At 74.8% G+C, this 56,832-nt stretch carries 50 protein-coding genes (1 of these 50 only partly in view); 27 read left to right on the top strand and 23 right to left on the bottom strand.

The window, feature by feature from the left end; all coding sequences use genetic code 11:
• Window positions 1-317 carry the 3' end of a ribonuclease Z gene (locus CCE01nite_RS19900; protein ID WP_034626806.1) on the top strand. Its footprint begins 589 nt before the window's first position, so 317 of the gene's 906 nt are visible here — the last part of the coding sequence; its start codon lies off the left edge, out of view; it ends in the stop codon at window positions 315-317.
• A gap of 54 nt (window positions 318-371) precedes the next feature.
• On the opposite strand, the gene CCE01nite_RS19895 is transcribed toward CCE01nite_RS19900, so the two are convergent.
• Window positions 372-773 carry a TraR/DksA family transcriptional regulator gene (locus CCE01nite_RS19895; protein WP_084142529.1) on the bottom strand — a complete coding sequence of 134 codons (402 nt, stop codon included), beginning with the start codon at window positions 771-773 and terminating at the stop codon, window positions 372-374.
• A gap of 152 nt (window positions 774-925) precedes the next feature.
• Between CCE01nite_RS19895 and CCE01nite_RS19890 the strand changes: the two genes are divergently transcribed.
• The 5 genes from CCE01nite_RS19890 to nirD all read left to right on the top strand — a co-directional run bounded on the left by CCE01nite_RS19890 (window position 926) and on the right by nirD (window position 6,531).
• Window positions 926-1,354 carry a ChaB family protein gene (locus CCE01nite_RS19890; protein ID WP_034626809.1) on the top strand — a complete coding sequence of 143 codons (429 nt, stop codon included), beginning with the start codon at window positions 926-928 and terminating at the stop codon, window positions 1,352-1,354.
• Window positions 1,351-2,733 carry an NAD(P)/FAD-dependent oxidoreductase gene (locus CCE01nite_RS19885; RefSeq protein ID WP_084142530.1) on the top strand — a complete coding sequence of 461 codons (1,383 nt, stop codon included), beginning with the start codon at window positions 1,351-1,353 and terminating at the stop codon, window positions 2,731-2,733. The genes CCE01nite_RS19890 and CCE01nite_RS19885 overlap by 4 nt, the downstream gene beginning before the upstream one ends.
• Before the next feature lie 10 nt (window positions 2,734-2,743).
• Complete coding sequence (locus CCE01nite_RS19880) at window positions 2,744-3,472, top strand: DUF72 domain-containing protein (RefSeq protein ID WP_034626764.1); 729 nt, start codon at window positions 2,744-2,746, stop codon at window positions 3,470-3,472.
• A gap of 150 nt (window positions 3,473-3,622) precedes the next feature.
• Complete coding sequence (nirB, locus tag CCE01nite_RS19875) at window positions 3,623-6,199, top strand: nitrite reductase large subunit NirB (protein WP_034626766.1); 2,577 nt, start codon at window positions 3,623-3,625, stop codon at window positions 6,197-6,199.
• A complete protein-coding gene (nirD, locus tag CCE01nite_RS19870; protein WP_034626768.1) occupies window positions 6,196-6,531 on the top strand; it encodes a nitrite reductase small subunit NirD in 336 nt (111 codons plus the stop codon). The genes nirB and nirD overlap by 4 nt, the downstream gene beginning before the upstream one ends.
• Before the next feature lie 152 nt (window positions 6,532-6,683).
• Here nirD and CCE01nite_RS19865 read toward each other — a convergent pair whose 3' ends face one another.
• From CCE01nite_RS19865 to CCE01nite_RS19855, 3 genes are all read right to left on the bottom strand, one after another.
• The gene (locus CCE01nite_RS19865; protein ID WP_034626771.1) at window positions 6,684-7,037 is read right to left on the bottom strand and encodes a DUF8129 domain-containing protein; all 354 of its coding nucleotides are present in this window, start codon (window positions 7,035-7,037) and stop codon (window positions 6,684-6,686) included.
• 121 nt (window positions 7,038-7,158) lie between these two features.
• The gene (locus CCE01nite_RS19860) at window positions 7,159-9,648 is read right to left on the bottom strand and encodes a glycoside hydrolase family 3 protein (RefSeq protein WP_246056775.1); all 2,490 of its coding nucleotides are present in this window, start codon (window positions 9,646-9,648) and stop codon (window positions 7,159-7,161) included.
• Window positions 9,648-10,997, bottom strand: coding sequence for an MFS transporter (locus CCE01nite_RS19855; RefSeq protein ID WP_034626773.1), 1,350 nt, complete (start codon window positions 10,995-10,997; stop codon window positions 9,648-9,650). The genes CCE01nite_RS19860 and CCE01nite_RS19855 overlap by 1 nt, the downstream gene beginning before the upstream one ends.
• 180 nt (window positions 10,998-11,177) lie before the next feature.
• Between CCE01nite_RS19855 and CCE01nite_RS19850 the strand changes: the two genes are divergently transcribed.
• A complete protein-coding gene (locus CCE01nite_RS19850) occupies window positions 11,178-12,191 on the top strand; it encodes a LacI family DNA-binding transcriptional regulator (protein ID WP_034626775.1) in 1,014 nt (337 codons plus the stop codon).
• A gap of 69 nt (window positions 12,192-12,260) precedes the next feature.
• Here the strand turns inward: CCE01nite_RS19850 and CCE01nite_RS19845 are convergent, their stop codons facing one another.
• Complete coding sequence (locus CCE01nite_RS19845; RefSeq protein WP_371861063.1) at window positions 12,261-12,563, bottom strand: DUF3072 domain-containing protein; 303 nt, start codon at window positions 12,561-12,563, stop codon at window positions 12,261-12,263.
• Window positions 12,560-13,360, bottom strand: coding sequence for an SDR family NAD(P)-dependent oxidoreductase (locus CCE01nite_RS19840; RefSeq protein ID WP_034626779.1), 801 nt, complete (start codon window positions 13,358-13,360; stop codon window positions 12,560-12,562). Before CCE01nite_RS19840 ends, CCE01nite_RS19845 begins: the two co-directional genes overlap by 4 nt.
• Window positions 13,361-13,563: 203 nt before the next feature.
• Here CCE01nite_RS19840 and CCE01nite_RS19835 point away from each other — a divergent pair, with 203 nt between their 5' ends.
• A complete protein-coding gene (locus CCE01nite_RS19835; RefSeq protein WP_052103745.1) occupies window positions 13,564-18,738 on the top strand; it encodes a glycoside hydrolase family 3 N-terminal domain-containing protein in 5,175 nt (1,724 codons plus the stop codon).
• A 111-nt stretch (window positions 18,739-18,849) separates the two neighbouring features.
• On the opposite strand, the gene CCE01nite_RS19830 is transcribed toward CCE01nite_RS19835, so the two are convergent.
• From CCE01nite_RS19830 to sepH, 4 genes are all read right to left on the bottom strand, one after another.
• Entirely contained in the window at window positions 18,850-19,572 is a 723-nt protein-coding gene (locus CCE01nite_RS19830) for a hypothetical protein (protein ID WP_141372903.1), read from the bottom strand.
• A 151-nt stretch (window positions 19,573-19,723) separates the two neighbouring features.
• Complete coding sequence (locus tag CCE01nite_RS19825; protein WP_141372902.1) at window positions 19,724-20,611, bottom strand: NAD(P)H-hydrate dehydratase; 888 nt, start codon at window positions 20,609-20,611, stop codon at window positions 19,724-19,726.
• Window positions 20,598-21,332, bottom strand: a complete 735-nt coding sequence (locus tag CCE01nite_RS19820; protein ID WP_141372901.1) for a histidine phosphatase family protein — start codon at window positions 21,330-21,332, stop codon at window positions 20,598-20,600. Before CCE01nite_RS19820 ends, CCE01nite_RS19825 begins: the two co-directional genes overlap by 14 nt.
• A 539-nt stretch (window positions 21,333-21,871) precedes the next feature.
• Window positions 21,872-22,969: a septation protein SepH gene (gene sepH, locus CCE01nite_RS19815; protein WP_141372900.1), complete on the bottom strand. Its 1,098-nt coding sequence runs from the start codon at window positions 22,967-22,969 to the stop codon at window positions 21,872-21,874.
• A gap of 118 nt (window positions 22,970-23,087) precedes the next feature.
• On the opposite strand from sepH, the gene CCE01nite_RS19810 reads away from it, so the two are divergent.
• The 3 genes from CCE01nite_RS19810 to CCE01nite_RS19800 all read left to right on the top strand — a co-directional run bounded on the left by CCE01nite_RS19810 (window position 23,088) and on the right by CCE01nite_RS19800 (window position 25,186).
• The gene (locus CCE01nite_RS19810; protein ID WP_141372899.1) at window positions 23,088-23,717 is read left to right on the top strand and encodes a trimeric intracellular cation channel family protein; all 630 of its coding nucleotides are present in this window, start codon (window positions 23,088-23,090) and stop codon (window positions 23,715-23,717) included.
• Between the two features lie 184 nt (window positions 23,718-23,901).
• A complete protein-coding gene (locus CCE01nite_RS19805; protein ID WP_034627903.1) occupies window positions 23,902-24,726 on the top strand; it encodes an inositol monophosphatase family protein in 825 nt (274 codons plus the stop codon).
• Window positions 24,727-24,886: 160 nt separating this feature from the next.
• Window positions 24,887-25,186, top strand: coding sequence for a DUF4193 domain-containing protein (locus CCE01nite_RS19800; RefSeq protein ID WP_034627831.1), 300 nt, complete (start codon window positions 24,887-24,889; stop codon window positions 25,184-25,186).
• A gap of 148 nt (window positions 25,187-25,334) precedes the next feature.
• Here the strand turns inward: CCE01nite_RS19800 and CCE01nite_RS19795 are convergent, their stop codons facing one another.
• Window positions 25,335-25,856, bottom strand: coding sequence for a DUF3093 domain-containing protein (locus CCE01nite_RS19795; RefSeq protein WP_034627833.1), 522 nt, complete (start codon window positions 25,854-25,856; stop codon window positions 25,335-25,337).
• A gap of 53 nt (window positions 25,857-25,909) precedes the next feature.
• On the opposite strand from CCE01nite_RS19795, the gene dut reads away from it, so the two are divergent.
• The 4 genes from dut (at window position 25,910) to CCE01nite_RS19775 (ending at window position 28,374) form a co-directional block, all read left to right on the top strand.
• Window positions 25,910-26,386, top strand: a complete 477-nt coding sequence (dut, locus tag CCE01nite_RS19790; protein WP_034627836.1) for a dUTP diphosphatase — start codon at window positions 25,910-25,912, stop codon at window positions 26,384-26,386.
• Between the two features lie 98 nt (window positions 26,387-26,484).
• The gene (locus CCE01nite_RS19785) at window positions 26,485-27,216 is read left to right on the top strand and encodes a DUF3710 domain-containing protein (RefSeq protein ID WP_034627839.1); all 732 of its coding nucleotides are present in this window, start codon (window positions 26,485-26,487) and stop codon (window positions 27,214-27,216) included.
• Window positions 27,213-27,581 (top strand): OB-fold nucleic acid binding domain-containing protein, encoded by a 369-nt coding sequence (locus tag CCE01nite_RS19780; protein ID WP_034627842.1) that lies wholly within the window; start codon window positions 27,213-27,215, stop codon window positions 27,579-27,581. The genes CCE01nite_RS19785 and CCE01nite_RS19780 overlap by 4 nt, the downstream gene beginning before the upstream one ends.
• Window positions 27,574-28,374, top strand: coding sequence for a DUF3159 domain-containing protein (locus tag CCE01nite_RS19775; RefSeq protein WP_052103870.1), 801 nt, complete (start codon window positions 27,574-27,576; stop codon window positions 28,372-28,374). The genes CCE01nite_RS19780 and CCE01nite_RS19775 overlap by 8 nt, the downstream gene beginning before the upstream one ends.
• Here CCE01nite_RS19775 and CCE01nite_RS19770 read toward each other — a convergent pair.
• A complete protein-coding gene (locus CCE01nite_RS19770; protein ID WP_034627845.1) occupies window positions 28,307-28,981 on the bottom strand; it encodes a potassium channel family protein in 675 nt (224 codons plus the stop codon). The genes CCE01nite_RS19775 and CCE01nite_RS19770 overlap by 68 nt on opposite strands.
• Entirely contained in the window at window positions 28,978-29,628 is a 651-nt protein-coding gene (locus CCE01nite_RS19765; RefSeq protein ID WP_034627910.1) for a potassium channel family protein, read from the bottom strand. Before CCE01nite_RS19765 ends, CCE01nite_RS19770 begins: the two co-directional genes overlap by 4 nt.
• 125 nt (window positions 29,629-29,753) lie before the next feature.
• Here CCE01nite_RS19765 and CCE01nite_RS19760 point away from each other — a divergent pair, with 125 nt between their 5' ends.
• The 5 genes from CCE01nite_RS19760 (at window position 29,754) to CCE01nite_RS19740 (ending at window position 37,046) form a co-directional block, all read left to right on the top strand.
• Window positions 29,754-31,757, top strand: coding sequence for an APC family permease (locus CCE01nite_RS19760; protein WP_034627848.1), 2,004 nt, complete (start codon window positions 29,754-29,756; stop codon window positions 31,755-31,757).
• A complete protein-coding gene (locus tag CCE01nite_RS19755) occupies window positions 31,747-33,015 on the top strand; it encodes a class I SAM-dependent RNA methyltransferase (RefSeq protein ID WP_034627851.1) in 1,269 nt (422 codons plus the stop codon). Before CCE01nite_RS19760 ends, CCE01nite_RS19755 begins: the two co-directional genes overlap by 11 nt.
• A 146-nt stretch (window positions 33,016-33,161) precedes the next feature.
• Window positions 33,162-33,341, top strand: coding sequence for a hypothetical protein (locus tag CCE01nite_RS19750; protein ID WP_034627853.1), 180 nt, complete (start codon window positions 33,162-33,164; stop codon window positions 33,339-33,341).
• Window positions 33,342-33,529: 188 nt separating this feature from the next.
• The gene (locus tag CCE01nite_RS19745) at window positions 33,530-36,352 is read left to right on the top strand and encodes an aconitate hydratase (protein ID WP_034627855.1); all 2,823 of its coding nucleotides are present in this window, start codon (window positions 33,530-33,532) and stop codon (window positions 36,350-36,352) included.
• A 247-nt stretch (window positions 36,353-36,599) separates the two neighbouring features.
• A complete protein-coding gene (locus CCE01nite_RS19740; RefSeq protein WP_034627858.1) occupies window positions 36,600-37,046 on the top strand; it encodes a DUF1801 domain-containing protein in 447 nt (148 codons plus the stop codon).
• Here the strand turns inward: CCE01nite_RS19740 and CCE01nite_RS19735 are convergent.
• Genes CCE01nite_RS19735 through CCE01nite_RS19725 form a run of 3 tightly spaced genes read right to left on the bottom strand, consistent with a single transcriptional unit; the run spans window position 37,021 to window position 39,614 of the window.
• Window positions 37,021-37,968 (bottom strand): arginase family protein, encoded by a 948-nt coding sequence (locus tag CCE01nite_RS19735; RefSeq protein ID WP_246056773.1) that lies wholly within the window; start codon window positions 37,966-37,968, stop codon window positions 37,021-37,023. The genes CCE01nite_RS19740 and CCE01nite_RS19735 overlap by 26 nt on opposite strands.
• 40 nt (window positions 37,969-38,008) lie before the next feature.
• Entirely contained in the window at window positions 38,009-38,902 is an 894-nt protein-coding gene (locus tag CCE01nite_RS19730; RefSeq protein ID WP_034627861.1) for an aminoglycoside phosphotransferase family protein, read from the bottom strand.
• A gap of 7 nt (window positions 38,903-38,909) precedes the next feature.
• Window positions 38,910-39,614 carry an NUDIX hydrolase gene (locus CCE01nite_RS19725; RefSeq protein ID WP_034627864.1) on the bottom strand — a complete coding sequence of 235 codons (705 nt, stop codon included), beginning with the start codon at window positions 39,612-39,614 and terminating at the stop codon, window positions 38,910-38,912.
• A gap of 35 nt (window positions 39,615-39,649) precedes the next feature.
• Here CCE01nite_RS19725 and CCE01nite_RS19720 point away from each other — a divergent pair, with 35 nt between their 5' ends.
• Window positions 39,650-40,090, top strand: coding sequence for a DUF6314 family protein (locus tag CCE01nite_RS19720; protein WP_034627866.1), 441 nt, complete (start codon window positions 39,650-39,652; stop codon window positions 40,088-40,090).
• An 80-nt stretch (window positions 40,091-40,170) separates the two neighbouring features.
• Here the strand turns inward: CCE01nite_RS19720 and CCE01nite_RS19715 are convergent, their stop codons facing one another.
• The gene (locus CCE01nite_RS19715) at window positions 40,171-41,625 is read right to left on the bottom strand and encodes a GuaB1 family IMP dehydrogenase-related protein (protein WP_034627867.1); all 1,455 of its coding nucleotides are present in this window, start codon (window positions 41,623-41,625) and stop codon (window positions 40,171-40,173) included.
• A 165-nt stretch (window positions 41,626-41,790) separates the two neighbouring features.
• Between CCE01nite_RS19715 and dxs the strand changes: the two genes are divergently transcribed.
• The 3 genes from dxs to pflA all read left to right on the top strand — a co-directional run bounded on the left by dxs (window position 41,791) and on the right by pflA (window position 47,559).
• Entirely contained in the window at window positions 41,791-43,671 is a 1,881-nt protein-coding gene (gene dxs / locus CCE01nite_RS19710; RefSeq protein ID WP_034627869.1) for a 1-deoxy-D-xylulose-5-phosphate synthase, read from the top strand.
• A gap of 581 nt (window positions 43,672-44,252) precedes the next feature.
• Complete coding sequence (pflB, locus tag CCE01nite_RS19705) at window positions 44,253-46,532, top strand: formate C-acetyltransferase (RefSeq protein WP_034627877.1); 2,280 nt, start codon at window positions 44,253-44,255, stop codon at window positions 46,530-46,532.
• A 133-nt stretch (window positions 46,533-46,665) separates the two neighbouring features.
• Window positions 46,666-47,559, top strand: a complete 894-nt coding sequence (gene pflA / locus CCE01nite_RS19700; RefSeq protein WP_034627882.1) for a pyruvate formate-lyase-activating protein — start codon at window positions 46,666-46,668, stop codon at window positions 47,557-47,559.
• Here pflA and CCE01nite_RS19695 read toward each other — a convergent pair.
• A complete protein-coding gene (locus CCE01nite_RS19695; RefSeq protein ID WP_052103876.1) occupies window positions 47,546-48,136 on the bottom strand; it encodes a TIGR03086 family metal-binding protein in 591 nt (196 codons plus the stop codon). The two genes, pflA and CCE01nite_RS19695, sit on opposite strands and share 14 nt — an antisense overlap.
• 63 nt (window positions 48,137-48,199) lie before the next feature.
• Between CCE01nite_RS19695 and CCE01nite_RS19690 the strand changes: the two genes are divergently transcribed.
• From CCE01nite_RS19690 to CCE01nite_RS19680, 3 genes are all read left to right on the top strand, one after another.
• Complete coding sequence (locus tag CCE01nite_RS19690) at window positions 48,200-48,943, top strand: AraC family transcriptional regulator (protein WP_211254537.1); 744 nt, start codon at window positions 48,200-48,202, stop codon at window positions 48,941-48,943.
• 101 nt (window positions 48,944-49,044) lie between these two features.
• Entirely contained in the window at window positions 49,045-49,434 is a 390-nt protein-coding gene (locus tag CCE01nite_RS19685; RefSeq protein ID WP_034627888.1) for a MerR family transcriptional regulator, read from the top strand.
• Window positions 49,431-50,441, top strand: coding sequence for an aldo/keto reductase (locus CCE01nite_RS19680; RefSeq protein WP_034627891.1), 1,011 nt, complete (start codon window positions 49,431-49,433; stop codon window positions 50,439-50,441). The genes CCE01nite_RS19685 and CCE01nite_RS19680 overlap by 4 nt, the downstream gene beginning before the upstream one ends.
• Before the next feature lie 56 nt (window positions 50,442-50,497).
• Here CCE01nite_RS19680 and CCE01nite_RS19675 read toward each other — a convergent pair whose 3' ends face one another.
• The 5 genes from CCE01nite_RS19675 to CCE01nite_RS19655 form a co-directional block, all read right to left on the bottom strand.
• Complete coding sequence (locus CCE01nite_RS19675) at window positions 50,498-52,639, bottom strand: 3-hydroxyacyl-CoA dehydrogenase NAD-binding domain-containing protein (protein WP_034627895.1); 2,142 nt, start codon at window positions 52,637-52,639, stop codon at window positions 50,498-50,500.
• A complete protein-coding gene (locus tag CCE01nite_RS19670; protein WP_034627897.1) occupies window positions 52,636-53,892 on the bottom strand; it encodes a thiolase family protein in 1,257 nt (418 codons plus the stop codon). Before CCE01nite_RS19670 ends, CCE01nite_RS19675 begins: the two co-directional genes overlap by 4 nt.
• Window positions 53,893-54,020: 128 nt before the next feature.
• Window positions 54,021-55,307, bottom strand: a complete 1,287-nt coding sequence (locus CCE01nite_RS19665; RefSeq protein ID WP_084142577.1) for an HRDC domain-containing protein — start codon at window positions 55,305-55,307, stop codon at window positions 54,021-54,023.
• 121 nt (window positions 55,308-55,428) lie between these two features.
• Window positions 55,429-55,974: a helix-turn-helix transcriptional regulator gene (locus CCE01nite_RS19660; RefSeq protein WP_246056772.1), complete on the bottom strand. Its 546-nt coding sequence runs from the start codon at window positions 55,972-55,974 to the stop codon at window positions 55,429-55,431.
• Window positions 55,975-56,073: 99 nt separating this feature from the next.
• The gene (locus tag CCE01nite_RS19655) at window positions 56,074-56,658 is read right to left on the bottom strand and encodes a DUF3000 domain-containing protein (protein WP_034627900.1); all 585 of its coding nucleotides are present in this window, start codon (window positions 56,656-56,658) and stop codon (window positions 56,074-56,076) included.
• Window positions 56,659-56,832: the final 174 nt, after the last annotated feature.

Genomic DNA, 56,832 nt, shown 5'->3' with positions numbered 1-56,832 from the left:
TGGTGATGGACACCGCGGAGTGCGCGGGCGCGGAGCAGCTCGCGGACGGCGTCGACCTGCTGCTCGTCGAGAGCACGTTCGGGGCGGACACCGCGGAGCTCGCCGAGACGTACCTGCATCTGACCGCGGCGCAGGCGGGCGCGCTCGCGGCGCGGTCCGGCGCGCGGACGACGGTGCTCACGCACTTCTCGTCGCGCTACGTGGACGTCGCGCCGCTGCTGGAGGAGGCCCGGGCGGCGGCGCCCGGGGCGCAGATCACCGCCGCCGACGACCTCGACCGAGTCCCGCTCCCGCCCCGGCGCGCGCACGACACCTGACGGTTCGCCCCCGACGCACCGGCTGCAGCCGGACGTCGACGCTCGGCCACCCGCTCAGGCCGCGCACCCCACGCACGTCCGCGCGACCGGGCGCGCCTCGAGCCGGGCCACCGGGACCGGCCGCCCGCACACCTCGCACACGCCGTAGGTCCCCGCCTCGACGCGTCCGAGCGCGGCGTCGGTCTCCGCGAGCTGGTGCCGCACGTGCCGGACGATCGTGTCGAGCTGCGAGCGCTCGAACGCGATGGTCGCGCCCTCGGGGTCGTGCTCGTCGTCCGCGTTGGAGTCCGCCGACGCGGCGACGAGCTCGTCGAACGAGCCCGTCAGCTCGCGCAGCCGCCCGTCGAGCTCGGCGCGCAGGTCCGTGAGCACCGCGCGGGCGTCGAACGGCTCCGCCGGTGCCGGGGCGTCGGCCGCCGCGCCGCGTTCACCGGTCCGTGCCGCGTCGTCGGTCATCGACCCATCGTCACACCCGCCACCCACGCGGCCTGCGGCAGCGTTCCGCGGGGTCCCGCCGCGCGGATCGACGGCGCGCGCGGCACGCTGGGACGAGACGGACGCACGCGACGCGGTCCCGACGACGGGGACCCCGACGAGAGGAGACCGGGATACCGAAGACGACCCGCGCCGGCAAGCCCAAGCAGAGCGAGCTCCCCGAGACGCTCAAGCGCTCCGACGCGAAGGCGCAGCGCACGTTCACCAAGACCTACGACTCGGCGGCCGAGGAGTACGACGGCGACGAGGAGCGAGCGCACCGCGTCGCGTACGCCGCGCTCAAGCACACGTACGAGAAGGTCGGCGACCACTGGGAGCCCAAGGACGAGTACGGGCCGTCCGACCCGCAGGCCGAGGGCGGCGCCGGCACGGACCGGCCCACCGCGGGCGGCGTCGACGCGAACGCGAGCAAGCAGCACCTCTACGACGTCGCGAAGCGCCTCGACGTGCCCGGGCGCTCGTCGATGACGAAGGCCGAGCTCGTCGAGGCGATCCAGAGGGCGAACGACCGCGCGTCCCGCCGGGCCCGCGAGGGCTCGTGACGGACGCGCCCGCCCCGCACCACGTCGTGGTGATCGGCTCGGGCTTCGGCGGGCTGTTCGCGACGAAGGCCCTCGCGCGCGACCCGGTGCGGGTCACCGTGCTCGCCAGCACGGGCCACCACCTCTTCCAGCCGCTGCTCTACCAGGTCGCGACCGGGGTGCTCTCGGAGGGCGAGATCGCCCCGGCGACGCGGGACGTCCTGCGCCGGCAGCGCAACGCACGGGTGCTCCTCGGCACCGTCACCGACATCGACCTGCAGGCCCGGGTCGTGACCTCGCGCTCACCGGGCGGCACCGCGACGACGTCCTACGACAGCCTCGTCGTGGCCGCCGGCGCCGGGCAGTCCTACTTCGGGAACGACGGGTTCGCGGAGCACGCGCCCGGGCTCAAGAGCGTCGACGACGCCCTCGAGCTGCGCGGGCGGATCTTCGGCGCGTTCGAGCTCGCGGAGCTGAGCCGCGACCCCGCGGAGGTCCGCCGCCTGCTGACGTTCGTCGTCGTGGGCGCGGGACCGACCGGCGTCGAGATGGCCGGCCAGATCGCCGAGCTGGCGCACCGGGCGCTCGCTGGCAACTTCCGGCACATCGACCCCGCGCACGCGCGCATCGTGCTCGCCGACGCGGCGCCCGCCGTCCTGCCGACGTTCGCCGAGAGGCTCGGGCGCGCCGCGGCACGGCGGCTCGAGGAGCTGGGCGTCGAGGTGATGCTCGACGCGAAGGTCGTGGGGCTCGACGAGACGGGTGTCGACTTCGAGGCCCCCGACGGGTCCCGCAGCCGGGTCGAGGCGCGCTGCAAGGTCTGGGCGGCCGGCGTCGCCGCGTCGCCCCTCGGTGCCCTGCTCGCGGAGCAGAGCGGTGCCGAGACCGACCGGGTGGGGCGCGTGCGCGTCGAGCCCGACTGCTCGCTGCCCGGGCACCCCGAGGTGTTCGTGGTGGGCGACCTCATGGCGCTCGACCTGCCCGGCGTCGCGCAGGTCGCGATGCAGAGCGGGCAGCACGCGGCGGGGCAGATCCGCCGGCGCCTGGCGGGTGAGCCGACCGGCCAGGCGTTCGCGTACCGGGACAAGGGCAGCATGGCGACCGTCTCGCGGTTCCACGCGGTCGCCCAGGTCGGGTCGTTCCAGACGGCCGGCCTCGTCGCGTGGGTCTTGTGGCTCGCGGTGCACCTCGTCTACCTCGTCGGGTTCAAGAACCGGCTCACGACGCTGCTGCACTGGACGGTGAGCTTCGTCGGGCGGGGGCGGTCCGAGCGCACGGCGACGCTGCAGCAGGTGCTCGCGCGGCGGGCGCTCGACGAGCACGAGCGGGCGCTCGGGGACCAGCAGCCCGCGACGCAGCCGCGACCCGACCCGGGGCCGGCCACGGCGGCGGCGTCGTGAGCGGGCCCCGATGACCGTGCACGTCGGCACCTCGGGGTGGAGCTACGACCACTGGGAGGGCGAGGTGTACCCGCCGGGGACCCCGAGCCGCGACCGCCTCGGGCACTACGTGCGGCGGTTCTCGACCGTCGAGCTCAACGCGAGCTTCTACCGCTGGCCGCGCACCGCGACGTTCGCGGGGTGGCGCGAGCGGCTCCCGCCCGGCTTCCTCATGACGGTCAAGGCCCCGCGCGGGCTCACGCACGCGAAGAAGCTGTACGACCCCGAGGTGTGGATCGAGCGCATCGCGGCGGGCTGGCACGAGCTCGGGGACAAGCGGGCGGTGCTGCTCGTGCAGACCTCGCCGCTGCACGCACACGACGACGCCCGGCTCGACTGGTTCCTCGCCCAGGTGCCGCCGTGGATCCGGGTGTGCGTCGAGCTCCGGCACCCCTCGTGGGAGCACGAGGACGTGCTGCGCCTCCTCGAGCGGCACGGCGCCGCCTACTGCGTGCTGAGCGGCGCAAACCTCCCGTGCCGGCTGCGCGTGACCGCACCGTTCGCGTACGTGCGCCTGCACGGACCCGACCACGAGCACCTGTACGCGGGCTCGTACTCCGACGACGACCTGCGCTGGTGGGCCGACCGGATCCGGGAGTGGGAGTCGGCGGGGACCGAGGTCTTCGCGTACTTCAACAACGACGGCCACGCGCACGCCGTCCGCAACGCCGAGACCCTGCGACGCTTCCTCGCCGCCTGAGGCGTCGCCGCCCGCAGACCGCGTTCTCACAGGTCAGCGCCGCGCGTTGTGAGGTCCTCTGGGTCCAAGGGCCCGGACCTGGCCCGGAGCCGGCCGGGAGTATGGCTCGTGCGGGACCACCACACCCGCAACCCGAGCGAAAGACCCACCATGAGCCTGACATCCCCCGGCCGAGTCCTCGTCGTCGGCGCCGGCATGGTCGCCCACCACCTCGCCGAGCAGCTCGTCACCCGCTCGCCCGAGGGCGCGTGGCAGCTGACCGTGCTCGGCGAGGAGGACGCCGCGCCGTACGACCGCGTGCACCTGTCCGACTTCTTCAGCGGGAGCGACGCGCGTGCGCTGACCCTGCCCGGGACGCCGTGGCTCGACCCGCGCGTGCAGCTGCGCACGGGCGACCCGGTGCGCAGCGTCGACCGGGACGCGCGCACCGTCACGACCCGCTCGGGCCGCGTCGAGGCGTACGACCAGCTCGTGCTCGCGACCGGCTCGTGGGCCTGGACGCCGCGCACCGAGGGCACCGACCTGCCCGGCGTGTTCACGTACCGCACGCTCGCCGACGTCGAGGCGCTGCGCGACTGGGTCGCCCGGCGCACCGAGGAGCTCGGCCGGCCGCTCGCGGGTGCGGTCGTCGGCGGCGGGGTGCTCGGGCTCGAGGCCGCGGCGGCCCTCCAGAAGCTGGGCACGAGCGCGACGGTCGTCGAGTTCGCGGACCGCCTGATGAACGTCCAGCTCGACGATGGCGGCGGCGAAGCGCTGCGCGTCCTGGTCACCGGGCTCGGCATGGACGTGCGGACCTCGACCGGCGCGACGCGGCTCGGTGCCGCGGCCGACGGCGCGGTCGCGACGATGGACCTGTCCGACGGCTCGTCGGTCCCCGCCGACGTCGTCGTGTTCTCGACCGGCGTGCGCCCGCGCGACCGGGTGGCCCGCGAGTCCGGGCTCGCGATCGGCGAGCGCGGCGGCGTCGTCGTCGGCCCCACGTGCCGCACGTCCGACCCGTCGATCTGGGCCGTGGGGGAGTGCGCGTCGTTCGAGGGCGAGTGCACCGGCCTCGTCGCGCCGGGCAACGCGATGGCCGACGTGGTCGTCGACCAGCTGCTCGGCGGGTCCGCGACGTACCGGCCCGCGGCGGACGGCACGAAGCTCAAGGGCGTCGGGGTCGACGCCGCGAGCTTCGGCGACGTGTTCGCGCTGACCCCGGGCGCGCTCGAGGTCATGTTCGCCGACCCGGTCGCCCAGACGTACCGCAAGCTCGTCGTGTCGGACGACGCGCGCACGCTGCTCGGCGGGGTGTTCGTCGGCGACACGTCGCTGTACTCCTCGCTGCGCCCGATGCTCGGCCGCCCGCTCGGCGCCGACCCGTCCGCGTTCCTCGCACCCGAGGGCGGCGCGCCGGCGCCCGGCCCGGACCTGCCGGACGACGTCGTCGTCTGCTCCTGCTCCAACGTCTCGGCGGGCACCGTGCGCGCCGCGGTCACCGAGCACGGCTGCACGAGCGTCGGCGAGGTCAAGAAGTGCACGCGCGCCGGCACCGTCTGCGGCTCGTGCGTCCCGCTGCTCACCAAGATCGTGAACTCGACGCTCGAGAGCGCGGGCGTCACCGTCTCGAACGCGATGTGCGAGCACTTCGCGATGCCGCGCGCCGAGCTGTTCGCGCTCGTCCGCCGCGACGGGCTGCGCACGTTCACGCAGGTCGTCGAGGCGCACGGCACCGGCCGCGGCTGCGCGGTCTGCAAGCCCGCCGTTGCGTCGATGCTCTCCTCGACCAACGCGGGGCACGTGCTCGAGCGCGAGCACGCGGCGCTGCAGGACACCAACGACCACGTGCTCGCGAACATGCAGAAGGACGGCACGTACTCGGTGGTCCCGCGCGTGCCGGGCGGGGAGATCACCCCCGAGAAGCTCGTCGTGCTCGGCCAGGTCGCCGCCGAGTTCGGGCTCGCGACCCGCATCACGGGCGCACAGCGCATCGCGATGTTCGGCGCACGCATCGACCAGCTGCCCGCGATCTGGCGCCGGCTCGTCGACGCCGGCTTCGAGTCGGGCCAGGCGTACGGCAAGTCGCTGCGTGCGGTGAAGTCCTGCGTCGGGCAGGCGTGGTGCCGGTTCGGCGTGCAGGACTCCGCGAGCATGGCCGTGCGCCTCGAGCTCCGGTACCGGGGGCTGCGCTCGCCGCACAAGTTCAAGGTCGGCGTCTCGGGCTGCGCGCGCGAGTGCGCCGAGGCGCGCGGCAAGGACGTCGGCGTCATCGCGACCGAGAAGGGCTGGAACGTGTACGTCGGCGGCAACGGCGGCTTCACGCCCCGCCACGCCGAGCTGCTCGCCGAGGACCTGGACGACGACCGGCTCGTGCAGGTGATCGACCGGTTCCTGGCGCACTACATCCAGTCCGCGGACCGGGTGCAGCGCACCGCGCCGTGGGTCGCGGAGTACCCGGGCGGGCTCGCCGAGCTGCGCCGGGTCGTCGTGGAGGACTCCCGTGGCATCGGCGCCGAGCTCGACGCCGTGATGGCCGAGCACGTCGCGCAGTACACCGACGAGTGGCGCGCGACGCTCGACGACCCGGCGAAGCTGCGGCAGTTCGTGTCCTTCGTGAACGCCCCGGACACCCCGGACCCGGACCTCGTCTACGCCCCGGTGCGCGGCCAGGTCCGCCCCGCCCGCGCCGGCGACGACGTCGCCGACCGCAACCCCGTCATCGCCCGCACGCTGGAGGTGCGCTCATGAGCGCCTGGACGACCGTCTGCCACGTCGAGGACCTGCTCCCGGAGCGCGGTGCGGCCGCGCTCGTCGGCGAGCACCAGGTCGCGGTGTTCCGGCTGCAGGGCGACGAGGTCGTCGCGGTGCAGCAGCGCGACCCGTTCTCCGGCGCCAACGTGCTCTCGCGCGGGATCGTCGGCTCGGCGGGCGACGCGGCGACGCTCGCCTCGCCGATGTACAAGCAGGTCTGGGACCTGCGCACCGGTGCGTGCCTGGACCCCGCAGGCAAGGAGCCGCAGGACCTGCGGACGTTCGGCGTCGTGGTGGACGCCGACGGCCGCGTGCGGGTCGCCGGCTGACCGCCGGCGGCACGGGGGGCGTCGCGCAGGGGGTGTGCGAGGCCCGAGCCGGCAGGGCCACCACGCGGGGGTGCGTGGTGGCCCTGCCGTGCGTCCCGGGTGAGCGGTCCGTGCGGTGCCGGTGGCGCCGAGCCGCTCGACCCGCGGAGGGTTCAGCGCGGTTGCGCCGGGTTGGTCGGGTCGCCGTGCGACGGCGGGTTGATCTTCGGCCCCTGCGTCTGCGGGCTCACGACGCTGCCACCCTCCGCGCCACCGGAGGCGAGCTCGGGTGCCAGGCCGGACGCGTCGCCGTCCGACGGCTCGGCGCCGTCCTCGAGCTCGGTGAGCCGCGCCTGGAAGACCTGCACGACGGGCAGGCGGTTGCCGTGCGTTTGCTCGTACGTCAGCAGCGTCCCGAGCTGCTCGGCGCTCAGCGAGCGGATGCGGTGGCCGAGGCCCGTCACGGGCAGGTGGTCGTAGTCCGGGATGGGCAGCGCGTCGCGCTCCACGGACGTCTGGTCACTCATCGTGCCTCCTCGTCGTCGGCGTCGGTCCTTCGACTGTAGGTCGGCCCGCGCGACGGCGCAGCGCCACCGGGGGAGCCCGGTGACGCTGCGCCGTGGGTGCCGCGGAGGGGCGGCGGTGGGCTCAGACCTCGGTCAGCGCGACCTCCGCGCGGACGTCGCCGAGTCCGCGGGCGACGAGCAGGCGCCCGCCCCCGGCGAGCCGGCCCCACGTGCCCGACGCGGTGTCCCAGCGCCGCCACAGCCGTGCGTCGGTCGCGACCTCGACGCGCACCGCCTCGCGCGGCTCGGCGCTCGCGGACGCCCAGCCGACGAGCCGCACGGGCTGGTCGGCGGTCTGCGGGTCGAGGTAGACCTGCACGACCTCGCGGCTCGGCCGCGTGCCCGTGTTGGTCACCGTCACGTGGACCCGCGGCGAGGCCCCGGTCTCGTCGACCGTCACGTCGGCGTAGTCCCACGTCGCGTACCCGAGACCGTGCCCGAGCCAGAATGCCGGCTCCGGCGCGAGGCCCGCGTGGTGCCCGCGGTAGCCGATGAAGGTGCCCTCGCTGTACTGGAGGTCGCCGTCGACGGGCGTGACCGACCACGCCGGCGCAGCGCCGTCCGCTACCGGGAACGTCGTGACGAGGCGGCCCGCGGGCTCGATGTCGCCCAGCAGCGCCGCGGCGACGGCGTGGCCACCCTCCTGGCCGGGCAGCCCGGCCCAGAGCACCGCGTCGACCTCGTCGAGCCACGGCATGAGCACCGGCGTCGCGGCGTTCACCACGACGACCGTGCGGCGCGCCGCGGCGGCGACCGCGCTGACCATCGCGTCCTGCGCGCCCGGCAGCGCGAGCGTCGTCTTGTCGACCGACTCGGTCTCGCGCTCCTCGGTCAGGCCCACGACGACGACCGCCACGTCGGCGGTGCGTGCGGCGGCCACCGCGTCGGCGATCACGTCGGCCTCGGGCCGCGGCGCCGGGCGTGCGACGAGCCCGAACAGGCCAACCCCGGCCATCGGCTCGGCGTCCGCCTCGACGGTCACACCGGCGACGACGTCGAGCACGTCCGTCGCGGCCGGCGGGCGCAGCATCACCTCGCCGTCGATCACTGCGTCGGTGTCCACGTCGAGCACCTCGGTCGCGGCTGGGGGCGCCAGCATCTCCTCGGCGAAGCCGCCGCCGGCACGCAGCACGTGCCGCAGCGTCCGGTCGCCGACCGTGAGCACCCAGCTGCCGACGCCCATGACGCCGATCTCGGCGGCGCCCGCCTGGGCGACGCGGGCCTGGAAGCGCACGGTGTGCACGGCCTCCGGCAGGTCGTCGTCGAAGCCGACCATCGTCGTCGCGGTGTCGGAGTGGCGCTCGTCGAGCACCGTGCCGTCCTCCGCGAGGAGCGTGATGTGCACGCCCGGCTCGCCCGAGACCGGGTCGGTGACGAACTCCGGGCGGGCGGCGACCGAGCGCTCGCGCACCTCGACGCCGTCGACCACGGTGACCGCGTCGCCGAGCAGCGCCGTGAGGCCCTCCGCGACGCTGACCTGGTACGGCGGGTTGACCTGCGCGGAGCCGCCGCCCATGTCGATCGTCTCGAGCGCGTGGCGCCCGATCAGCGCGACCGACGTCCCGCGGCCGAGCGGGAGCGCGGCGTCGCGGTTGGTCAGGACCGTCATGCCGCGGGCGGCGAGGCGCGTGAGCTGCTCGCGGCGCACCGCGCTGTCCAGCGCCGGGAGCTCGTCGGGGTACGCGCGCAGCCCGCCGAGCGCCCCGACGCGGTCCGCGAGCACGAGTAGACGCGTGAGGTGGCCGTCGACCACGGCCTCGTCGACCTCGCCCGAGCGCACCGCGGCGACGAGCGCGTCGCCCCACGGGCCGTCCGGTCCCGGCATCACGAGGTCGAGCCCGCCGTTGGCCGCGGGGCCGGCGGTCTTCGTCGCGAACCAGTCGGACATGACGAGCCCGGTGTAGCCCCACTCGCCCTTGACGACCTCGTTGATGACGTGGTCCTGCTCCGTCGCCGCGACGCCGTTGACGTCGTTGTAGGCGGCCATCATCGACCAGGGGTCGGACTCCTGCGTGGCGATCTCGAAGGGGAGCAGGTACAGCTCCCGCAGCGTCGCCTCGTCGACCACGCTGTTCATCGTGTTGCGCTGCGTCTCCGACTCGTTGGCGACGAGGTGCTTGAGGCACGCGCCGACGCGCAGGGACTGCAGGCCGTCGACGTAGGACGCCGCGAGCCGCCCGGTGAGCAGCGGGTCCTCGGAGTAGGCCTCGAAGACGCGGCCGTTGAGGACCGAGCGGTGCAGGTTGATCGTCGGGCCGAGCACGACGTGGATCTCCTGCGCGAGCGCCTCCTCGGCGAGCATCCGGCCGACCTCGCGGGTCGTCTCCGGGTCCCACGCCGAGGCGAGCAGCGTGGCGTTCGGGAACAGGGCGACTTTGCGGCCGCCCGTGAACTTCAGGCCGCGCACGCCGGTCGGCCCGTCGGACAGCCGGACCTCGCCGAGCCCGATCGACTCGTCGGGGGCGAGCGTGAACGCCGTGGCCCCGGTGAGGAGGCGGACCTTCGTGGGCAGGTCGAGCGTGCGGACGAGGGCCTGCACGTCGGTCTGCGTGGAGACGGGGGACATGGTCATCACTTCACCTTCTTGACGGGGATGATGGCGAGCGCGCCGACGAACACCAGCAGCGCCGCGACGATGTAGAGCCGGTCGTAGTCGAGCGCGGGACCGGCGATGAGCAGCGCGCCGAGGAACGGCGCAACCGACTGCGGGCCGGCGTTGGCGATGTTGAAGACGCCCAGGTCCTTGGCGGCGTCGTCCGGGTTCGGCAGCACCTCGATGACGAGGGCGAGGTCGACGCCCATGTAGATGCCGAACGCTGCGCCCAGCAGGACCTCGACGAGGTAGAACCCGCCGACGGTCGTGACCTGCGTGAGCAGGCCGAGCCCGACGGCGAACAGGGCCGTCGAGGCGAAGACGAACACCTTGCGGCGCGCGAGCCGGTCGGACACGATCCCGGCGAGCTGCCCGACGACCACGAGCACGACGGTGTAGATGAGCACGCCGGTGAAGATGGTGTCGGTCGCCTGCTTGTCGCTCAGGCCCAGGTTGTCCTTCATCCAGAAGAACCGGAACGTCGAGAACAGGAAGCTGCCGAGCGTCAGCAGGAACCGGGACCACCAGGCCCACGCGAAGTCGGGGTGCTGCCGCGGGTCGATCCAGAAGGTGTTCGCCCACGCCCGCAGGTTGAGCGGACCGGGGCGGTGCGTCAGCGGCGTGTCCTTGAGCACGAGGGAGAACACGAGCATCCCGAGCACGCCGATCGCGGCGGGCACCATGAACAGCGGGACCATCGCGGTGGTGAAGAGCCCGGCGACCCAGATCGAGGCCAGGATGCCGACGTTCTGCATCACGCCGGCGAGGGCGCTGATGCGCGCGGTCTGCGACTTCGGGACCTGGTCCGCGATGGTCGCGAGGTAGGCGGCGAAGCACGCGTTGGCGGCGAGCTGAGCGAGGAACCAGCCGACGACGAGCGTCGGCACGTTGTCGGCCAGCGCGATCAGCAGGAGGCACGCGGCGAGCGCGAGGCTGCCGCCGACCATCCAGGGGCGGCGTCGGCCGAACCGCGACATCGTGCGGTCGGACAGCCGCCCGAAGATCGGGTTGGCGAGGAGTGCGGCGAACGCGCCCACGCCGAGGATGAGGCCCTGCGCGGTCGTGGCGTTCTCGGGGCCGACGACGCGGATGACCTTGATGGCCATGCTCACCATGACCGGACCGAGCAGGGCGATGAACAGGGCGAGCTGCGCGAACGCGAAGCCCACCATGAACGGCGCCCGGACGGGCTCGGTCGGTGGCGCGTGCTCCGACGTGGGGACGGGCCTCTCGTGGCCCGGGATCCCGGACGTCACGACCGACGCGGACAGCCCGGGGCTGTCGGGCGTCGGAGGGCTGAGGGGGTGGAGGGGCGTTCCGCTGCTCATGTCTGCTCCGGCTGGCGATGGCGGAAAAACGGGCTGATGCGTGTCACTGACACGTGTCACTTGCGCGTGTCAGTACGGTAGGGTGTGGAATGTCGGTTTGGCAACAGGCCAGTTCAGGGGCACGTTCCCGGGACCCGTGAGCACCTGCTCCGGACCGTCGCAGAGCACCGAGGAGGCGCCATGGCCACCGTCCGGACCCGCCGGGTCACGAGCGCCGACGTCGCGCGCGAGGCCGGCGTCTCACGCACGACCGTGAGCTACGTGCTCAACGACACCCCGCACCAGAAGATCCCCGAGGAGACCCGCCGGCGGGTGCTCGACGCCGTCGCGCGCCTCGAGTACGCACCGTCCGCCGCGGCCCGCACGCTCCAGCGCGGACGCTCCGACACGGTGCTGTGCCTGCTGCCGGACTGGCCCATCGGACCGGCCGTCGGCGCCTCGCTCGAGCACCTCTCCGCGGCGCTCACCGAGCAGGGCCTCACGCTCTTGGCGCACCCGAGCGCGGGGTCGTCGCGCGCGCTCGCGGGCGCCTGGCGCTCCGTCAGCCCCGCGGCCGTCGTGCTGTTCGAGGACGCCGACGAGGAGGACCTCGCCGCGATGCGGGCCGAGGGCATCCAGGTCACGGTCGCGCTGCTCGCGGGGGGCGGCGGGGGAGCGGGCGCCCGGCGTGGCGCGCTCGAGATCCCGCAGCAGCGCGCGGGACGGCTCCAGGCCGAGCACCTCGCGGCCGCGGGCCACCGCCGGCTCGGCTACGCGTTCCCGGCCGACCCCCGCGTCGCCGGCTTCGCGGAGCCGCGGCTCGCGGGCGTGCGCGCGGCGTGCGCCGACCTCGGGCTCGACGACCCGGTCGTCCTGACGGTGCCGCTCGACATCGAGGCGGCAAAGGGTGCCGTCGCGACCTGGCGGGACGCGGGCGTCACGGCGGTGTGCGCCTACAACGACGACGTCGCGCTCGCGCTCCTCACGGGGGTGCGGCGCTCGGGTCTCGCGGTCCCGGGCGATCTCGCGGTCATCGGGTTCGACGACATCCCCGGTGCGGCGGTGGCCGACCCGCCGCTCACGACGGTCACGACCGACCACCGGGCGATCGCGGAGCACATCGCGCAGATGATCGTGCACGGCCTCGAGGGCCGGGAGGCGCCGCTGCGTCCCGGCTCGGACGTCGTCGGGCTCGTGCGTCGCGACTCCGCGTGACGCACGAGCCCGAGAGCCGTGCTCGCCGACCGGTCGCCGTGATGCGGCCCGTCGGCGGAGTGGGGCGGGTCAGGCGCCCTGACCGGGCCCGCGACCGGTGCGCGACTGCAGCTCCTCGATGAGCTCCGAGGCCTGCGCCTTCGTGAGGTCGTCGGGGACCTCCTCGCCGGCCTCGCGCGCGAGGGTCGACAGGTAGCTGCCCTGCGGTCCGGTCATCGGCTCGTCACCGGTGACCCAGTCCTGCGGGTCCTTCTCGGGGCTGCCGACGCCGGGTGCGTCGTCGGCGGCCGTGCCCGAGCCCTGTGCGCCCGCGGTGCCGGTCGTCGCGGTCTCGTCCGCGGGGCTCGTCGTGTCGTCGTTCGCCATGCTCAGGCCTCCTGGTCGCTGTGGCGGGGCTCGGTCATCTTCGCGTGCACCGCGGACTTCGCGGTGTCGGGCAGGACCGCGCCCATCGCGGTCTGCATCTTGGTCTTGAGCGACTTCGTCGCGACCTGGTCCTTGCCGGCCATGAGCGCCTCGAAGCCCTCGTGCGCGACCTTGGCCGGGTCGTCCTTCTTCTGCTCGGCGACGCGCGTGTCCTCCATGTGCGAGGCCTCGAAGAAGTCGGTGTCCGTCGGCCCGGGCAGCAGCGCCGTGATCGTCACGCCGGTGTCCTTGAGCTCGTAGCGGACCGCCTCGGTGAAGCTCTGCACGAACGCCTTCGACGCCGCGTAGGTCGCGTAGTACGGCCCCGGCATGCGCGCGGCGACCGACGACGTGACGAGCACCCGGCCCGCCCCGCGCGTGACCATCCGCGGCAGCAGGCGCTTCGCGAGGTGCACCACGGAGACGACGTCGAGCGCGATGACGCGCAGGTCGTCCTCGAGCGGGGTCTCGAGGAAGGGGCCGCCGTTGGCGACTCCGGCGTTGAGCGCGAGCGCGTCGACGGGCCGGCCGCCGATCTCCGCGAGGAGGCGCTCGACGCCCTCGGGCGTCGCGAGGTCGGCGGTCACCGAGCGCACGGGGTGCCCGTCGGCGACGAGCATCTGGGTGGCGATCTGCAGGCCGGTCTCGTCCTCGGCGCAGCTGAGCACCTCGAAGCCGTTCTCCGCGAACTCGCGCACGAGCTCGAGGCCGATGCCGCTCGACCCGCCGGTCACGACGGCGAGGGGCAGGGGTGTGACGTCCATGGGATGACCTCCGGGAGGGGCTGGTCGGTGCCTTCGAGGCTAGGTCGGACGACCGCGCACGGCATGTCGAGCGCGCTCCACGGGGGCCGGCCAGCTGGACGGACGACCAGGGCATCGTGACCCAATCGTGACCTGTTCTTCACTTACCAGCCGGTAAGTACCGATGGTTCCCTGAGCAGGCCGACCTCACGAAGGAGTGACAGGTGACGCGTCCGACCCTTGCCCTCGTCCCGCCCCGACGCCGACGTCCCGGCCCGATCCTGCGGCCCGGCGGCGGACGGTCCGTCGGCCGCACGACCGCCGCGGCGGCCGCCCTCGCGCTCGTCGCCCCGCTGGTCCTGCTCGCGACCGCCGGGCCCGCGCACGCCGCCGGCGACGACCTCGCGATCGCGGGGACGGCGACGGCCTCGCAGTCGCAGGACGACGCCGACGGCTCGTTCCCGGCCTCGAACGCGGTCGACGGCGACCCGGCGACCCGGTGGGCGAGCGGCAACGGGCCCGACGAGGACGTGCCCTTCACCGCGTGGCTCGCGGTCGACCTCGGCGCCCCGGCCGCGGTGGACGGCCTGACGCTGCGCTGGGAGGCGGCGCACGCGGCGTCGTACGAGATCCAGGCCGCCACGGGCGACCCCGCGGACCCCGCGAGCTGGTCGACCGTGCACACCGAGCCCGCGAGCGACGGCGGCGTCGACGAGATCGCGCTCGCCGCGCCCGTCGACGCGCGGCACCTGCGCGTGCAGATGCTCGAGCGCGTGCCGTTCACCTGGGACCCCGCCGGGCCGCACTGGTACGGGTACTCGCTCTTCGCGGTCGAGGTGCACGGCACGCCCGAGCAGCCCGCGGTCGTGGTCGGCCGGGCCACCGCCACGGTCGCCGCCGGCGCCTCCGCGACCGTCCCCGTCGTGCTGAACGCCCCCGCCGCCGACGAGACGCGCGTCCGCGTGACCTCCGGGGGCGGGACCGCCGTCGCCGGGACCGACTACACGGCCGTCGACGAGGTCCTCACGTTCGCCCCGGGCGAGACGACGCAGGAGGTCACCGTCGCGACGGTCGACCACGGCCCGCTCGCGCCCGTCACGACGTTCCACCTCACGCTGAGCGACCCGACAGGCCTCGTGCTCGGCGCCCGGACGACCACCACGGTGACGATCGCGCCGCACGGCGACCTGCCGGACGTCGGCCCGAGCGAGGTGCTCGACGACTTCGAGGACGGCGTGCCCGCCGGGTACACGACGTGGGGGATCAGCGCCCCGGTCACCCCGGTGCTCACGACCGTCGAGTCGGCGCGCGAGGGGGCGGGCGAGGGCAACGACGCGCTCGCCGCCACCGTCGGCGCGACGCCGGCGCCGGGCGACTGGTTCGGCTTCACGCACGACCTCAGCCCCGCCGCGGACTGGTCCGCCTACGACGGCTTCAGCTTCTGGTTCCTCGGCACGGGCGGCGGCGGGACGCTGCGGTACGAGCTCAAGAGCGGCGGGCGCATGTTCGAGCGGTCCGTCGTCGACGACGCCGCGGGGTGGCGGCGCGTGACCGTGCCGTTCGCGCAGCTCCGGGTCAAGGGCGACCCGGCCTCCGACGAGCGCTTCGACCCCGCTGCCTCGACGGGCTTCGCGGTCACGCTCACCGACCTCGGCGAGGGCAGCTGGCTGTTCGACGACGTCGCGGTCTACCAGCGCGTCACGACGATCCAGGACTTCGAGGGCGACGTCCCCGTCGCCGAGCCCGGAGGGACCGTCGGTCACTTCACGTGGGGCTCCGACGGTGCGGAGGTGAGCCTCGCGGTCACCGAGCGCGACCGCGACGGCGCCCCGGCGGGCAACCACGTGCTCTCGGGCGAGTACCTCATCCCCTCGGGCGGCTGGGGCGGCTACAGCCACAACCTCGCCGCCGCGCAGGACTGGAGCAGCTTCCGCGGCCTGCGGTTCCTCTGGTACGCCTCGCAGGACAACCGCCCGGCCTCGCCCACCGCGGGCGCGGACATCAAGGTCGAGGTCAAGGACGGCGGGCCCGACGGCGAGCACGCCGAGCTGTGGGCCGCGACGTTCAAGGACAACTGGTCGCCCGACGGCAGCCGCTGGAAGCTCGTCGAGATCCCGTTCACCGACCTGCGGCTCGGCGGCTACCAGCCGGGCGACGAGGCGACCCGCAACGGCACGCTCGACCTGACGTCCGCGTGGGGCTACGCGCTCACGATGGCGCCCGGCACCGCGGAGCCCGTCGCGTGGGCCGTCGACGACGTCGAGCTCTACGGCTCGCCCGCGCCCGTGCCGACCGCGACGGTCGCCGCGACGCAGGACGTCGTGCTCGTCGACCGCGGCGAGGTCGGGCAGGTCACGGTGCGCCTGACGACGACCGACGGCGAGCCGCTGCCCGAGCCCGTCACCGTCGCCTACGCGAACGCGGGGACGGCCGACACCGCCGAGGCCGGCACGCACTACGAGCCCTTCTCCGGGACGCTCACCCTCGACGCCGGGACACCCTCGGGCACCGAGCGCACGGTCGAGGTCCGCACGCTCGCGACGACCGGGCAGGACGACTCGCGGTCCGTCGAGGTCACGCTGACCGCCGAGGGCGCCGACGTCGAGGCCTCGCCGCGCGTCGTGCTCAACGCGACCGGCGCGCCGTACCTCGACGCGTCGCGGCCGGCCGCCGAGCGCGTCGAGGACCTGCTCGGGCGCATGACGCTCGCGGAGAATGTCGGCCAGATGGCGCAGGCCGAGCGGCTCGGGCTGCGCTCCGACAGCGAGATCGCGAGCCTCGGGCTCGGGTCCCTGCTCTCGGGCGGCGGCTCCGTCCCGGCCGACAACACCCCGTCCGGCTGGGCCGACATGGTCGACGGCTTCCAGCGCGAGGCGCTCTCGACCCGCCTGCAGATCCCGCTCGTCTACGGCGTGGACGCCGTGCACGGGCACAGCAACGTGGTCGGCGCGACGATCCTGCCGCACAACTCCGGGCTCGGCGCCGCGCGCGACCCCGAGCTCGTCCGCCGGGCCGGCGAGGTCACGGCGCTCGAGGTCCGGGGGACCGGCGTGCCGTGGACGTTCTCGCCGTGCCTGTGCGTGACGCGCGACGAGCGGTGGGGGCGCAGCTACGAGTCGTTCGGCGAGGACCCGGCGCTCGTGACGGCGATGGCCCGCGCGGCCGTCGTCGGGCTCCAGGGCGCCGACGCCGCGGACATGTCGGGTCCCACGGAGGTGCTCGCGACCGCGAAGCACTGGGTCGGCGACGGTGGCACGCGCTACGAGCCGTCGCTCGCGGGCAGCGGGTACCCGATCGACCAGGGCGTCACGCACGTCGGGTCGGACGCGGAGCTCCGGCGCCTGCACGTCGACCCGTACGTCCCCGCGCTCGAGGCCGGGGTGGGCTCGATCATGCCGTCGTACTCGGCGGTCGACTCCGGCGACGGCCCGCTGCGCATGCACGAGCACCGCGCGCTCAACACCGATCTGCTCAAGGGCGAGCTCGGCTTCGACGGGTTCCTCATCAGCGACTGGGAGGGCATCGACAAGCTGCCCGGCGGCACGTACGCCGACAAGGTGGCGCGGTCCGTGAACGCGGGGCTCGACATGGCGATGGCGCCGTACAACTACGGGGCGTTCATCACGGCGCTGACCGAGAAGGTCGTCGACGGCACGGTCGCGCAGTCCCGCGTCGACGACGCCGTGCGGCGGATCCTCACGCAGAAGGTCGCGCTCGGGCTGTTCGAGCAGCCCCTCGCGGACCGCACGCACACCGGCGACCTCGGCTCGGCCGAGAACCGGGCGGTCGCGCGGGAGGCCGCGGCGGCGTCGCAGGTGCTGCTGAAGAACGCGGGCGACGTGCTGCCGCTCGCGCCCGACGCTCGCGTCTACGTCGCCGGGTCGAACTCCGACGACCTCGGCCACCAGATGGGCGGCTGGTCCATCTCGTGGCAGGGCGGCTCGGGCGACACCACGACGGGCACGACGATCCTCGAGGGCATCCGCGAGGTCGCGCCGGGCGCGCAGGTCACGTGGTCCACGGACGCGTCGGCACCGACCGAGGGCTCCGACGTGGGCGTGGTCGTCGTCGGGGAGCCGCCGTACGCCGAGGGCATCGGGGACGTCGGCAACAACGGCCGCAGCCTCACGCTGCCCGCCGCGGACCGCGCCGCGATCGACACCGTGTGCGGCGCGATGCCGTGCGTCGTGCTCGTCGTCGCAGGCCGCCCGCAGCTCGTCACGGACCACCTGGACGCGATCGACGGGCTCGTCGCGTCATGGCTCCCGGGGACCGAGGGCGCGGGCGTCGCCGACACGCTGTTCGGTGCCCGTCCGTTCACCGGGCGCCTGCCCGTCTCGTGGCCGGCGAGCGCCGACCAGGTCCCGGTCAACGTCGGCGACGCGACCTACGCGCCGCTCTACGCGTACGGCTGGGGCGTGCGGACCGACGCCCCGCGGGCCCGCCTCGAGCAGGTGCGGGACGGGCTCGCCTCCGGGCCGGCCCGGACGGCGGTGCAGGCCGTGCTCGACGCCGACGTCTGGGCCGGCGACGCGCTCTCGACCGAGCGCGGCGACGTCGAGCGCGCGGTGCGGCTGCTCGCGACCGCCGCGGCGGCGTTCGACGGCGGGGGCGACCGGTTCACGGACGCCGGGCTCGTCGTCTCGCTGGTCCGGGACCTCGCGCAGGCCGCGGTCGCCGCGGGCGGGCCGGGGCTCCCGGCCGACGCGGTGGCGTCGACCGCGGACGCCGAGCACGCGCTCATGTCCGGTCGCGCCGGGGACTCCGTGGTGCTGCTCGCGGAGGTGCTGGGCATCGGGCTCTCGGAGCGGGCGGCGTCCACGACCCAGGTGCGCCTCGCGCCGTCGACCGCGGTCCTCGGCCGCCCGGGGACCGCGACCGTGACGGTCGCGGCGGAGGCGGGGCGCGCGTCCGGGACCGTCGAGGTGCGCATCGACGGGACCGCCGTCGCGACCGCCGAGCTGCCCGCCCGGGCCGGGTCGGACGACGCGCGCGTCCGGGTCCCGCTGCCCGCCGGGGTCGCCGTCGGCACGCACGAGGTCACGGCGGCGTACCTCGGTGACGCGGCGGTCGCGGGCTCGGTGTCCGACGCCGCGCGCTACCGCGTGCGGCGGGCGACCCCGACGGTCAGCACGGCGGGGACGGACTGGGACGTGCGCCGGGCCGACGCCAAGGTCGTGCACGTCGCGGTCACCGGTGACGCGGGGCTCACCCCGACCGGGACCGTCGAGGTGCACGTCAACGGACGCCTGGCGGCCCGCGGGACGCTCGGCGCCGACGGCCGTGCGCTGGTCACGCTGCCCGTCTCGACGCGGACCTCGCTCGTCACCGTCGCCTACCGGGGCGACACGAGCCACACGGCGTCGATGGCGTGGCCCCGGGCGCTCGTCGTGCGCTGACCGCCCGCACGACGGGCACGGCGCGCCCGGCGGGCACGGCACCGCGCGCACCGCCGTCCGAGGCGGCACGGCCCGGGGGACGACCTGCGTCCCCCGGGCCGGCCGTCGGACTCAGGCGCCCGCGCCCACGCGCTCGCGGACGTGCGCGCCGGCCGCGGCCCGCGGGAGGGCCCGGGTGACCTCGCCGACCTCGGCCCGGCGCTGCTCGCGCGCCGCGCCGACCCGGACGATCTCGATCCCCGCGGCGAGCATCGCGAGCATGCGGTCCTCGGTGTCGGGCACGCACGCGTCCGCGACGCCCAGCACCGCGCAGCACACGATGCTCGGGGCACCGGTCTCGTGGAACCCGGCGGCCGACGTCGTCAGGCCGAGGCTGAACCGGCGCGCCCACTCGGCGGCGAGCGGGACGTCGGCGAGCGCGCGGGCGCTGCGCTCGGTCAGCACGCCGTCGGTGCGGCCCTCGATCTCGGCGAGGCGCCGCTCGGCCGCGAGGATGCCGACCGCGAGGACGCGCTGGGTCTCCTCGGCCACGACGGGCAGCGCGCTCGTCGCGCACCACAGCGCGAGCCGCACGTCGACCTCGCGGTCCTCGCACGTGAGGCCGATGACCGACGGGACGAGCGGCAGCAGCCGCTGGCGGCCCCCGTCGCTCATCTGGTCGTTGACCGTGCGGGCGAGGGTCGCGAGCAACGGGTGCGTGCACGCCGGGTGGTCGCTCCAGCGCTCGCCCGCCAGGAACGAGGCGAGCTCCATGAAGCACGCGCCCTTCGTGGGTCGCCGGTGGCGACCGCGCGAGAGCATCGGTACCCAGTCGGGCGGCAGGTTCTGACGCATGGGACACCCCCAGGACGGCGGACCGTGAGGCGCCTGCGCCTCACGGTCCACTGTGCGCCGACATCGGCCCGCGCACCACCCCTGCGCGGGGTCCGGCGTAGCCGAGCGGACGCCGGCGGACCCGGACGACCCCGGGTGGATGACGGCGGGCTCAGGCCTCGAGCTCGGTGAGCACCGCGGGCAGCTCTTCGAGGAGCTCCCGGGCGAGGAAGCTGCGCTGCCCGACGCGTGCGGCGAGCCGGTCGCCGGCCGCGCCGTGCAGGTGCGTCCCCCAGCACGCCGCCTGCGCGGGGTCGGCGCCGCGCGCGAGCACGCCCGCGACCGCCCCGGCGAGGACGTCGCCGCTGCCCGACGTCGCGAGCCCGCCCGAGCCGGTCGAGGACTCCCACGCCCGGCCGTCCGGCGAGGCCAGTGCCCCGCGGCAGCTCACCACCGCGCCGTAGCGCGCCGCGATGCGCGCCGCGACGTCCGCGAGGTCGTCGAGCTCGGGGCTGTCCGGGTCGAGCCCGAGCAGGCGCGCACCCTCGCCGGCGTTGGGCGTGAGCACGAGGCGGCCGTCGAACGCGGCGACCACGTCGGGGTCGACGTCGATCAGCACGCCGAGCGCGAACGCGTCGAGCACGACGGCGGTGTCCTCGCCGAGCCGGGGGAGCAGCTCGCCGAGCAGCTCGGCCGTCTCGTCCGCGCCGTCGAGGCCCGGGCCGACGAGCACGACCGTGGCGCGACCGAGCTCGTCGTCGAGCGCGTCCACGCCGCTTGCCCCGATGCGCCCGTGCGCCGTCTCGGGCATCCCGATCGCCGCGGACTCGGGCACGGCGACCCCCACAGCCACCGCGACGGACCCGCCGACGGCGAGCGTGAGCCGGCCGGCGCCGACCCGCAGGCACGCCAGCCCGGCGAGCATCGCGGCGCCGGGGGTCTGGCGCGCCCCGCCCACGACGAGCACGGCGCCGCGCGCGTCCTTCGAGTCCGCGTCGCCGGGCAGCGGCCAGCCGCGCAGCAGCGCCGGGGTGACGACCGTGCGCTCAGTGGTGGACATCGGCGTTCCCGGGGTGCTCGGTCGCGGGCACGCCGACGTCCGCGAGGTGGTCGGCGGCGTCGAACTCGCGCAGCGCCCACAGGTCTGCGCCCGGCTCCCGCACGAGGGTCGTGACCGACGCGTTGCGCACCGAGCGCCGCCGGCCCTCCTCGAGCACCTCGGCCTCGGTGAGCTGCTCGCACACGTAGCGGATCACCATGATGACGGCGTCGTGGCACACCACGAGCGCGCGGTCGGGCAGCTGCGGGCGGTCCAGGTCGGCGAGCAGGCTGCGCACGCGCAGCGCGAGGTCCGCCCACGACTCCCCGCCGGGCGGGCGGTAGTAGAACTTCCCGAGCCACCGGCGCCGCTCGGCCTCGAGCGGGACGCGCTCGTCCACGCCGCGCGCCGTGAGCATGTCGAGGATCCCGAGCTCGCGGTCGCGCAGCCGCTCGTCGCGCCGCACCGGGACGTCGAGACCGGCCGCCTCGAGCCCGAGCAGCGCCGTCCGGTGCGCCCGCACGTACGGCGACGCCCACACCGCCTGCGGTCGCTCGTCCGCCGGCAGCTCCGTGAGCCACGTGCCGAGGCCGCGTGCCTGCGCGACCCCGAGCGGGGACAGCTCGACGTCCGCGTCGCGCGCCGGCACGTCGATGACCTGCGCCCCGGCGCGGTGCGCGGCCGCGGCGGCGACGTTCCCCTCGCTCTCGCCGTGCCGGACCAGGTGGAGTGTCGTGATCATCCCCCGACCGTAGGAGGGCCGGTGCGTGCGCGCAGGTCGAGCCGGGTGCCGGGGGACCGGCCCGCCCCTCGGCAGGCGCCCGCCCCGTGACCGGCTCACCGGGCCGGCGTGGACCGCCGCGTCGCCGTGGCCCGCTCGCCGTGGCCGTCGAGGCGACGTACGGTCGGGTCAGGGCGCGGCGCCGCACGGAGGCGCTGCCCGGACGTGAGGACACGCGCATGAACATCGGCAAGATGCTGAAGACCGGCGCCGCGATCAAGGTCGCGAAGGTGGTCCAGCGTGAGATGAGCAAGCCCGAGAACCAGCGCAAGGCCAAGGAGCTGCTGAGCAAGGCGACGCGCCGCGGCCGCTGACGCACCCGCATGAGCGCCCCGGGGACCGTCACGGTCGCCGGGGCGCTCGTCATGTCGGGACCGGTCGTCCGCCATGCCGACGCCGGTCCTGCCCCCGCAGGGCGGTTCCTGACCTGGCGGCATGCCGACGCCCGTCGTGCCCCCGCGGGGCGGTTCCCGACCCAGCAGCCCGACGCGGGTCCCGGCCTACTCGGGCTTCGCGCCGAAGACGATCTCGTCCCAGCTGGGCACCTTCGCGCGGCCCTTGCGCGCCGCGCGCGGACGCTCGGCCGGGGCGGCGGCGGACTCGTCGGCCACCTCACCGGCCTCGGCGTGCGGCTCCGGGACGGCGGGCGGCGCGGGGGAGCCGTGCCCGGGGGCCTCGTCACCGCGGACGACGGGCTCGCGGCGGGCCGGCACGAGCACCTGCGCCTCCGCGAGCGGGTCTGCGTCGACCGGGTGGGCGCCGGGCACCTGGGCCTCGACGCCCACGAAGTCGAACGCGTGCTGCGGGCCGAAGCCCTCGAACTCGTCGTCGTCGTCCAGGTCGAGCTGCTGGCGCACCCCGCGCCGGGTGTTCAGGTCGTCGAGCAGCGCGTGCGTGCGCTCGCGCGGGTCCGGCTCCGCCTCGGCGGGCACGTCCTCGAAGCCCTCGACCGCGCGCACGCTGCCGTCCGCCTCGAGGTCGAAGACCACGTCCCGGACCGCCGCGAGGTGGCGGCGGGGGATCGGCTCGTCGGCGAGCTCGGTCTCGGAGAGCCACCGAGCCTCGTCCTCGTCGGCCTGCACGACGCGCTTGGCGGCGTCGTAGGTCCAGCGCGCCTCCCGCGTCTCGCCGCCCACGTCGAAGCGTGCGACGACGACCCACGGGCCGGCCTGCTGGCGGTGGGCGTCCCACGCGAGCGACTGCAGCGCCACGCCGCGGGTCGCGAGCCGGTCCGTCACGAGGTCGCCGAGCACCGGCGCTCCCGGGTCCCGCCCGACGCGCGTGGCCCGGGCCTGGTCGGCGATGAAGGAGCGCTCCGCGAGCACCGGACCCTCGTAGCGGCGGACCTGCTCGACCGCGAGGTCCGCGGAGTCCGCCACCTCCTGAGCGGTCGCGCCGGCGCGGATGCGCGACTGGATCTCGCGCGGGCTCAGGACGCCCGAGTGCTCCGCGCGCAGCTGCTCGAGCTTCGGGCGGTCCCGGCGCACGGCAGCGCGCAGCGGCTCGTCGATGCGCAGACGGAACCGCTGCCCGTCCGGACCCACGAGCACGAGGTGCTCCCCGTCGTCGTGGAGACCCACCAGCTCGAGCTCACCCATACGACCTCCTCGTAGCTCAGGGACGAGCGTGCCACCGAATGGGGCCGTCCGGGGGGAACCCGCCCGGTGCGCCGCGACGGAGGACGTCGCGCAGCGGCGCGCCTGAGAGTATGCGCTGGTGGCGCCCGACCTCCCGCTCCAGCCGCTGACCGAGCTCGTCGGCGTGTTCGTCGGCGGGCTGTCCGGCGGGCTGGCCGCGGTGCGCAAGCAGTTCGACATCTTCGGGATCGTGGTCCTCGCATGGGCGGCCGGCCTCGGCGGCGGCCTGATCCGCGACGTGCTCGTCGGCGCCGTCCCGCCCGTGGGGGTCGCGCGGTGGGAGTTCATCGTCACCGCGTTCGCCGCCGGCATCGCGATGTACTTCTTCCACCCCCGGCTCGAGCGGGCGCGCCGCGTCATCGCGGTCCTCGACGCGGGGGCGCTCGCGCTGTTCAGCGTCGTCGGCACGCTCAAGGGCCTCGAGCTCGGCGCGGGCGCGACCGCCTCGGTGTGCGTCGGCGTGATCACGGGCGTCGGCGGCGGCGTGCTGCGGGACCTGCTCACCGGCGAGGTGCCGGTCGTGCTGCACCACCGCCAGCTCTACGCGATCCCCGCGGTCGTGGGGGCGTCGCTCACCGCGGTGCTGTGGTCGACCGGGACGCTCACGCTGCTCACCGAGCTGCTCGCGGTCGCCGTGGTGTTCGTCCTGCGGGTCGTCGCGATGCGCCTGCACCTGTCGGCGCCCGGCCCGTGGCGCGGCGGCCACTGACCGCCCGCCCGCGCAGGGCGACCCCGCGGACGTCCGCGTGGCGTGCGCACCGGCCGCGAGGGCCCCGCAGCGGCTCGGGCAGGATGGGCGCGTGACCTCCGACGCCCTGCCCGCACCGTCCGCCGACGACCCCGCGCGTCCCGGCCCCGCCTCCGCCGCCCCCGGCGCACCGGCCGCGCCCGCGCTGCCCGGCCCCGACGAGACCCGCGAGCTCGTCGCGCTCGCCGAGACCCTCGCGCGCGCCGCGGGCCGGCTCGTGCGCGAGGGTCGTCCCGACCGGGTCGACGTCGCCGCGACCAAGACCAGCCCGATGGACGTCGTGACGCAGATGGACCTCGCGTCGGAGGCGCTGCTGCGCTCGCTGATCGCCGAGCACCGCCCGCACGACGGGATCCTCGGCGAGGAGGAGGCGCCCGTCGCCGGCACGAGCGGGCTCACGTGGGTGATCGACCCGATCGACGGCACCGTGAACTACCTCTACGGCATCCCCGCGTACGCGATCTCCGTCGCGGTCGTCGCCGGCCCGCCCGACCCCGCGACGTGGACGGCCGTCGCGGGCTGCGTGCACTCCGTCGCGGACGGGCGCACCTACACCGCGGGGCGCGGGCTCGGCGCGCACCTCGACGGCCGCCTCCTGGCCCTGCGCGCGGCCGACACGCTCGCGGGCTCGCTGCTCGGGACCGGCTTCGGGTACACCGTCGAGCGCCGCCGCGCGCAGGCCCGCGTGGTCGCCGAGCTGCTGCCCCAGGTCCGCGACATCCGGCGCATCGGCTCGGCGTCGCTCGACCTGTGCGCGCTCGCCTCGGGCGGGCTCGACCTCTACTACGAGCGGGGGCTCAAGCCGTGGGACCTCGCGGCGGGCGCGCTCGTCGCGCAGGAGGCCGGCGCGGTCGTCACGGGCCTCGACGGGAACCCGGCGGGCGAGGCCATGACGGTCGCAGGTCCGGCGGGTACGGTGGCGCAGCTCGCGTCGGTCCTCAGCGGTCTCGGGGCGGGCACGGGCGCCTGAAAGGGCAGATTTCGGGACATCCGATCCCGGGCATTTGTCCGTGTGTGCGTCCGGCCCTGAAATAGTGCACAATCCCAGCGCCGCGGGAACAATCGACGGTGCCGAAGCATTGATCCCGCATACGACGAACCGCCGACACGACCGGAGTGTGACCCCGCTGATGGCAACCGACTACGACGCCCCGCGCAAGACCGAGGAGGACCTCAGCGAGGACTCGCTGCAGGAGCTCCAGGCTCGGCGCTCCGACAAGAACTCGGGCGTGGTCGACGAGGACGAGACCGAAGCCGCGGAAGGCTTCGAGCTCCCCGGCGCCGACCTGTCGGGCGAGGAGCTGTCGGTGCGTGTCCTCCCGCGTCAGGCGGACGAGTTCACGTGCACGAGCTGTTACCTCGTCCACCACCGCAGCCAGCTCGCCTACGAGAAGGACGGCCGCCCCGTCTGCTCGGAGTGCGCTGCCTGAGCTCGGCACCGACGACCACCACGAGGCCGGTGACCTGGGGAACGCCCCGGGTCACCGGCCTCGCGCATGGGGTCACCTGCCCGCGCGCGAGGTCGTCGGCTTCGCCCGACGGCCGCCGGGCGAAGCCGGGTCAGCGGTCGCGGGCGAGTCAGCGGTCCCGCGCGGTCCCGGCCGGGTGCAGCGCGGCGGCCAGCTCGGCCGGGCGCCGCGTCGACACGAGCCAGTACGGCGTCGGGTCGTGCGGGTCGCGCACCTCGACGCGCACCGCGGTCCCGGCCCACGCGCGCAGGCAGACGTAGGCGCGTGCGTCGAGCCCCGGGCCGAGCGCCGCGCGGGTCTCCTCGCGGTCGAGCGCGCGGGCGTCGCCGAGGAGGTCGAGCGGGATCCGGGCGCGGCCGGCGGCGAGCTCGCCGTCGTGCACGCGCACGCGCGGGGAGGTGACGACCGCGAACACGAGCGCACCGACGAGGGCGACCGCCCCGACGGCGGCCGCGAGCCCCGGGTGCACCGGCACCAGGGCGATCGTCAGGAGCCCGGCCGCGGCGACCGCGAGGAACCACCCGAACGGGCCGGGCCAGAGCCGCTCGTCGTGCGCGGCGGCGCCGGGCGCGCGGCCCGTCGGGGGGCCTGCGGGGGTCGCGTGCGGGGGCTCGGCGGCGTGCGGGGGCATGCCCCCAGCATCCCAGACCCGCGCACGCGCACGGCGGGGTAGGGTCGCTCCCCGTGACGGCCGACACGACGCTCGAGGTGCTCCTGCTCCGGCTCGACGACGCGGTCCCCGTGCCCGCGTACGCCCACCCCGGGGACGCGGGCGCCGACCTCGTGACGCGCGTGGACGTGGTGGTCCCGCCGCAGGGCCGGGTCACCGTCCCGACCGGTGTCGCGATCGCGCTGCCCGACGGCTTCGCGGCGTTCGTGCACCCGCGCTCGGGCCTCGCCTCGAAGCACGGGCTGACGATCGTCAACGCGCCGGGCACGGTCGACGCCGGCTACCGCGGCGAGATCTCGGTGACGCTCCTCAACACCGACGTCGAGACGCCCGTCGTGCTCGCGCGCGGCGACCGGATCGCCCAGCTCGTGATCCAGCGGGTCGAGCGCGCCCGGTTCGTCGAGGCCGAGCGGCTGCCCGGCTCGCACCGCGGTGAGGGCGGGTTCGGGTCGAGCGGCGGCTGGGCGGACGCGCAGGCGCCTCGGTCCTGAGCGCGGCGACCGGCCTCCGGCTAGGTCTCGCGCCGCACGCGGATTACTGTCGTGGGGGTGCCCCACGGCGGGTGACAGGTGAGAAGGGGTCGATCGAAGTGGGTCTTTTCCGGCGCGGCGCGCGCGAGAACGCGGCCGACGAGACGGCGACCGGTGCCACGCCCGAGGTGGCTGCCGAGGCGCCCCAGGACGGCGGGACGCGCGAGAACCCCGGGCGCGGCCCGTGGGACGTGACGGACGTCGACGCAGCGGGTGGTCGCCTCGACCTCGGGGCGATCCTCGTGCCCGGCCGGCCCGGCATGGAGCTGCGCATGGAGATCGACAAGGCCTCCGGTGCGGTGTCCGCCGCCGCGGTCAGCCTCGGCGGCTCGACGCTGCAGCTGCAGGCGTTCGCCGCCCCGCGGACCGAGGGCATCTGGGACGAGATCCGCGAGGAGATCGCGGAGTCCGTCACCAAGCAAGGCGGCTCCGCGGACGACCTGCCCGGCCCGTTCGGGCGCGAGCTCCTGGCACGGCTGCCCGTGCGCACGCCCGAGGGCCGCACGGGTCACCGTCCCGCGCGCTTCATCGGCGCCGACGGCCCGCGGTGGTTCCTGCGCGGTGTCGTCACCGGCAAGGCCGCGGTGGACCCCGAGGCGGCCGTCGAGCTCGAGGCCGTGTTCGCGGACATCGTCGTGGTGCGGGGGACCGAGGCGCGTGCGCCCCGTGACCTGCTCACGCTGCGCCTCCCGGCGCAGAACGGCGGCCCGGCACAGCCCGAGTCCGAGGAGCCCGCCGCGCCGACGTTCGACCCCATGACCCGGGGCCCCGAGATCACGGAGATCCGATGACGCTGCGCGAGGCGCTGCGGCGCGCGGTCGCGTCGCAGGCGGAGATCGAGGCCGACGAGGAGCGCGCGGACGCGCACTCGGTCGCCGGCTGCGTGCCCGTCGACGAGCTGCCCGACCGGCACCGGGCCAAGGTCTCCGGCATCCTGCGCTCGGTGACGTTGCGCCCGCGTGAGGGCGTGCCCGCCCTCGAGGCCGAGCTGTACGACGGGAGCGGCACGATCGACCTCGTCTGGCTCGGCCGGCGCGAGATCGCCGGCATCGAGCCGGGCCGGCGCCTGCAGGTCGAGGGCCTCGCGTGCGCGATCGACGGTCGCCGCACGATGTTCAACCCGCGCTACGAGCTGCGGCCGCGTCCGGGTGAGTGACTCCGAGCACGCCCGGCCGCTCACCGAGCCCGCGCCCGGCGACCCCGCGGCGCCCGGCGCCCCGACCGGCCCCGCCGGCGCGACGGAACCCGGCACGGCGGACGACGCCGGCACCCCGGCGAGGCCCGCCCGGGGCGTCTACCAGCTCGCGGGCGAGGACTTCTCCCTCGCAGAGGCCATCGGCGGCTGGCGCGGCGTCGTCGAGTCGGCGCTGCCCGGGCTCGTCTTCGTCGTCGTCTACGTCGCCGTCCGGGAGCTGCAGCCCGCGCTGATCGCCTCGATCGCGGTGGCCGCGCTCGCGGTGCTCGTGCGCCTCGTGCAGCGCACGCCCGTCACCCAGGCCTTCTCCGGGATCCTCGGCATCGGGATCGGCGTGCTGTGGGCGTGGCGCACGGGCGAGGCGCAGGACTTCTTCGCCTACGGCCTGTGGGTCAACGTCGCGTGGTGCGCCGGCGCGCTGCTCTCGGTGCTCGTGCGCTGGCCCGCCGTGGGCGTCATCGTCTCGTTCGTGCGCGGCGAGGACATGTCGTGGCGGCTCGACACGCGGCCCGCTGCCCGGCGCCTGCGCCGCCGGTACGTGGGGGCGACGCTGCTGTGGGTCGGCGTGTTCGGCGCGCGCCTCGCCGTCCAGGTCCCGCTCTACCTGCAGGGCGAGGACGCCGTCGGCTGGCTCGGCACCGCGAAGCTCGTGATGGGCGTGCCGCTGTTCGCGGCCGGCCTCTACGTCACCTGGCTCCTGGTCCGTGGGTCAGGATCTCCTCGAGAGCCTTCTCGTCCGCCTCTCGACCCGTGACGAACAGCAGCTCGTCGCGCTCCTCGAGGGTGTCGTCGACGCTCGGCGCGATCGGGCGGGTGCCGCGCACGATGCACGCGAGCACGGTGTCCTCGGGCCACGCGACCTGACCGACGCGCAGCCCGGCGAGGGGTGAGCCCTCGGGCAGCGTGAGCTCGAGGATGTCCGCCTTCGACTGGTGGAACGTGAAGATCCGCACGAGGTCCCCGACGGCGACGGCCTCCTCGACCATCGCGGTCATGATGCGCGGGGTCGAGACGGCGACGTCGACGCCCCACGCCTCGTCGAACATCCACTCGTTCTTCGGGTTGTTGACACGCGCGACCGTGCGGGGGACCCCGTACTCGGTCTTCGCGAGCAGCGAGATGACGAGGTTGGCCTTGTCGTCGCCGGTGGCCGCCACGACGACGTCGCACTCGTCGACCTTGGCCTGCGTCAGCGTCGGCAGCTCGCAGGCGTCGGCGAGCAGCCAGTCCGCGTCGGCGACCTGCGAGACGCGCATGGCGGACGGCTGACGGTCGATCAGCGTGACCTCGTGCCCGTGCCCGAGGAGCTCGCGGGCGATGGACCGGCCGACCGAGCCGGCTCCGGCGATGACGACCCTCATGCGGACACCTCCGGGGCACGGGTGAGCGTGCGTTCGACGAACGAGCTCTCGTCGGCCCGCATGAGGACGTGCAGGGTGTCGTTCTCCTGCAGCACGGTCGAGGCGGTCGGCAGGAGGCCGTCGCCGTACCGCGTGACGTAGGCGACGCGCGAGCCGCTCGCCTCCTCGACGTGGCTCAGCGGGTGCCCGACCCAGCCCGGGTGCACGTCGACCTGGGCGAGCACGATCTGGCCGGACGCGTCCCGGTGCTCGGCGGTCGCACCCATGGGCAGCAGCCGGCGCAGCACCTGGTCGGCGGTCCACCGCACGGTCGCGACCGTCGGGATGCCGAGGCGCTGGTAGATCTCCGCGCGGTGCGGGTCGTAGATGCGGGCGACCACGTTCCCGACCCCGTACGTCTCGCGCACGACGCGCGCCGCCAGGATGTTGGAGTTGTCGCCGTCGGAGACGGCGGCGAACCCGTAGGCGTCGTCGATGCCGGCCTGGGCGAGGGTGTCGCGGTCGAAGCCGAGACCCGTCACCTTGCTCCCGGAGAACTCGGCGTCGAGCCGGCGGAACGAGTCGGGGTTCTGGTCGATGACGGCGACCGAGTGGCCGTGGCCCTCGAGGGACTGGGCGAGCGTCGCGCCGACCCGGCCGCAGCCCATGATGACGAAGTGCACAGCCGGTCACGCTATACCTCGCGGGTGGGCCCCGCCGCACGCCGGGCCCGACACCGGGCCCCACGTCGCACGGACGGCGGCGCTGCGACGCGGGCATAGCATGGTCCCTCGTGTCGGACATCGCGGATGCCGCCAAGCGCTTGCTCCTCGGACGTCCCGTCCGCAGCGACCGCCTCGGCCACACGCTCCTGCCGAAGCGGATCGCGCTGCCGATCTTCGCCTCGGACGCCCTCTCGTCGGTCGCCTACGCCCCCGACGAGGTGCTGCTCACCCTCGCGCTCGCCGGGCTGACCGCGACCGTCATCTCGCCGTGGGTCGGCCTCGCGGTCGTCGTGGTGATGATGACGGTGATCGCCTCCTACCGGCAGAACGTGCACGCCTACCCCTCGGGCGGCGGGGACTACGAGGTCGCGACGGTCAACCTCGGGCCCAAGGCCGGGGTCACGGTCGCGAGCGCGCTGCTCGTCGACTACGTGCTCACGGTCGCGGTGTCGATCTCCTCGGGCGCGCAGTACGCGGCGTCGGCGATCCCGTCGCTGCGCGGGCACGAGACGAGCTTCGCGGTCGCGCTCGTCGTGCTGCTCACGCTCGCGAACCTGCGCGGCGTGCGCGAGTCGGGCAAGGCGTTCGCGATCCCCGTCTACCTGTACATGGTCGCGATCGGCGCGACCGTCGTCATCGGTTTCGTGCGCTACCTCGCGGGCGACCTGCCGATGGCCGAGAGCTCCGAGCTCGAGATCGTGCCGGTCTCGGCGTTCGACCAGGGGCTCGTCGGGCTCGCGGGGGCGTTCCTCGTGCTGCGCGCGTTCGCGTCCGGCTCGGCCGCCCTCACCGGCGTCGAGGCGATCAGCAACGGCGTGCCCGCGTTCAAGAAGCCGAAGTCCCGCAACGCGGCGACGACGCTCGCGTTCCTCGGGATCCTCTCCGCGACGTTCATCACCTCGATCCTCGTGCTCGCGCGCGTCACGGGCATCCACTACGTCGAGGAGCCCACGGAGCAGCTGCTGCGCGACGGCGTCCCGGTCGGCGAGGAGTACGTCCAGCACCCGGTGATCGGGCAGCTCGCCGAGACCGTGTTCGCCGGCTTCCCGGTGGCGTTCGTGTCCGTCGCGATCGTGACCGGGCTGATCCTCGTGCTCGCGGCGAACACCGCGTTCAACGGCTTCCCGCTGCTCGGCTCGATCCTCGCCAAGGACGGCTACCTGCCCCGCCAGCTGCACACACGCGGCGACCGGCTCGCCTTCTCGAACGGCATCCTCACGCTCGCCGCGGCGGCGATCGCGCTCATCGTCGCCTTCGACGCGGAGGTGACCCGGCTCATCCAGCTGTACATCGTCGGGGTGTTCGTCTCGTTCACGCTGAGCCAGCTCGGGATGATCCGGCACTGGACGCGCGAGCTGCGCACCGAGCCCGACCCGCGCCGCCGCGCCCAGATGACGCGCTCGCGCGTGATCAACACGATCGGCTTCGGCATGACGTCGGTCGTCCTCGTCGTCGTGCTCCTCACGAAGTTCATGCTCGGCGCGTGGATCGCAATCCTGGCGATGGCGGGGGTCTTCGTCCTCATGCGCGCCATCCGCGGGCACTACGACTCGGTGCGCGCCGAGCTCGCGCTCGGGCCCGACGCCGAGGCGGCGCGCGCGCTGCCCAGCCGGGTGCACGCGCTCGTGCTCGTCTCGCACCTGCACCGCCCGACGATGCGCGCGATCGCCTACGCGCGCGCGTCGCGCCCGCAGGTCCTCGAGGCCGTCACGGTCGGGGTCGACGCCGACGACGTCGCGCGCCTCAAGGCCGAGTGGGAGGCGCTCGACCTCCCGGTGCCGCTCCGGGTGCTCGACTCGCCGTTCCGCGAGATCACCCGGCCGATCCTCACCTACGTCCGCTCCGTCCGCCGCGAGAGCCCGCGCGACATCGTCGTGGTCTACATCCCCGAGTACGTCGTCGGGCACTGGTGGGAGCAGCTGCTGCACAACCAGAGCGCGCTGCGGCTCAAGGGGCGGCTGCTGTTCACGCCCGGTGTCGTGGTCGCGTCGGTGCCGTGGCAGCTCGCGTCGTCCGAGGGGCAGACCGGTCTCGAGGACAGGGTCCGGGGTACGGTTCCGCGTGACCTCTGACCTCCTCGAGCTCCGCATCGGCCCCGTCGCGCACGGTGGGCACTGCGTCGCACGGCTCGACGCCGACCCGGACGGCCGCGGCGGTCGCGTCGTGTTCGTCCGGCACACGCTGCCCGGCGAGCGGGTGCTCGCGCGCCTGACCGACGCGGGGGAGAGCGCGACGTTCTGGCGCGCCGACGCCGTCGAGATCCTGGACGCCTCCCCGGACCGGGTGCCCTCCGCGTGGCCCGAGGCCGGCCCCGACGGGGTCGGCGGCGGCGAGCTCGCGCACGTCGCGCTGCCCGCGCAGCGGGCCTGGAAGGCCACCGTCCTCGCCGAGCAGCTGAGCCGCCTCGCGAAGGTCGAGCGCGACGTCGTCGTCGAGGCCGCGCCCGGGGACGACGAGCGCGGCGGTCTCGGGTGGCGCACCCGCATCGAGCTCGTCGCCGACGCGAACGGGCGTGCGGGCATGCGCGCCCACCGCTCCCACGACGTGCACCCGCTCGACCGGATGCCGCTCGCCTCGCCCGCGATCGAGGAGCTCGGGCTCTTCGCCCGCCGGTGGCGTCCCGGCCAGGTGATCGACGTCGTCGCACCCGCGGGCGGCGACACCCCGGTGGTGCTCGTCGACGGCCAGCCGTTCGACCTGCGCAAGGGACGCGTCGACCCCCGCCCCAACGCGCGCTCGACCGTGCGCGAGCAGGTGCACGCCGGCGGGCGCGACTACACCCACCGGGTCGCGGCCGAGGGGTTCTGGCAGGTGCACCGCGAGGCGCCCGGCCTGCTCACAGGCGCGGTGCTCGACGCGGTCGGCGACGTCGACGGCGCCACGGTGCTCGACCTGTACTCCGGCGCCGGCCTGTTCACGCTGCCGCTCGCCGACGCCGTCGGGCCCACGGGCGAGGTCGTGGCGGTCGAGGGCGACGCGCGCGCGGTCCGCGACGCCCGGCGCGGCGTGCACGACCGCACGAACGTCGAGCTCCACCACGCCGACGTCGCACGCGCGCTCGCGGGCAGCGACGACCCGGACTCCGACGTGGTGCACGCCGACGTCGTGGTCCTCGACCCGCCGCGCGCCGGCGCCGGGCGCGCCGTCACCGCGTCGATCGCGGCCCTGCGCCCCGAGCTCGTCGTCTACGTCGCGTGCGACCCGGCGGCGCTCGCCCGCGACGTCGCCTACCTCGCGGCGGGCGGCTATGCGCTCGCGGACGTCCGGGCGTTCGACCTGTTCCCGATGACCCACCACGTCGAGGCCGTCGCGGTGCTGACCCGCAGCTGACCCACCGGCCGGACCCTCTGGGCATGCGTGCCGCGGGTGCGCCGCGCCGGTGCGCGACGGCCCGCGTCCCTCCTCGCGCGGTCGGGCGGCCCGGCATAGCGTGGGACCGGGCCGGGCCACCGGGGCCCGCCAGGAGGGAGCCGGCGATGACCAGCGGGCACGAGAGCGAGGCGGCGACGAGGCTGGCCGAGGCCAGCCGGGTCGCCCGGGCGGAGCTGGACAAGCAGGGCACGCCCGACTACGACCCCCGCGCCCACGAGCGGGCCGTCGAGTTCGAGCGCAAGGCCGCCGACGCGCTCCGGGCGCAGCGTCAGGGCACGAGCTGACCGCACCCGACCACGCGCCGGACCCCCGGGTGCGACGACGGATCGGGGCAGACGCGCTACGATGTATCTCGACATCGAGATATTGCGTCGAGATGCACGGCGGCTCCCCGAGCACCTGACGGGTGAGCGCCCCGATCCACCGTCCGGCACCGTCACCGCCGGGCAGACGTGCGAGCGAAGGAGCCACAGTGAGCAGTGTCGACAGCTTCGGGTCGAAGGGGGGTCTCCAGGTCGGGGACACCACCTACGAGATCTACCGCCTCGCCGCGGTGCCGGGTCTCGAGAAGCTCCCGTACAGCCTCAAGGTCCTCGCGGAGAACCTGCTGCGCACCGAGGACGGCGCGAACATCACCGCCGACCACGTGCGCGCGCTCGCCGGCTGGGACCCCGCGGCCGAGCCGGACACCGAGATCCAGTTCACGCCCGCGCGCGTGATCATGCAGGACTTCACCGGCGTCCCGTGCGTCGTCGACCTCGCCACGATGCGGGAGGCCGTCGCCGAGCTCGGGGGAGACCCGCAGCGCATCAACCCGCTCGCCCCGGCCGAGCTCGTGATCGACCACTCGGTGCAGATCGACGTCGCCGGCCGCTCCGACGCGTTCGAGCGCAACGTCGCGCTGGAGTACGAGCGCAACTTCGAGCGCTACCAGTTCCTGCGCTGGGGCCAGACGGCGTTCGACGACTTCAAGGTCGTCCCGCCCGGCACGGGCATCGTCCACCAGGTCAACATCGAGTACCTGGCCCGCACGATCATGACGCGCGAGGTCGGCGGCGTGCTGCGCGCGTACCCCGACACCTGCGTCGGCACGGACTCGCACACCACGATGGTCAACGGCCTCGGCGTGCTCGGCTGGGGCGTCGGCGGCATCGAGGCCGAGGCGGCCATGCTCGGCCAGCCGGTGTCGATGCTCATCCCGCGCGTCGTCGGCTTCCGCCTCTCGGGCCAGATCCCCGCGGGCGTCACGGCCACCGACGTCGTGCTCACGATCACGCAGCAGCTGCGGGGGCACGGCGTGGTCGGCAAGTTCGTCGAGTTCTACGGCGAGGGTGTCGCGGCGGTCCCGCTCGCGAACCGCGCGACCATCGGCAACATGAGCCCGGAGTTCGGCTCGACGGCCGCGATCTTCCCGATCGACGGCGTGACGATGGAGTACCTGCGGCTCACGGGCCGCTCGCAGGCGCAGCTCGAGCTCGTCGAGGCGTACGCCAAGGAGCAGGGCCTCTGGCACGACCCGTCGGCGGCCGGCTACGTCGAGCCCGTCTTCTCGGAGTACCTCGAGCTCGACCTCGGCACGGTCGTCCCGTCGATCGCCGGCCCGAAGCGTCCGCAGGACCGCATCGAGCTGAGCGGCGCCAAGGAGGCGTTCGCGTCGTCGATCCTCGACTACGTCGACGCGGGCGACCACCCGCGCGGAACCGGCCTCGACGAGTCGGTCGAGGAGACGTTCCCCGCGTCCGACCCGATCGCGGCCGGCGAGCACGCCGACGCCTCGGACGGCCCCGCGGAGGCCGGTCACGGCGACTCCGCGACGCGCCCGCACAAGCGCGTGCCCGTCACGCTCGTCGACGGCACCGCGACCGAGCTCGACCACGGGCACGTGGTCATCGCCTCGATCACGTCGTGCACCAACACGTCGAACCCGTCGGTCATGCTGGCCGCGGCGCTGCTCGCGAAGAAGGCCGTCGACAAGGGACTCACGGCCAAGCCGTGGGTCAAGACGTCGATGGCGCCCGGCTCCAAGGTCGTGACCGACTACTACGAGAAGGCCGGCCTGTGGCCGTACCTCGAGAAGCTCGGCTTCCACCTCGTCGGCTACGGCTGCGCGACGTGCATCGGCAACTCGGGCCCGCTGCCCGAGGAGGTCTCGGCCGTCGTCAACGAGCACGACCTGTCGGTCGTCTCGGTGCTCTCCGGGAACCGCAACTTCGAGGGTCGCATCAACCCCGACGTGAAGATGAATTACCTCGCGTCGCCGCCGCTCGTCGTCGCGTACGCGCTCGCCGGGACGATGGACTTCGACTTCGAGAACGAGCCGCTCGGCCACACGGACGCCGGCGAGCCGGTCATGCTCGCCGACATCTGGCCGTCGCCGGCCGAGGTCCAGTCGACGATCGACTCGGCGATCGACCGCGGCATGTTCACCAAGGACTACGCCGACGTCTTCGCGGGCGACGAGCGCTGGCAGGCGCTGCCGACGCCGCAGGGCGCGACGTTCGCGTGGGACGCGGAGTCGACCTACGTGCGCAAGCCCCCGTACTTCGAGGGCATGACGCCGGAGCCGTCGCCGGTCCAGGACATCGCCGGCGCGCGGGTCCTCGCGAAGCTCGGCGACTCGGTCACGACCGACCACATCAGCCCGGCGGGGTCGATCAAGGCCGACAGCCCGGCGGGCACCTACCTCGCCGAGCACGGCGTCGAGCGGCGCGACTTCAACTCCTACGGCTCGCGCCGCGGGAACCACGAGGTCATGATCCGCGGCACGTTCGCGAACATCCGGCTGCGCAACCAGCTCGTGCCGGGCGTCGAGGGCGGCTTCACGGTCAACCACCTCGACGGCGCGCAGACGACGATCTACGACGCGGCGCAGGCGTACGCGGCGGCCGGCGTCCCGCTCGTCATCCTCGGCGGCAAGGAGTACGGCTCGGGCTCGTCGCGCGACTGGGCGGCCAAGGGCACGGCCCTGCTCGGCGTGAAGGCCGTCATCACCGAGAGCTTCGAGCGGATCCACCGCTCGAACCTCATCGGGATGGGCGTGCTGCCGCTGCAGTTCCCCGCGGGGGAGTCGGCCGACTCGCTCGGCCTGGACGGCACCGAGACGTTCGACATCGCCGGCGTCACGGCGCTCAACGACGGCACGACGCCGCGCACGGTCGCGGTCCGGGCCACGAAGGCGGACGGCTCGGTCGTGGAGTTCGACGCGGTCGTGCGCATCGACACCCCCGGCGAGGCGGACTACTACCGCAACGGCGGCATCCTGCAGTACGTGCTCCGCTCGCTCGTCACGGCCTGACCGTCTGACGGAGCGGCCCCGCGGGTCGCACGACGCACGCCCCGGAGGGCGCTCGCACCACGTGTGCGGGCGCCCTCCGGCGTCTCCCGGTCGGCGGCGGCGGTCGGTGCCGGACCGGTCCCTCCGGACATGCGCACGGTCGTGAAGTGCGATAACGGAAACACGCGCCACAGGCCCGGCGGGCTCGCCGCGCCGCTCCGCGGCGCGGACCCTGGCCGGGGAGGGGCGGGCGCGGCACACTCGGGGCATGGCCAGCTCTGACAGCAGCAACAAGACCGTCGCGACCGACGCGGACGTGGAGGCGTTCGTCACCGGCGTCGAGGACGAGACCAGGCGCGCGGACCTGCGCACGGTCCTCGGTCTCATGCACCAGATCACGGGGGAGCCGCCCGTGATGTGGGGCAGCTCGATCGTCGGGTTCGGCACCCGGCACTACCGCTACGCGACCGGGCGCGAGGGCGACATGCCCGTGCTCGCGGCCGCCGCGCGGAAGACCGCGCTGACGATCTACCTGTGGAACGGCTTCGAGGACTACGCGGACCTGCTGGACCGGCTCGGCCCGCACAGCACCGGCAAGGGCTGCCTCTACCTCAAGCGCGTCGCGGACGTCGACGAGGAGGTCCTCACGGTCCTGCTCGGGCGGTGCTGGCAGGACGGGACGCAGGACGTCAGCGCGGCGCCAGAGCCTGCCTGAGCAGCTCGACGAGCGCGCGTGTCGTGGAGCCGTCCGCCGCGCCGTGGTCGGGGTTGTGCTCGACGAACGTCAGCCCCGCGAAGCCCGGCTCGGCGACGAGCACCGCGAGCGCTGCGGCGAGCGTGGCCGGCGTCAGGCCGCGCCCGAACGACGGGACGTCGGCTGCGGGCAGCAGGAAGAAGTCGAGGACGTCCACGTCGACGTGCACGACGAAGCGCTCCCGCCCGCCCAGCACCGCCCGGGCCGCCCCGCGTGCGCTCCCGACCGGGTCCGCGGTCACGACGTCCGCGGGCAGCCGCAGGCTCGGCACGCGGCCGTGGGTGTCCTCCTCCGCGTCGGCGTAGCCGTAGAAGCACACGTGCTCGGCGGTCAGCAGCGGGCGGCGCACCCCCAGGCCCGCGAGCTCGTCGACGGTGCCCGGCAGGTCGAGCAGGTGCGCGACCCCCATGCCGTCGAGGATCGGCTCGTCCGGGTGCTCGGTCGGGACCATGAGGTCCTGCCCGCCGTCGACGTAGACGAGCCCGACGTCGCCGAACGTGCGCACGGCGGCGTCCACGAGGGCGACGGCCAGCGTGCAGTCCCCGCCGACCACGAGCGGCAGCTCCCCGGACGCCAGGACGGCCTCGATCGCGGGGACGGCGTCCCGCAGGACCGCGACGGCGCCGTCCACGTCGTTCGGACGCCCGGGTGCCCGGGCGCTGCGCCACCGGGCCGTCGGGCGGTCGCCGTGGTCGGACACCGCGAGCCCGGCGTCCGTCAGCGCCTCGACGAGACCGGCCTCCCGGAGCGCCGCGGGCGCCTTCTCGAGCCCTGGCCCGTGCGCCGCCGCGCTGGTCGGGACCCCGAGGAGCCCCCACCGGCGGGCGGTCGCGGCGGTGGGGGTCGACGGGGTCGGGTCGCTGCCGGGCATGTCGGTGCTCACCCCGGCACCCTAGGATGCGGGTCCGACGCCGGGTCCGGGCTCAGGCAGGGTCGTCGAGCGCCCCGTGCAGCGCGTGCGCGCCGATCGCGGCGAGGTGCGCGTCGTCGTCGGACGTGACGAGCAGCGCCGTCGCCATGCACAGCGCCCAGCCGCGCGCGCGGACCCATGTCGCGTCGTCGTAGCGGCCCGTCGCGTCGAGGAGCGCGCGCAGCTCCGCCCGGGCCGGGCCGGTGAAGGTGAGCCACGCGGTCGCCAGGTCGGTCGCGGGGTCACCCGCGGTGAGGTCGCCGAAGTCGAGCACCGCCGCGAGGTCGTGCTGCGCCGTGACCAGGAGGTTGGCCGGGTGCAGGTCGCCGTGCACCCAGCTCGCGGGCCGGGCCCACGGCGGCGCCGCGACCGCTGCGGCCCACAGCGGCGTCACCTCGTCGGCCCGCGGCACGAGCCCCGTCGCGAGGCGTTCGCGGACCGCGGTGTCCCGGGTGCGCAGCGGGACGCCCCGCACGGGGTTGGCCGGAGCGCCCGCCGGCGCGGGCAGGTGCAGCGCGGCGAGGAACCGGGCGAGCGGCGCGACCACCGGCCCGCGCCGCTCGGGCGGCACCCCCGAGGCGAGCACCCCGGGGAACCACGGCACGACGCTCCACGGCCGCCCGAGCAGGTCCGACGGGACGCCGACCCGGACCGGGACAGGTGTCGCGACGTCGAGCCGGCGCGCGAGCTCGGGGAGCCACCGCTGCTCGTGCAGCACCAGCGGGACGGCCTCGGGCCGCCGCGGGACCCGGACGGCGAGGCGGTCGCCCAGCCGCAGGACGACGTTGTCCCAGCCGCTCGCCACGACCCGCAGCGGAAGGTCCGCGAGGTCGGGGTGCTGGTCGCGCAGGAGGGCGCGCACGAGGTCGACCGAGACGTCGACGTCCGCTGCCGGGCGGTCGGCCACGGCCGGCTCAGGTGGCGATCGCGACGGTCCGGGCGGCGTCCCAGGGCTGCGTCCAGCCCAGGGCGTCGAACAGCCCGTCGAGCACGTGCGCGGTGAAGCCCCACACGACGTGCCCGTCGACGAGGAACGCCGGTCCGCGGTACGTCGTCCCGCCGCGCGTGAGGGTCGACGTGCGGCGCAGCGCGGGGTCGAGCAGGTCGGCGACGGGCACGCGGAACACGTGCACCGTCTCGGCGGGGTCCGCGGCGGCGACCGCGGATGGGCGTGCCCACCACGCGAGCACCGGGGTGACGAGGTTGTTGCTGACCGCGACGGGCAGCGCGGGGAGCGACCCCAGCACCTCGACGCCGGACGGGTCGAGCCCGGTCTCCTCGCGGGCCTCCCGCAACGCCGCGCCGACCGGGCCGTCGTCGCCGGGGTCGATGCCGCCGCCCGGGAAGGAGACCTGCCCGGGGTGGTGGCCCACGGTGTCCGAGCGCCGCGTGAGCAGCACGTCGACGTCCCGCGGGACCGCCGCCGCGCGCGCGTGCGCGGGGACGCTGTCGAGCACCCCGAACAGCACCAGGACGGCCGAGCGGCGCGCCGTCGCGGGATCGAGCGTGCGGTGCCAGGGCACGCGGGGCCAGGTGTCCGTGCGGGTGCACAGCGCGGCGAGCTCGTCCCGGACGCTGCGCGGGGCGCCGTCCGGCTCGTCGACGCGGGAGGTGCTCACCGCTCGACCCTAGCCCGGTGCGGCACGATGGCCCGATGCTGCACGACACCGTCGCCTACCTGCTCGGGACCTGGCACGTGGACCGCGAGCTCGTCGACCACCGGGCCGGCGTCGCGGGCACGTTCCGCGGGACCGCGGTGTTCCGGGACCTGCCCGGCGACGCCCCCGGCGGTGCGCGGGTCGTCGAGCACGCCGAGCAGGGCGAGCTCGCGTGGGGCGGGGTCGTCGGGCCCGCGGGGCGCACGCTGCACCTGCACCCCGCAGCCGACGGCTCGGCGCGCGTGACGTTCGCGGACGGCCGGGAGTTCCACGACCTCGACCTGCGGCCCGGACGCTGGTCGGCGCACCACCCGTGCGCTGCGGACGACTACGCCGGCACCTTCACGGTGGTGTCGCCCGACGAGTGGCGCGTGCGCTGGGACGTCTCCGGCCCCACCAAGGACCACACCCTGATCACGGTGTACCGGCGCGTCTGACGACCCCGCCGGTGCCGCGGACGAGGACGGTGCCGCCGACGGCGGCGGGCCGACGCTCCTGGCCCCGGTGCGCCCGCGCGTCACCAGCTCTCGGGCAGCGGCCGTCCCTCGTCGTAGCCGGCCGCGGACTGCACGCCGACGACGGCCCGCTCGGCGAGCTCGGCGAGCGTGCGCGCCCCGACGTAGGTGCACGCCGAGCGCACGCCCGACGTGATGTGGTCGAGCAGGTCCTCGACGCCCGGGCGGTGCGGGTCGAGGTACATCCGCGAGTGCGAGATGCCCTCCTCGAACAGCGCCTTGCGGGCCCGCTCGAACGGCGACCCGTCGCGCGTGCGGGCGGCCACGGCGCGCGCCGACGCCATCCCGAAGCTCTCCTTGTACAGCCGGCCCGTGCCGTCGTCGTGCAGGTCGCCGGGCGACTCGTGCGTGCCCGCGAACCAGGAGCCGACCATGACCTGCGACGCACCGGCCGCGAGCGCGAGCGCGACGTCGCGGGGGTGCCGGACGCCGCCGTCCGCCCACACGTGCTTGCCGAGCCGGCGGGCCTCCTCGGCGCACTCGAGCACCGCGGAGAACTGCGGGCGGCCCACCGCGGTCATCATGCGCGTCGTGCACATGGCGCCCGGGCCGACGCCGACCTTGACGATGTCGGCGCCCGCGGCGACGAGGTCGCGCACCCCGGCGGCGGTCACGACGTTGCCCGCCACGACGGGCACCTGCGGGTCGAGCGCGCGCACGGCCTCGAGCGCGTCGAGCATCTTGCGCTGGTGGCCGTGCGCGGTGTCGACGACGAGCACGTCGATGCCGGCCTCGAGCAGCTCGGCGGTCTTGGCCTTGACGTCCCCGTTGATGCCGACGGCGGCCGCGACGCGCAGGCGGCCCTCGGCGTCGAGCGCCGGGGCGTAGATCGAGGAGCGCAGCGCGCCGGTGCGGGTCAGCACGCCGACGAGGCGGTCGCCGTCGACCACGGGGGAGAAGCGGCGACGGGAGGTGTGCAGCGTGTCGAACGCCGCCTCGAGCCCGCGCGCGCCGGCCTGCGTGAGCACGTCGAGCGAGACGACGGTGGGGTCGCCCGACATGACCTCGGCGACCTGGGTGAACTGGTCGACCCCCGAGCAGTCGGCGGCGGTCACGACCCCGACCGGACGGCCGTCCGCGACGACGACCGCCGCGCCGTGCGCGCGCTTGCCGATGAGCGTGAGCGCGGAGTGCACGGTGTCGTGCGGTGCGACCTCGACCGCCGACTCGACGACCGGGTGCCGCGACTTGACCGAGGCCACGATGTCCGCGACGACGTCGGTGGGCTGGTCCTGCGGGATCACGGTGAGGCCCCCGCGCCGCGCGACCGTCTCGGCCATGCGCCGGCCCGCGACCGCGGTCATGTTGGCGACGACGACCGGGACCGTCGTGCCGGTCCCGTCGCTCGAGGACAGGTCGACGTCGAACCGCGAGGTCACGTCGGACGCCGAGGGGACGAGGAAGACGTCGCCGTAGGTGAGGTCGGACGTGACGGCGTGGCCGGGCAGGAAGCGCATGCGTCCAGCGTACGGGCGGCGCCGCGGGGACCGGGCGTGACGACCCTGTGGGCGTCCTGAGGAGACGGGCCGTCCGCAGCACCCGTCCGGCACCGCGGCCGTACACTGGACAGTCGACCACGGCGTCCGCACGGAGCGGCCTCACGCCGCACGAGGGGAGTGCCTGTGGCCCTGCTGGACCGGATCAGCTCGCCGTCGGACCTGCGCCGGCTGAGCGAGCGGGAGCTCGTCGCGCTGGCGGCCGAGATCCGCGACTTCCTCGTCGCGTCGGTGTCCCGGACGGGCGGACATTTGGGGCCCAACCTCGGCGTCGTCGAGCTGTCGATCGCGCTGCACCGGGTCTTCGACTCCCCGCGCGACTCGGTCGTCTTCGACACGGGCCACCAGGCGTACGTGCACAAGCTGCTGACGGGCCGCCAGGACTTCTCCGACCTGCGCACGCGCGGCGGGATGTCCGGCTACCCGAGCCGCGCCGAGTCCCCGCACGACGTCGTCGAGAACTCCCACGCGTCGACCGCGCTGAGCTGGGCCGACGGCATCGCGAAGGCGCACGAGCTGCGCGGGCGCAGCGACCGGCACGTCGTCGCGGTCATCGGCGACGGCGCGCTCACCGGCGGCATGGCGTGGGAGGCCCTGAACAACATCGCGGCCGGCCGCGACCGCCGCCTCGTGATCGTGGTCAACGACAACGGGCGCTCGTACGCGCCGACGATCGGCGGCCTCGCGCACCACCTCGACACGCTGCGCGTCACCAACGGCTACGAAGCGGTCCTCTCGTGGGGCAAGCGCACGCTGCGCCGGTCGGGCGCGCCCGGGCGGCTGGCGTACGACGCGCTGCACGGGCTGAAGAAGGGCATCAAGGACGTCGTCGCGCCCCAGGGCATGTTCGAGGACCTCGGCCTGAAGTACGTCGGCCCGGTCGACGGGCACGACGTCGCCGCGGTCGAGCGCGCGCTCGCGCGGGCCAAGGCGTTCGGCGGGCCCGTCATCGTGCACGTCATCACGGAGAAGGGCCGCGGCTACAGCCCGGCCGAGCAGGACGTCGCCGACCGCTTCCACGCCGTCGGGCGCATCCACCCCGAGACCGGCCTGCCCGTGGCGCCGTCCCGGTTCAGCTGGACCAAGGTCTTCGCCGACGAGATGGTCCGCATCGGCCGGCGCCGGCCCGACGTCGTCGCGATCACCGCGGCGATGCTCGCCCCCGTCGGCCTGGCGCCGTTCGAGGCGGAGTTCCCCGAGCGCACGTTCGACGTCGGGATCGCCGAGCAGCACGCCGCGACGTCGGCCGCCGGCATGGCGTTCGCGGGCCTGCACCCCGTCGTCGCGGTCTACGCGACGTTCCTCAACCGGGCGTTCGACCAGGTGCTCATGGACGTCGCGCTGCACCGCGCGGGCGTGACGTTCGTGCTGGACCGCGCCGGGCTCACGGGCGAGGACGGCGCGAGCCACAACGGCATGTGGGACATGGCGATGCTGCGCGTCGTGCCGGGCCTGCGCCTGGCGGCCCCGCGCGACGAGGCGACGCTGCGCTCCGCCCTGCGCGCGGCGGTCGACGTCGACGACGCCCCGACGGTCGTGCGCTACCCGAAGACCCCCCTGGGCGACGACATCCCGGCGATCGACGCCGTCGAGGGCGTCGACGTGCTCGCGCGCCACGCCGGCCCGGGCGCCCGGGTCCTCGTCGTCGGCATCGGCTCGATGGCCACGACCGCCGTCCAGGTCGGCGAGCAGCTCGCCGCGACGGGCCTGCAGGTCACCATCGTGGACCCGCGCTGGGTCCTGCCGGTGCCGAGCGCGCTCGTCAAGGTCGTGGGCGAGCACGACCTCACGCTGTGCGTCGAGGACGGCGTCGTCGAGGGCGGCGTCGGGGCGACGCTCGCGCAGCGGGTCACGGAGGCCGGCATCCGGACCCCGGTGCTCGCGCGGGGGATCCCTGCGCAGTTCCTCGAGCACGCGAGCATCGCCCAGCTCGTCGAGGCCGTGCGCCTGCGGCCCGAGGACCTCGCGGCCGACGTGCTCGGCGCGCTCGCCGCGGCGGACGCCTGACCGCAGCCGCGGCGGCTGGTGACGCCGCGGACGCCTGACCGGGGCCGCGGCGCGCTGCTGACGCCGCCGCTGGGCCCACGACGGCTCCCGGGAGAACACGCCCGTCGTTTCCCTCATGAGCGACCCCGGCTCGTCGATGGAGGGGGTGCGCGCGGCGAGAGCCGCAGCGCCGCAGTTCAGCGGTCCACGCCGGGGTACCAGCACTCCCGGCGCGCGGACCGTCCTGGTGGTGGAGCACGCGCCCCTCGTGAGGGGTGTCCGGACGCCGACCAGGTGGCACGTCATCGACAGCCCCCAACAGGCCGGGGGCGGTTCAGGCCGCGCGTGAAGAGGACAAGCGGGCGCGGTGGGCGAGGACGAGAACGCTGCTGGACAGACCTCTGGTCACGAGACGACGGCCCCGACCTGCCACGACGCGGTCGGGGCCGTCGTCCGTCCGCCTCCGTGGCGCGGGGACCCGGGCGGGGGCCGACCGGCGCGGTGACCTGGGACACACGGAGGTGGGGCCGAAGGTCCCGAGTCATCCCATCACTTCGTGCGTAGCGTCGCAGGTAACGAGACGCACACCAAGGAGTGCCGAGATGACCACCACCGCCGTACCAGGACCCTCCACCATCGACGGACCGGAGAACGAGACCGGCCCCTGGCAGGGCTTCGTCACCGGCCCCTGGACGGACGGCGTCGACGTCCGGGACTTCATTCAGCGCAACTACACCCCGTACACGGGCGACGCGTCGTTCCTCGCCGGACCGACCGAGCGCACCACCGGGATCTGGGCCCGCCTGAGCGAGATGTTCCCCGCCGAGCGCGAGCGCGGCGTCTACGACATCGACAACACGACGCCCGGCTCGATCACGTCGCACCCGGCCGGCTACATCGACCAGGACAACGAGCTCGTCGTCGGCCTGCAGACGGACGCACCGCTCAAGCGCGCGATGATCCCCAACGGCGGCTGGCGCATGGTCGAGACGTCGCTGACGACGTACGGCTTCGACATCCCGCAGGACATCAAGCGGATCTTCACCGAGTACCGCAAGACGCACAACGCCGGCGTCTTCGACGTGTACCCGCCGAACGTCCGGGCCGCGCGCTCGAGCCACATCATCACGGGCCTGCCCGACGCGTACGGCCGCGGCCGCATCATCGGCGACTACCGCCGCGTCGCGCTCTACGGGGTCGACGGCCTGATCGCCGCGAAGAAGATCGAGCGTCACGAGCTCGACATGGAGCGCTCGGTCGAGGACGTCATCCGCGACCGCGAGGAGAACGCGGAGCAGATCCGCGCGCTCACCGAGCTCAAGGTCATGGCCGCCTCCTACGGCTACGACATCTCGCGCCCCGCCGCCACCGCCCGCGAGGCCGTGCAGTGGCTCTACTTCGCCTACCTCGGCGCGGTCAAGGAGCAGAACGGCGCCGCGATGTCGCTGGGCCGCACCTCGACGTTCCTCGACGTGTACCTCCAGCGCGACCTCGAGGCCGGCCGCATCACCGAGTCCGAGGCGCAGGAGCTGATCGACGACCTCGTCATCAAGCTCCGCATCGTGCGCTTCCTGCGCACGCCGGAGTACGACGCGCTGTTCTCGGGCGACCCGACGTGGGTCACCGAGTCGATCGGCGGCATCGGCGAGGACGGGCGCCCGCTCGTCACGAAGAACTCGTTCCGGTTCCTGCAGACCCTCTACAACCTGGGCCCGGCCCCCGAGCCGAACCTCACGGTGCTGTGGAGCAACCGCCTGCCGGCCGGGTTCAAGGCGTTCTGCGCGCAGGTCTCGATCGACACGTCCGCGATCCAGTACGAGTCCGACGAGCTCATCCGCGGCGCGTGGGGCGACGACTCCGCGATCGCCTGCTGCGTCTCCGCGATGCGGGTCGGCAAGCAGATGCAGTTCTTCGGCGCCCGCGTGAACGTCGCGAAGTCGCTGCTCTACTCGATCAACGGCGGGCGCGACGAGGTCAGCGGCAAGCAGGTCGCCCCGGTCACCGCGCCGGTCGACGGCGACGTGCTCGACTACGACGACGTCCGGGCGCGCTTCGACAGCCTGATGGACTGGCTCGCCGAGACGTACGTCGACGCGCTCAACTGCGTGCACTACATGCACGACAAGTACGCCTACGAGCGCCTGGAGATGGCGCTGCACGACCGGTCGATCCTGCGGACCATGGCGTGCGGCATCGCGGGCCTGTCGGTCGTGGCGGACTCGCTGTCGGCGATCAAGTACGCCACGGTGCGCCCGGTGCGCGACGAGACCGGCCTGGTCGTCGACTACGTCACGGAGGGCGACTTCCCGACGTACGGCAACGACGACGACCGTGCCGACGACATCGCGGTCGAGATCGTGCGCGACTTCATGGAGAAGATCCGCGCGCAGAAGACCTACCGGAGCTCGCTGCACACGCAGTCGGTGCTGACCATCACCTCGAACGTCGTCTACGGCAAGTCGACGGGCAACACCCCGGACGGCCGCCGCCTGGGCGAGCCGTTCGCCCCCGGGGCCAACCCGATGAACGGTCGCGACTCGCACGGGATGCTCGCCTCGGCGCTCTCGGTCGCCAAGCTGCCGTACTCCGAGGCGATGGACGGCATCTCCCTGACCTCGACGGTCGTGCCCTCGGGCCTCGGCCGGACCAAGGACGAGCAGGTCGCGAACCTGGTCGGCCTGCTCGACGGGTACACGGTCTCGGCCGGGTTCCACGTCAACATCAACGTCCTCAACCGCGACACGCTCGAGGACGCCATGGAGCACCCGGAGAAGTACCCGCAGCTGACCATCCGGGTCTCCGGCTACGCCGTGAACTTCGTCCGCCTGACCCGGGAGCAGCAGCTCGACGTGCTCTCGCGGACCTTCCACGGCGGACTCTGACCCCCGTACCCCCGGGGAACGGCCGTGCCGGGCGCCCGTGCGGCGCTCGGCACGGTCCGCCGGGGGCACACGGCAGCACGGCAGCACGGCAGGACCCCGCACGACACCCCCGCGACACCGACAGGAGCCGGCCATGAACGCGACAGCCGCACAGCGTGAGGCCGACGAGGTCGGTGCCCCGGTCGTCGAGCTCGGCGTGCCGCTCGTGGGCGGCTCGAACCACCGGTCGACCGCCGGGACCGCGGGGCTCGACGTGAGCGAGGCGGACCGCGTCGAGCGGTTCGCGCAGATGCGGGCCGGGGAGCTCGGCTCGCTGCACTCGTGGGAGCTCGTCACCGCGGTCGACGGCCCGGGGACGCGGCTGACCACGTTCCTGTCGGGCTGCCCGCTGCGGTGCCTCTACTGCCACAACCCCGACACCATGGAGATGCGCCGCGGCGAGCCGATCACCGCCGACGAGCTCCTGGGCCGGATCCGCCGCTACCGCCCGATCTTCGAGGTCACGGGCGGCGGGCTGACGATCTCCGGCGGCGAGCCGCTCATGCAGCCGGCGTTCGTCGCCCGCGTCCTGCGCGGCGCGAAGGAGCTCGGCATCCACACGGCGATCGACACGTCCGGGTACCTCGGGGCCCACTGCACCGACGCGATGCTCGACGACCTCGACCTCGTGCTGCTCGACGTGAAGTCGGGCGACGAGGAGACGTACAAGCGGGTCACGGGCCGCGAGCTGGCCCCGACGCTCGACTTCGGCTGCCGCCTGGCCGCCCGCGGCACCGAGATCTGGGTCCGGTTCGTGCTCGTTCCCGGTCTGACCGACGACGTCGAGAACGTCGAGAGGGTCGCCGCGTACGTCGCGAGCCTCTCGACGGTCACCCGCGTCGAGGTCCTGCCCTTCCACCAGATGGGCCGCGACAAGTGGGACGCCCTGGGGATGCGCTACGAGCTCGACGAGACCCCGGCGCCGTCGCCCGAGCTGGTCGCCCGCGTGCGCGAGCAGTTCCGCGCCCAGGGCCTCACGACGTACTGACCGCCGCGGGGATCCACGCCGGGTCGCGACCGGTGAGGGCGAGCGTGCGGTCGAGGACCGAGGCCGATGCCGGGACGGTCCGCTCGGGGCCGTACACGCCCATCTCGCGCCCGGTCTGCGCGCTGTAGGCCACCTCGCCGTGCAGGTACGTCAGGACGTCGTCGTCCCAGTCCACCCGGTGCCCGGTCGCGCGCGCGAGGTCCCACCCGTGCACGACGAGCTCACCCACGAGCATCCCGCCCACGACGCCCGCCGGGAGCGTGTAGCCGTCGAGCGCGGTGTCGCCCTCCCACGCGTCCGGGCGGCTCCACGCGTCGACGGCCCGGCGGACGCGCGCAACGAGCTCGTCCGCCCAGCCGCCCGGCGGCAGGTCGGCCACGGTCGCGGACGCGGCCGGTGCGGCCGCCTTGCGCCCGGCCGCCTCCAGGGCCGGCGCCCAGAGCAGCAGGTGCTCGACGAGGGCGCGCACGTCCCACGCGCTGCACGGCGTCGGAGCGCCGAGCCGGTCGGCTGGGACGGTCGGGACGAGCCGCAGCAGCGGCTCCGCGGCGCGGGCGAGGAGATCGGGGTTCGACATGACCCCAGCCCACCAGGTCGCGTGCCGTGCCGTCTTGAACGAATGCGACCTACGCTCGACGCCGTGACCAGGGACGCGCGCGAGGTCGGCGGTGCGTGGCGGACGCACCAGCGGCACGAGCTCCCGCCCGTGCCGGCGGACCTCGCGCCGTGGGTCGAGCGCTTCTGGGCCGTCACCTGGGACTACGCCGAGCCGTACCGGCAGCTCGTGGTCCCCACCCCGAACGTGCACCTCACGTTCCGGTCCGGGCGAGCGACCGTCACGGGCATCGCGACCACGCACCAGCACCGGACCCTGGAGGGCCGCGGCTCGGTGCTCGGCGTCGCGTTCCGGCCCGGCTGGTTCCGGCCGCTGCTCGGCCGCGCGGTCTCGACCCTCACGGACACCACGGTCGACGCGGCCGACGTCCTGCACCGGGACGTCCCCGACGTGCGGCACGCCGACGCGCTGGCGGGGTTCCTGCGGTCGGTCCTGCCGGCGCCCGACCCGCGCTCGGCCCTCGCCGCCGACGCGGTGGCGGCCGTCGCGACCGATCCCGGGCTGACGACCGTCCGCGACCTCGCCGCGCACCTGTCGCTCAGCACGCGGCACGTGCAGCGCCTGTTCGCCGAGTACGTCGGCGCCGGGCCCAAGTGGGTCATCCGCCTGCACCGGCTCCGCGAGGTCACCGAGCGCCTCGACGCCGGCGCGCAGGTGCGGTGGGCCGCGCTCGCCGACGAGCTCGGGTACGCGGACCAGGCGCACCTGACCCGGGACTTCCGCGCGATGTTCGGCGAGAGCCCGACGCGGTACGCCCAGCGGTACTGAGCCCCGCAGGCCGGGTGCTGCGCGCACCATCCGGGCCGGCGGGAGCGGCTGCGTACGAGTTCCTTGACTTCGAGTGCGCTCGAACTCCTAGCGTGACGGCCATGACGAACCGACTCGCGATCGGCGAGGTGGCCGAGAAGACCGGGGTCACGACGCACACGCTCCGCTACTACGAGCGCATCGGCCTGCTGGCGCCCGTCGCGCGCTCGGCGGGCGGGCGGCGCGCCTACGACGACGGGGACGTCGGCTGGGTGCAGCTGCTCACGCTGCTGCGCGCCACCGGCATGGGCATCCGCGACATGCTCGCGTTCGCCGAGCTCACCCGCGCGGGCGAGCACACCATCCCCGACCGCATCGAGGTGCTCCAGCGGCACCGCGACGTGCTCGACGCGCTCCTGCGCCGCCACACCGAGCACCTGCAGCTCATCGACAACAAGCTCACCTACTACCGCGGCGTCACCGGCGCCGCGCCCGAGAGGACCCGCTCATGAGGACCCTGGAGATCGGCCGCACCGGCGAGAAGGTCAGCGAGCTGGCGCTCGGCGCGATGCTGTTCGGCACCACGACCGACGAGGCCACCGCGCAGCGCATGCTCGACCACTTCCTGGCCGCCGGCGGCACGCACGTCGACACCGCCAACTGCTACTCGTGGTGGAGCGGGCCGCAGTACACCGGCGACGAGAGCGAGGAGGTGCTCGGGCGCTGGTTCGCCCGCACCGGCCGCCGCGACGACGTGTTCCTCGCCACGAAGGGGAGCGCCCGCATCCGCGACCTCGACGGCGTGTGGCGCGACGGGAGCGACGAGCCCGACAGCGCGCTCGCGCAGTCGCGCTACGAGGGCGCCGGCGCGCAGACGCTGCGGGACGCGCTCGAGGGCAGCCTGCGCCGGCTGCAGACCGACCACGTCGAGCTGTACTACGTGCACGTCGACGACCGCTCGACCCCGCTCGAGGAGACCCTCGAGGTCCTGCACTCCTTCGTCGTCGAGGGCAAGGTCCGCCACCTCGGCTGGTCCAACGTGCGCGCGTGGCGGCTCGAGCGGGTCCGGGCGACCGCCGCCGCGAACGGCTGGACGGTCCCGGTCGCGCTGCAGCAGCAGCACACCTACCTGCACCGGACCGCGGGCCTGGACCACGCGTCGATCGTCGACGACGAGCAGCTCGACTACCTGCGCGCGAACGACGACGTGACCCTGTTCGCGTACACCCCGACGCTGCGCGGCTCGTACGACGACGACGCGAAGTGGGCGACGAACTGGCAGCACCGGTTCTTCGACGCGCCCGCGAACGCCGCCCGCCGGGCGCTCGTGCACGAGCTCGCCGCGGAGGTCGGCTGCACGCCGAACCAGCTCGTGCTCGCGTGGATCCTCGCGCAGCGCGCGCCGCGGATGTCGGCGATCACGGGCGTGCGGACGTGGGAGCAGTACGAGCAGAACATCCGCGCCGCGGACGTCGAGCTGCCCGCCGACGTGCTCGAGCGGCTCGACGCGCAGCCCTGACCGGACGGTGCGGGGGTGGGTGGCGGGGCACGCCACCCACCCCCGCACGTCGGGCGTCAGACCTGCGCCGCCACCTGCGCGGGCACGTCCGCGCGGCCGGGCGGCAGGAACCGGCGCCCTGCGGCCCGCTCGGACCAGCCCGTGCGGTCGAGGTAGGGCGTGATGCCGCCGAGGTGGAACGGCCAGCCCGCACCGAGCACCATGCACAGGTCGATCTGCTCGGGCGTGGCCACGACGCCCTCGTCGAGCATGAGCCCGATCTCCTGGGCGAGGCCCGCGAGCACCGCGTCGCGCACGCCCTGCTCGTCGAGCGCACCCGCGGCGCCGACGGCCGGGAAGGCGTCCTGGATCGCGGGGTCGACCGCGTGCTCGCTCCCGCGGCCGTCGGGCTCGGGCACCACACGGCGCCCGGCCTCGGCGAGCCGCGAGAGCCCGGGGGACAGCGGGTAGCGGTCGCCCAGGTCGGCGTGCAGCGACTCGAGCACGTGCAGCGCGACGGGCAGCCCGACGAGCTGGATGAGCGCGAACGGCCCCATGGGCAGCCCGAGCGGACGCAGCGCGACGTCGGCGACCTGCACCGGCGTGCCGCCCTCGACCGCCCCGGCGACCTCCGCGAGCATCCGTAGCAGCAGCCGGTTGACCACGAAGCCCGGACGGTCCGCGACGCCGACGGCGGTCTTGCCGAGGCCCTTGGCCAGCGCGAACGCGGTCGCCACCGCCTGGTCGGTCGAGGCGCCCGTCCGGACGACCTCGATGAGCGGCATCTGCGCGACGGGGTTGAAGAAGTGGATCCCCACGACCCGCTCGGGGTGGCGCAGGTGCGCCGACATCTCGGTCACTGACAGCGCCGAGGTGTTCGTCGCGAGCACCGCGTCGTCCGCGATGATGTCCTCGAGCTCGGCGAACACGCGCTGCTTCAGGCTCATCACCTCGGTGACCGCCTCGATCACGAGGTCGGCGCCGGCGAGCGTCGCCAGGTCCGTGCTGACCGAGATCGACGCGAGCACCCGGTTGGCCTCGTCGGCCGTGATGCGGCCCTTGGCGGCCTGGCCCTCGACGAGCCGGCGGATCCCCGCGAGCCCGGCCTCGACGCGCTCGTCGGACACCTCGCGCATGACCACGGGCACACGCAGGCGGCGCGCCACGAGCACCGCGAGCTGCCCGGCCATGAGCCCGGCGCCGACGATGCCGACCGACCGCACGGGGCGTGCGAGCTCGGGCGCCGGGGCACCCTCGGGCTTGCGGGCGCGCCGGGTCGTCAGGTCGAACGCGTAGAGACCGGCGCGGAGCTCGTCGGACATGATGAGCTCGGCGAGCGCGTCGTCCTCGGCCGTGAACGCCTGGTCCCGATCGGCGGTGCGGGCTGCCGCGACGAGGTCGAGCGCGCGGTACGGGGACTGCTTGGCGCCGTGCAGGCGCGCGTCGAGCTGGGCGCGGGCGCCGGCCACGACCGCGTCCCACTCCTCCTGGCTCTCGATCTCGCGCCGCTCCGGCACGACGCGGCCCGCGAGCACGTCGGCGGTCCAGGACAGCGACTGCTCGAGGAAGTCGGCCGCGTCGAACAGCGCGTCGGCCACGCCCAGCTCGAGCGCCTCCGCCGCCTTCGTCATGCGGTTGTTCGCGAGCGGGCGCGTGACGATGAGCTCGAGCGCACGCCGGACCCCGACGAGGTGCGGCAGGTGGTAGCAGCCGCCCCAGCCGGGGACCAGCCCGAGGAACACCTCGGGCAGCGCGAGCGCCGTCACGTCGGACGCGACGGTCCGGTAGGTGCACGCGAGCGCGACCTCGAGCCCGCCGCCGAGCGCCGCGCCGTTGACGTAGGCGAACGTCGGCACGCCCATCTCGCCGAGCAGCCGGTACGTCGCGTGACCGAGCTCGGCGATCATCCGCGCGTCGGCGGGGTCGCTCAGCGTCGAGACGAGCGTGAGGTCGGCGCCGGCGGCGAGGTAGTACGGCTCGCCGGTCACGGCCACCGCGACGATGTCGCCCGCCGCGGCGCGCGCCTGCTGGGTGCGCAGCGCGGCCTGGAGCTCGGTGAGCCCGCCCGGGCCGAGCGTCGTCGGCTTCGTGTGGTCGAAGCCGTTGTCGAGCGTGACGAGCGCGAGCGTGCCGGCACCGCGGGGGAGCGTCACGTCGCGGACGAGCGCGTGCGTCACGCGCTCGGAGCGGAGGGCGTTCTCGGTCGTGGGGGTGCTCATCGGGCGCTCCCGGAGGTCGTCGTGGCGGCGGGACGCACCCCGTCGTACTCGGGGTGGTGCGGGTTCTCCCAGATCACGGTGCCGCCCTGGCCGAGGCCGACGCACATCGTCGTGAGGCCGTAGCGGACGTCGGGCTGCTCGGCGAACTGGCGGGCGAGCTGGGTCATGAGGCGCACGCCCGACGACGCGAGCGGGTGGCCGACGGCGATCGCGCCGCCGTACGGGTTGACGCGCGGGTCGTCGTCGGCGATCCCGAACGCGTCGAGGAACGCGAGCACCTGGACCGCGAAGGCCTCGTTGACCTCGAACAGCCCGATGTCGTCGATCGTCAGGCCGGCCCGGGCGAGCGCGCGCTGCGTCGCGGGGACCGGGCCGATGCCCATGACCGCCGGGTCGACGCCCGCGTAGGCGAACGAGACCATCCGCATGCGGGCCGCGAGCCCGAGCTCCTCGGCGGTGTCCTCGGCTGCGAGCAGGCACGAGGCGGCGCCGTCGGTCAGCGGTGCGGACGTCGCCGCGGTCACCCGTCCACCGGCGCGGAACGGGGTCTTGAGGTCGCGGACGTCCTCGAGCCGGGTCCCGGGACGGGGCGGCTCGTCGGCCGTGGCGAGGCCCCAGCCGCGCTCGGGGTCCCGCGTCGCCACGTAGACGAGGTCCGGGTCGATCTGGCCCGCGGCGAGCGCAGCGGCGTACTTCTCCTGGCTCGCGACGCCGTACGCGTCGGCGCGCTCGCGGGTCAGCTCGGGGAAGCGGTCGTGCAGGTTCTCGGCGGTGTTGCCCATGTTGAGCGCGTCGGCGGCGACGAGCCGCTCGGCGACGAAGCGCGGGTTGGGGTCGGCGTCGAAGCCCATCGGGTGCCGGCCCATGTGCTCGACGCCCCCGGCGAGCGCGACGTCGAGCCCGCCGACGCCGATGCCCGACGCGACGGTCGTGACGGCGGTCATCGCGCCGGCGCACATGCGGTCGATCGCGTAGCCGGGGACGGTCTCCGGGAGCCCGGACAGCACCCCGACCGTGCGGCCGAGCGTCAGGCCCTGGTCGCCGCTCTGCGTCGTGGCCGCGACGGCGACCTCGTCGATGCGCTCGGGCGGCAGCTCGGGGTGGCGGCGCAGGAGCTCCCGGACCGTCTTGACGGCGAGGTCGTCGGCGCGGGTGTGCGCGTAGAGGCCGTCGGGGCGGGCGCGGCCGAACGGCGTGCGCACACCCTCGACGAAGACGACGGGACGGACGGACCGGGCGGATGCGCGCGGCATCGGACCTCCAGGCGGGACGACGGTGTCCTGCCGACCCAGGCGGGCCGGCGAGGGCCGACGTTACCGGGACGTCCGTCCCGCGTCAGCCAAGTTACCGAACAGTAACATCGCGTCCCCGCCGCGGGAGGTCAGGCGGTGGCTGTCGCGAACGCCGCCGCGAGCCGCGGGACCGCGAGGTCGACCTGCCACTCGCGCGCGCCGCCGGAGCGCAGGGCGTCGGCGACCGCCGCCGCGTCGAGCGTCGGGGGCGGCGACCAGCACAGGCGGCGCAGCAGGTCCGGCTGCAGCAGGTTCTCCGCGGGGACGTCGACCTCGGCCGAGAGCGCCGTCATCACGTCGCGCGCCGCGGTGAGGCGGGCGGCGGCCGCGGGGTCCCGGTCGGCCCACGCGCGCGGCGGCGGGGGTGCGTCGCTCTTGGGACCGCGCACCGAGGGCAGCTCGGACTCCGGCAGCGCCAGGGCCTCGTCGATCGCGTGCTGCCACAGCGCGGCGCGCCGCCGGGTGCCCTTGCCCGAGAACGACGGCAGCGCGACGAGCTGCGGGACCGACCGGGGGAGCGCCTGCGCTGCTGCGACGATCGCGTGGTCGGGCAGCACCCGGCCGGGGGAGATGTCGCGCTGGCGCGCGTTGTCGTCGCGGGTGGTCCACAGCGAGCGGACGACGGCCAGCCGCCGGGCGTCGCGCACCGCGTGCAGGCCCGAGACGCGGCGCCACGGCTCGACGCGCGGCGGCGGCGGGGGAGCGAGGCGCACGGCCTCGAACTCCTGCGCGGCCCACTCGGCCTTGCCCGCGACGGCCAGCCGCTCGGCGAGGACCGCCCGCAGCTCGACGAGCACCTCGACGTCGAGCGCCGCGTACCTCAGCCACTCGCCCGGCAGCGGGCGCGTCGACCAGTCGACCGCCGAGTGCTCCTTCGCCAGGCCCAGCCCGAGCAGCTCCGCCACGACGGCCGCCAGGCCGACGCGCTCGAGGCCGAGCAGGCGGGCACCGAGCTCGGTGTCGAAGTTGCGGGTCGGGGTCATGCCCTGCTCGGCGAGCCCCGGCAGGTCCTGCGAGGCGGCGTGCAGCACCCACTCGACGCCGACGAGCGCGCGGGACAGCGACGACAGGTCCGGCAGCGCGATCGGGTCGATGAGCGCGGTGCCCGCACCCTCGCGGCGCACCTGCACGAGGTACGTCCGCTGGCCGTAGCGGTACCCGGAGGCCCGCTCGGCGTCGACCGCGACCGGCCCGGTGCCGGCCTCGAAGAGCGCCACGACGCGCGCGAGCTCCTCCGGGGTCTCGACGACCGGGGGGACGCCCTCGCGGGGTTCGGTGAGTGCGACGACGACCGGTGCCTCGGGCACGGCCACGTCGACGGCGTCGTCGGCGGGGACCTGAACCACAGGGTCGCCGGACGGTCGATCGGGAAGCATGACCTCCACCGTAGGGGTTCGGCGGCCCGCCGCCGCGCTGGCGCGCGCAGCCGGACGGGGCCGAGGTGGTGTGGGGTCGCTCACGGCACCGCCGCGGGGGCGGGCGCGTGCGGGCGTGCTCTCAGTCGAGCAGGCCCGTGCGGATTGAGATCGCGACGAGCGCGGCACGGTCGCCCGTGCCGAGCTTGCGGGAGATGCGCGCGAGGTGGCTCTTGACCGTCAGGGCCGACAGGCCGAGCAGCTCGCCGATCCGCCGGTTGCTGCACCCGTCCGCGACGAGCTTGAGCACGCCGAGCTCGCGCGCGGTCAGCTCGGGGCGGTCGCGCACGAAGGTCGAGGGCGGCGGGACCTGGCTCAGCGTCGTGTGCGCCTCGGACGCGACGGCGCCGCGCAGGCCTCCCGCGAGGAGGCCGACGAGCTCACGCCTGCTCGCTCGCCGCGCCAGCAGGATGACCCGGCCGGACCCGCGCCGGCGCAGGTTGCGCACGAGCACCTGCCCGTCCCCGTCGGCGAGGTCGGACACGACCACGCACATCTGGCCGATGGCGCGCCGCTGGGCGGGCGCGCCGGCAGCGCGGTCGGCGCTGACGAGGGGTGCGCGCTCTCCGGCACGCGGCTGCACACCCCGCAGGGTGGGCGCGGTGCGGCGCAACGGCTCGATGCTCACGTAGGTCTCCCCGGGGATGTTTCCGGCACGTACAAGACCATCGGCCGCACCATCCCCGACCTTGAGCGGTTCTGCGGGGCTACTTGTTCCGGCGCGGCGTCATCGACGCCTCGGGAGCGGGACGACGCCCGCAGGGAGTGGCGGGAGACCCGCGGTCGTGCACAGCAGCGTGCCCCATGCGCGCAGGTGCGGACCGAGGTCCTCGTCCCGGGCCGTCCAGCTCGCGCGCACCTCGAGCTCGACCTGCTCGGGCCGCTCGTCGAGCGCCCCGAAACTCTGCGACAGCACGCGGGTCACGGTCCCGCCGGCGGCGTGGGCGTCGAGCCCGGCGCTCGCGAGCGCGTCCGCGAACCAGCTCCAGGCGACCTCCGCGAGCATCGGGTCGGCGCCGACCTCGGGCTCGAGCGTCGCGCGCACGAGGGTCACGAGGCGGAACGTCCCGTGCCACGCCTCCTGGCCCTCGGGGTCGTGCAGCACCACGAAGCGCCCGGAGGCCAGCTCCACCGCGTCGGGGTCGCGCCGGCTCGCGCGCACCTCGGCCGTGAGGGCCGCCGTCCAGGGCGCGATGCGCGCCGGACCGGGCACCTCCTCGAGGCGGATCTCGGGGCGCAGCTGCACGTCACGGAGCGATCGCAGTGCGCGCAGGAACTCCGGTGGAGCGGGCCCTGAACCGGCTGGTGTCACGCGAGCGAGACTACGTGCGGGGGTCCGGTCTTGCCCTGCGGCACGCCGCGTCGCGCGTGTCGCTGCGCCACTAGGCTGACCGGCGCATCAGCACAAACCGGCCCGCCCGTTCGGAGTGCAGCTCCCGGCCCGGGCGTCCCCCGACGAAGGAGTACCGCGCGTATGTCCGTAGAA

Origin of the sequence: Cellulomonas cellasea (assembly GCF_006538745.1) — a bacterium.
In the GTDB taxonomy this organism is placed as follows: Bacteria; Actinomycetota; Actinomycetes; order Actinomycetales; family Cellulomonadaceae; genus Cellulomonas_A; species Cellulomonas_A cellasea.
Note: the sequence above shows the minus strand (reverse complement) of the source record. Positions and strands in the feature narration are given on the sequence as shown.

What these genes read in the sequence shown, in the direction of transcription:
- sepH (WP_141372900.1), bottom strand. Translation starts at nt 22,969, where the DNA reads ATGGGTGAGCTCGAGCTGGTGGGTCTCCACGACGACGGGGAGCACCTC.
- CCE01nite_RS19770 (WP_034627845.1), bottom strand. Translation starts at nt 28,981, where the DNA reads ATGAGGGTCGTCATCGCCGGAGCCGGCTCGGTCGGCCGGTCCATCGCC.
- CCE01nite_RS19825 (WP_141372902.1), bottom strand. Translation starts at nt 20,611, where the DNA reads ATGTCCACCACTGAGCGCACGGTCGTCACCCCGGCGCTGCTGCGCGGC.
- CCE01nite_RS19895 (WP_084142529.1), bottom strand. Translation starts at nt 773, where the DNA reads ATGACCGACGACGCGGCACGGACCGGTGAACGCGGCGCGGCGGCCGAC.
- CCE01nite_RS19675 (WP_034627895.1), bottom strand. Translation starts at nt 52,639, where the DNA reads ATGAGCACCCCCACGACCGAGAACGCCCTCCGCTCCGAGCGCGTGACG.
- CCE01nite_RS19685 (WP_034627888.1), top strand. Translation starts at nt 49,045, where the DNA reads ATGACGAACCGACTCGCGATCGGCGAGGTGGCCGAGAAGACCGGGGTC.
- CCE01nite_RS19855 (WP_034626773.1), bottom strand. Translation starts at nt 10,997, where the DNA reads ATGAGCAGCGGAACGCCCCTCCACCCCCTCAGCCCTCCGACGCCCGAC.
- CCE01nite_RS19795 (WP_034627833.1), bottom strand. Translation starts at nt 25,856, where the DNA reads ATGCCCCCGCACGCCGCCGAGCCCCCGCACGCGACCCCCGCAGGCCCC.
- CCE01nite_RS19865 (WP_034626771.1), bottom strand. Translation starts at nt 7,037, where the DNA reads ATGAGTGACCAGACGTCCGTGGAGCGCGACGCGCTGCCCATCCCGGAC.
- CCE01nite_RS19750 (WP_034627853.1), top strand. Translation starts at nt 33,162, where the DNA reads ATGACCAGCGGGCACGAGAGCGAGGCGGCGACGAGGCTGGCCGAGGCC.
- CCE01nite_RS19665 (WP_084142577.1), bottom strand. Translation starts at nt 55,307, where the DNA reads ATGCTTCCCGATCGACCGTCCGGCGACCCTGTGGTTCAGGTCCCCGCC.
- CCE01nite_RS19850 (WP_034626775.1), top strand. Translation starts at nt 11,178, where the DNA reads ATGGCCACCGTCCGGACCCGCCGGGTCACGAGCGCCGACGTCGCGCGC.
- CCE01nite_RS19780 (WP_034627842.1), top strand. Translation starts at nt 27,213, where the DNA reads ATGACGCTGCGCGAGGCGCTGCGGCGCGCGGTCGCGTCGCAGGCGGAG.
- CCE01nite_RS19715 (WP_034627867.1), bottom strand. Translation starts at nt 41,625, where the DNA reads ATGCGCTTCCTGCCCGGCCACGCCGTCACGTCCGACCTCACCTACGGC.
- CCE01nite_RS19695 (WP_052103876.1), bottom strand. Translation starts at nt 48,136, where the DNA reads ATGTCGAACCCCGATCTCCTCGCCCGCGCCGCGGAGCCGCTGCTGCGG.
- nirD (WP_034626768.1), top strand. Translation starts at nt 6,196, where the DNA reads ATGAGCGCCTGGACGACCGTCTGCCACGTCGAGGACCTGCTCCCGGAG.
- CCE01nite_RS19765 (WP_034627910.1), bottom strand. Translation starts at nt 29,628, where the DNA reads ATGGGCTGCGGCCGGGTCGGCGCGACGCTCGCCCAGTCCCTCGAGGGC.
- pflB (WP_034627877.1), top strand. Translation starts at nt 44,253, where the DNA reads ATGACCACCACCGCCGTACCAGGACCCTCCACCATCGACGGACCGGAG.
- CCE01nite_RS19740 (WP_034627858.1), top strand. Translation starts at nt 36,600, where the DNA reads ATGGCCAGCTCTGACAGCAGCAACAAGACCGTCGCGACCGACGCGGAC.
- CCE01nite_RS19800 (WP_034627831.1), top strand. Translation starts at nt 24,887, where the DNA reads ATGGCAACCGACTACGACGCCCCGCGCAAGACCGAGGAGGACCTCAGC.
- CCE01nite_RS19840 (WP_034626779.1), bottom strand. Translation starts at nt 13,360, where the DNA reads ATGGACGTCACACCCCTGCCCCTCGCCGTCGTGACCGGCGGGTCGAGC.
- nirB (WP_034626766.1), top strand. Translation starts at nt 3,623, where the DNA reads ATGAGCCTGACATCCCCCGGCCGAGTCCTCGTCGTCGGCGCCGGCATG.
- CCE01nite_RS19880 (WP_034626764.1), top strand. Translation starts at nt 2,744, where the DNA reads ATGACCGTGCACGTCGGCACCTCGGGGTGGAGCTACGACCACTGGGAG.
- CCE01nite_RS19680 (WP_034627891.1), top strand. Translation starts at nt 49,431, where the DNA reads ATGAGGACCCTGGAGATCGGCCGCACCGGCGAGAAGGTCAGCGAGCTG.
- CCE01nite_RS19860 (WP_246056775.1), bottom strand. Translation starts at nt 9,648, where the DNA reads ATGACCATGTCCCCCGTCTCCACGCAGACCGACGTGCAGGCCCTCGTC.
- pflA (WP_034627882.1), top strand. Translation starts at nt 46,666, where the DNA reads ATGAACGCGACAGCCGCACAGCGTGAGGCCGACGAGGTCGGTGCCCCG.
- CCE01nite_RS19670 (WP_034627897.1), bottom strand. Translation starts at nt 53,892, where the DNA reads ATGCCGCGCGCATCCGCCCGGTCCGTCCGTCCCGTCGTCTTCGTCGAG.
- CCE01nite_RS19830 (WP_141372903.1), bottom strand. Translation starts at nt 19,572, where the DNA reads ATGCGTCAGAACCTGCCGCCCGACTGGGTACCGATGCTCTCGCGCGGT.
- CCE01nite_RS19820 (WP_141372901.1), bottom strand. Translation starts at nt 21,332, where the DNA reads ATGATCACGACACTCCACCTGGTCCGGCACGGCGAGAGCGAGGGGAAC.
- CCE01nite_RS19720 (WP_034627866.1), top strand. Translation starts at nt 39,650, where the DNA reads ATGCTGCACGACACCGTCGCCTACCTGCTCGGGACCTGGCACGTGGAC.